Here is a 57,671-nt window from a genome sequence, read left to right as displayed (position 1 = left end):
GGATCAAGCCGGACATGGTGGTGGCCACCGGTGACATGGTTGACGCCCAGATCGATCATTTGAACGGCGTCAGCAACTTATGGAAAATGATTGATCCGCCTCTGGGGAAATTTGCCGTTATCGGCAACCATGAAATCTATGCCGGTCTCAGCCAGAGCATAGATTTTCTCCGTCGAAGCGGCTTTATCGTGCTGCGCAATGAAAGCGCCGCTGTCGGCAACTGCATACAACTTATCGGCATCGACGATGAGCATGTCCCGGGGGGCACCAGTGACGAACGTGGCCTGCTTAAAGACAACGCATCTCCTCTTTTCACCATTTTTCTCAAACACCGGCCCACAGTCCCAGTCCCTGCCGGCGAGGGATTGTTTGACCTGCAGCTGTCGGGTCACGCCCATCGCGGCCAGATTTTCCCCTTCAACCTCTTGACCGCGCTGCATTTTCCCAGGCAGAACGGTCTTTACAGCCTCCCGGAAGGCGGCCTGCTCTATGCGAGTCGGGGTACCGGTACCTGGGGGCCGCCCATGCGGTTTCTTTCGCCTCCTGAAATTACCTTGTTTGAGATATCCTTCGCCAAACAAAGCCACGGCAACTCAAATTAGTTTTTTTCGACAAACATCACACAACCCAACGGAGTCACTATGGATATACTGCTGGATGAAACAGAGATACGCGTCCTTGGCTGTCTGCTGGAAAAAGAGATGGCAACCCCGGAATATTATCCGCTTTCCCTGAACGCCCTGGTCAACGCCTGTAACCAGAAATCAAACCGGGAGCCGGTGGTTTCCTATGACGAAACGACCGTTATGCGGGCTGTGCAGAGCCTGAAGGACAAACGTTTCGCTCGGCAAAGCGACGCCAGCCGGGTCCCGAAATATGAACAGAATTTCAGCAAGAGTAAAAACATGCTGCGCAAGGAGGCCGCCCTGCTGTGCCTGCTTCTGCTGCGCGGAGCTCAGACCGTGGGAGAACTGCGGGGCCGTTCCGACCGTCTTTATGAATTTGCCGATCTTGCCGACGTGGAAAGAACACTGGACAACCTGATTGACATGGAATTCGTCGTGCGATTGCCGAGACAGCCGGGCCGCAAGGAATCGCGTTTTGCCCATCTGCTGGGCGGCGAGGTGCAGATGGTGGACGATTATCATGAGGCAGTCGAGTCGGACAGTGGCAACAGAGGGCGAGGCAAAGACCGAATCACCGCGCTTGAGGAAGAAATCGCCGGGATCAGAACAGAGCTGAATGGGCTGAAAGAGACGTTTGAAAACTTCAAAAAACAGTTTGAATAGGCAAAAGACAGGGGGGGCTCCCGTCTTTTGCCGATGTTTTATCTTCCTGGTTTATTTGCCGCCGAACCGATCGAAGTGGGCGAAATCGTCTCCCTCTCGCCTTTTCGGCGCTGACGGCGCCTGATCCGGATAACCGACCGGAATCATGGTCACCACCTCGTACTCTTCCGGCATTGCAAGAATTTCTCTTGCCCGTTCGTGATCAAAAGCACCGGCAATCACCGAACCGAGTCCGAGGCCATGGGCGGCCAGGCACAGGTTCTGGGTGGCGAGGCCGAGATCAAACATGAACCATTCATTGAATTTGGTGACAATCTGCCCCTTGTACCAGCCGGACTTCTTCATTTGCGCGGCCATGACAAAAACGACGGGAGCCTGAGTCATTGCCGGTCCGGCCGGGTTCTTGGGACTGAGGAGCTCCCGCAACCGTTGCTTGACATCGGCGTTTCTGACGGCAATGACTTCCCAGCACTGGCTGTTGCCCCATGACGGAGCCCAGCGAACCGCATCGAGCAGTTGCCGCACCTGTTCAGGGGAGACACCGCCATCGGTGAATCTGCGGATGCTGCGCCGATCGCGGATCGCAGCCATTATGTCCATCATGCTCCTCCTTCTCCCGGCGTCCTATCCCTGCAACACTTTCGCCATTTCCTTAGCGCCGTATGTGATGATGATATCCGCGCCGGCCCGGTGGATGGAAAGCAGGGTTTCGGCCATGACCCTCTGCGGATCGATCCAGCCGCGTTCTCCCGCCGCCTTGATCATGGCATATTCGCCGCTGACATGATAGGCGGCAATCGGCAGATCGAATTCGTCGCGCAGTTTGCTGATGATATCGAGATAAGCCACTGCCGGTTTCACCATGAGGATATCCGCCCCCTCGTCAACATCAAGGGTTGCCTCGCGCAGCGCCTCCCGAGAATTTGCCGGGTCCATCTGATATCCCTGGCGGTCACCCTCCTGGGGAGCGCATTCGGCGGCATCACGGAACGGCCCGTAAAAAGCGGAGGCGTATTTGACCGCGTAGGACATGATGGGCACCATTTCGAAGTTATTTTCATCAAGCGTGCCGCGGATTTCCGCCACCCGACCGTCCATCATATCGGACGGGGCGACGATATCGGCCCCGGCCTTGGCGTGGGAAAGAGCAACCTTGCCGAGAATCTCCAGGGTCGCATCGTTATCCACCTGTTTGTTTAAAATGACGCCGCAATGGCCGTGGCTGGTATACTCACAGAGGCAGACGTCGGTGGTGATCATCAGTTCCGGAGCCTTGTTTTTCAGCTCCTTGATGGCACGCTGGATGATGCCGTCCTTGGCATGGGCGCCGGATCCAACCGGATCCTTGGCCTCGGGAAGACCAAACAGAATGACGTGATTCAACCCCAGGCCCAGAATCTCCTTGGCCTCCTTGCCGAGCTGGTCAACCGACATGCGGAAAACACCGGGCATGGAAGAAATCTCTTGCCGCACACCCTTGCCGGGCATGACAAAAAGCGGATAGATAAACTGCTCGGGAGACAGGCGCGTTTCCCGGATCAGGGAGCGCAGCTGGGGATTCCGCCGAAATCTGCGGGGACGATAATCAGGAAAAATCATATAATTCCCTCCGGATACAATAGGTCAATGTTATTGGTTTCGTAAAAAAACATTTTTATTAACCACAGAGCACACGGAGAACACAGAGAAATATTTTTTATTGCAGCGGGTTATCTCTGTGAACTCTGTGATGAATTTTTCTTTTTTACGAGTTTATCAAAATTCAAAGTTAAAATCCCATATTCCGGAATGGAAATCATCTTTCCCAAACTGGAATATGGGATTTTGCCGCAATTACAGCCGAAAAATCTCGGTCACCAGATCGTTGATAAAAATATCAGGTGTTTCAACCCCTTTAACCGTTATCAGCAGATTATCCACATTTTTTTTCTGACGGATCAGTTTCAAGCCGTATTCAAAGACGCGAAAGATCGTTTCGCAGCGCTCAATCACCCCGACATCGTTCCACCCTTCTTTTGCCACAATCCGGTCGATCGCTTCATCGTCAAATGAAATGGGCAGGCCGTATTCACCTGAGACATGTTCGGCGCATTCCCGAATATGACGGACAAGGGCGATAAACTCATTGCACACATCCCGGGGATCACGGATCTCCTCCTGACAGCGAAGGGCTATCATCTCTATGCGATGCTCAGACGACGTCATATCATACGCCTGAAGCAGCCTCTCCTGTTTCCCATGGATAAAGCGGACAATCCGCTCAAACTCATCGGCAACCAGCTCATAGTAACGCGAACGGTGCTTCTGCTGCGTTTTTTCCTGCCGCAGCAATTTCGTCAGTTCATGGCCGGGGTTCACCACAATTTCCGGGGTAACGACAAGATAACGTATCTCGGTTGAAGGCAGACTTTTTTCAAAATGGAGAAGAAGATGTTCCATGACGCTGACAAGCCCCCGGGCGCCGGTCCGTTCCCGCACCGCCCGCGCCGCAATCAGACGAAGCGCTTCCTCCTCGAACTGCAGATGAATTTTATAGGAGGCGAAATCCTGCTTTTTCGCCACCACGACCGGACTGTTGGGGTTGATGAGGATCTCGAACAGATCATCCTCGCTCAACTCATCAAGCACGGCAATGACCGGCAACCTGCCGACAAACTCGCTCTCGAAACCGAATTCAATGAGGTCTTCCGCCTTCACCTGCCGGAAAAGCCGCGCATCTTCCTTGATGGATGTTACCGGTTTTTCAAAACCGATGGACTGCTGCTGCACCCTTTTTTTAATATTCTTTTCCAGCCCGGCAAATGCGCCACTCATGATAAAGAGGATATTGCGGGTATTGACCACCCTTTTTTCCCGTTTGCCGGTGGCGCGGTAATGCTCCATGGCTTCGAGCTGAGAAATGGGGTCATGGGCGACCTTCATTTCCACCTCGGTTTCCTCCATGGGCTTCAGAAAAGCCCGCTGCACCCCGGAACGAGAGACGTCCGCCCCGATGCGGTAGGGAGATGAGGCGATTTTATCAATTTCATCCACGTAAATAATACCGAATTGGGCCCTGTCGATGTCGCCGTCCGCCTCGCGAACCAGATCACGGACCAGATCATCGACATCTCCACCCACATAGCCGGTTTCGCTGAACTTTGTCGCGTCACCCTTGACAAAGGGCACGCCGATATGGCGGGCAATCAACTTGATGAGGTAAGTCTTGCCGACCCCGGTGGGACCGATGAGCAGCACGTTGCTTTTGATACGACCGGTCTGCCCCCCCGTTGCTCTTTCCCGGTCATGACGGATGCGGTTGAAATGGGTGCATATCTTGGTGGCAAGAATGGCCTTGGCCTCATCCTGACGGATCACATATTCATCAAGATAAGCGGCCAGCTCCTCGGGCTTGAGGTCGAAATGGAACGCCGGCTTCTTTGCCGGAATTTTCATTTTCCTTTCCCCCTCCCTTTCAGGATTGGGAAAGAGACTGGCGGAAACGATTTTGACCTGTCCGCCGTATTTGCGGCTCAGATAGTCGGCGATTTCTTTTTCCAGTTCTTTCTGGTTGGGCAGGTGGGGGAGGTTGTCGTCAGCCATTATTCTCCATGCTCTCTAAAAAGAAAAAACGTTGAACCGTTCAGACGATTATACTATCAATTTTCACCTTTGACTTCAATACCCAGCGCTTTTAACTTCTTGTGTAAATGACTCCTTTCCAGCCCCACTTGTTCCGCGGTCTGGGAAATATTGCCGTCATTTTCCCGCAATTTTTCCAACAGATACTCTTTTTCAAAGATTCTTTTCGCCTCCTTGTAAGAGGCATCCAGCGTCCCGGACGGAAGGGAACCATTTTCCCCGCCATCCGCCGGCACATCCCCCTTGGGTCGGGCAATATGAGCAGGCAGCATCGGAGCGACAATATCCGCGGTTATCACACTCTGCGGCGTCATGATGGCTATCCGTTCGACAAAATTACGCAATTCGCGGACATTTCCCGGCCACTGGTGGCAGGCCATCAACTCAAGGGCATCAGCGGTAAACTCCTTGATGCCCAGTCCCTTTCGGGAGAATTCGACGAGCAACTCCTGCACCAGAATCGACAGGTCGTCAAGTCGTTCCCGCAACGGCGGCATGGTGATGGGCACGACATTAAGCCGCCAGAATAGATCCGCCCGGAAATTCCCTTTCTCTATTTCCTCTTCCAGATTCTTATTGGTGGCGGCAAGCACCCGGACATTGACGGTAATCGTTTTGCCCCCGCCCACTCTTTCAAACTTCTGCTCCTGCAGGATGCGCAGAATCTTTGCCTGGGTCTTCAGGCTCATGTCGCCGATCTCATCGAGAAAAAGGATGCCGCCGTCGGCCTGATCGAATTTTCCCCTTCTGCTGGTGACGGCACCGGTAAACGCCCCCTTTTCATGGCCGAAAAGTTCACTTTCAATCAACTCCTCGGGAATGGCGGCGCAATTCACCTCGACCATCGGCTTCTCCGACGTTTTGCATAAACGGTGGATCATCTGTGCCGCCAATTCCTTGCCCGTGCCGTGTTCTCCCCGAATAAGCACCCAGGCATCGGTGGGGGCCACCCGTTCAAGCTGCTGCCGTACCTGAATAATTGCATTGGAACTGCCGGAAAGCTTTGATTTTTTCTGGGCGCTTTCCCTGAGGATACGGTTTTCTTCCTCAAGATCGGAAAGCAGCAGGGCGTTTTTGATGGAAAGGACGATCTTGTCGTACGACGGGGGCTTTTCAATAAAATCAAAGGCGCCCATCTTCGTTGCCTGAACCGCGGTTTCTATGTTTCCGTGACCGGAAATCATGATAACTGGAAGAACGGGGTACTGCTCCTTGATGAGCGGCAGGGCCTCCATGCCGTCCATGCCGGGCATCCAGATATCAAGCAGAATCAAATCGATTTTTTCCGTCCCCAGCAGGGGAAACACCTTTTCCGCCGAATCAACGGCAAGGGGCAGGAACCCTTCATCGGACAAAATCCCGGATAAAGACTCTCTGATGCTTGCTTCATCATCAACGATCAGCACTTTTTTTGCCATATTACCTCTTTCCCAACTGATCCACGCGAGATATTCGCCGGACGCGCCTTGTCGGCATGTCGTACGGTTACCCCATGGGCAGTTCAATAATGAACCGTGCGCCTTTGGGCACATTGTCCTTAAACCTGATGTAGCCGCCATGATCGGCAACAACAGTGCTTGCGATGGCGAGCCCCAATCCCGTTCCCGTCTTTTTGGTGGAAAAATAGGGTTCAAAAAGATGCAGCCTGTCCCCCTCTTTCACTCCGGAGCCGTTGTCACGCACCTCGAGAAAAACCAATTTCTGATCTTCATCATGATTGATAAGCACCTCAACGATACCTTTGCCCCCCACTGACGACACGGCGTTATCAAGAAGATTAATCAGCACCCGTTTCATCTGCTTCCGGTCAAAAGAAAAGGCCGGGACATTTTCGGAACAGGTCAAGGAGAAATCAATTTCCTTATGCCCCTCGCGGAAAAGAACCATGGCTTCCCGAGCCATATCCTGCAAGCTGTTGATCGACTTCTGTACCGCGGGCATCCGGGCAAAATTGGAAAACTCACTGACCAGCCGCTTCAACTCGTCCACCTGATTGATAATGGTCATGGTGCAGACATCGAAAATTTCGCCGTCCGTTTCCAGTTTTTCCAGATACCGCTTGCGCAGCCGCTGGGCGGAAAGCTGAATGGGGGTCAGGGGATTTTTCACCTCATGGGCGATGCGCCTGGCAACCTCGCGCCACGCCGCCATGCGCTGAGCCTTCTCCAGTTCCGTCAGGTTGTCGAAAACAAGCACCACACCGAGCTCCCGGTTGTTTTCATCAACCAGCCGGCTCATGCTCACCCGCAGGGAAAAGGACTCCTCCCGCACGGAAAGCCGTAACGGCATCTCGATGGTGTTTTTCCCGCTTCGACCAAGTTCCTTATAGAAATTCTCGAGGATTTCCCGGTGGCTCGGATTCAGCACCTTGCGGAAATCATGCCCCACCAGGGCCCTTTTATCTATCTTCAATAATTCCTCGGCAAAACGGTTAAGCGTCGTAATGCAACCGCTTGCGTCCAGGGAAATGACCCCGGCGGCCACGTTCTGCAGGATGATTTCCGTATAGCGCCTTCTGTTTTCAAGCTCCTGGTTGCTTGACGCAAACTTTTTCTGACTGGCAAGAACTTCACGGGTCATCTGATTGAAAGAGTCGACGAGAGTCCCCATTTCGTCGCCGGAATCGGATTCAACGACAAAATCGAGTTCGCCGTCCGCGACTCTCCGGGTTGCCTGGGCAAGCCTGTCAATCGGGTCGGTGAGGCTGCGCGCCACATAAAACCCGAACCATATGGCGCTGAATACGATGAGCAGGGTGACGATGAGCAGCATGACCAGCAGGCTCGTCTTGATCGGTTTCTTCAGCAGCATCAACTGGCGGTAGCCCTCAAGACCAAGGGAGATGACCTCCATCTGTTCAAGCCGGGACTGCGGGATCAACAACGAACAGACGAGGACATGGGGATTCTCTTCTTCCGAGCGCAACGTGAAGGGCACCAGGCTCCGCACCATCTCATTGCCGCCGATCTTTTGAATGGCGATCCGCGTTTCATCACCGCTTAAGGCCTTGCGCAACAAATCGGGAACCACGTCGGGCACCACGGCGCCGTCTTCGATCTGCCGGCCGTAAGCCCTGGCAACAACGGAACGCTGAGGAGAAACAACCTCAAGGGCGGCGAGGCCGTGACTGACGACGATTTCATCAAGAAAGTCGGCAAGATGCTGATCATTGCCATATCCCTGACGCTCTATCCGCGCCGCGATATTTCTGCCGATTCGCCGCAGTTCATTCTTTTTTTCCTGATAAACATCCTGGGCCACATGCAGGGATTCAAGCAAGGATTGTTCGACTTTAATATTGAACCAATAATCCATACTGGTGGAAACAAACTGCAGTGAGATAAAAAAAAGAAGCGCCGTGGGAATGAGGGACAGGGACACAAAGGCAACAACCAGCTTGGCCCGCAGCTTGGTGCCGAGAATCTTCTTTTTGCGCTCAAAGACAAGCTGGGCCAGGTTGCGCAGGACCAGGAACACCATGAGCAGAAGAAGCAACACATTGAAATTAATGAGAACAAAAACAAGGACATTGCCGCTGACCGGGAAAGGAACGGTGCCGAGCTGAAAGACCTTGGTCTCGGCCAGGGTCAGGAGAGGAATGAGAATCAGACAGCAGATAATAACCGTCCAGACCCTTTTTCGCTTTTTATCATCTCTGGGTTGCTGGTGCGGAATTGCCATAAGTGAATGTCAGTGCATTCCAGTCTGTTTCAAATTTCCACAGCTGCCAGAATGGGATGATGTATTGAAAATTCAAGGGAAGGGTCTTTTTGGCAAGCCTGGCCCGCACCTTAACCACATAGTCGCTGCCTTTCGCCAGCCGTGAAAGCTCCGCAAGTCGAAAATCATGAATGGTGTCCATCGCCTTTCTGGCCTCTTCCAGGCTTTGAAAGGAAAGCGACATGGACCCATGTTCCTCCAGCTCAACGGTGAATTCCTCTTTCAGCGAGTCATAGACCATGGTGTGATCAAAAGAGTGGCCGGCGATTTTCCCGCCTTCCCGTCCCTGATGCACTGGATAAAGCTCAACAAAAAAATTAAAGGAAACAGGAATACCGTTTTTTACCCCCTCCTCCATTTCCGCGGAAAAGGAATTTTTGACGGAAAAATAAAGGAGCAAATCCCGCTCCGCATTGATCACCGCCATCTCGTCAACCCTGACAGCCTCTCCGGCGGCTGCCGGCAAAACAAAAAAAACGGAGAACAGAAGCCCTGAAAGAAATATAAAAATGAGATTCTTTTTTTTCCGGAAAAGCATGATTAGCCGATCTGTTCGACGAAGAATTCGTGTTCCCATATCTGTTTTTTTCCATACAGCTTGCGCAGATCGTCAAATTCCTGCAGCAGGGTATCATGAATCAGTCCCTGCAGGTCATCAACAAGATCATTCACATTTTCTCGAGGCGAGGACTCAATATACAAATGAAGGTGATCGGGAGCGAGCCACAGGAGAAGAACCTTGCCGGACATCAAATGTCCGCAGGACAAAAACACGTCGTGCAGAAAAGAAACAAAACGGCTGCTGTCGGCAAAAAGCGGCTTTCGCTGGTGCACGACCCAGACGACATGAAATCTGTCGACTTCCCCCCCCGCAGCTTCTCCGCCGTGACAGGAAGGACGCGTACAGCCTTTGCCGCCGCACGGACCGGAGCTGACCAAACGAACCACGTCATTAAAATAGGTTTCCTTATCCTGACAGACTTCTATCGCCGCCCGCGGGCCGCTCTTGCCGACAATGCTCAGATTCGGACGGAAGGCTTCACATGCGAACGGCGCGGCCCCGGTTGATTGCCTGGCAATCATGCAAAGAAAAGATTCCGCCATGGCCTGATCGCGGCAGACCTGACAGCCGTTGCATGGATGATTGCCGGCAAGGGAAAGACATCGAGTGCAACGGGCTGGAACTTCAAGCGGCATGGTAACGTCCTTCCCAGTTTTTCAGTACAAGCCTGCGGGCCCTGTCCAGAAAAGGACCGAAGGTCGCGGAGTCGATGGCGGACAAACAGACGCCGTCACCCTCATCGACCTTGCGTCGCGCCAAATCCGCATCAACCAGATCGATTTTATTGTAAACCCGCAGAATATTCATGTCAGACAGATCAAGCTCACGCAGCAGTTCCTCGACAACCCGCATCTGGTCAACGTGGCGGGGGTTGCTGATATCGATGACATGCACCAGCAGGTCCGCCTCATGCAGCTCTTCAAGGGTGGCGGCAAAGGCCTTCAGCAGCTCCTCGGGCAGATTACGGATAAATCCCACCGTATCGGTAATGATGACTTCCACATCCTCCGGGAATCGAAGCCGCCTGCTGGTCGGGTCAAGGGTGGCGAAAAGCTTGTCCTCAGCCAGAATATCGCTGTTGGTCAAGGTGTTCAGCAGGGTGGATTTTCCCGCATTGGTATAGCCCACCAGGGAAATCACCGGCAAATCCTTTTTGCGCCGCCTGGACCTGCGGTGATGGCGCTCTTCACCGACCTCTTTCAGCCGTTTGGCCAGTTTGCTCAACCTGTCATTGATCCTGCGCCGGTCGACTTCAAGTTTCGTTTCACCGGGCCCCCTTCCGCCGATGCCGCCGGTGAGTCGGGACAGGGCGTCATCACGCTGACCGAGCCGGGGCAGAAGATATTTGAGCTGGGCCATCTCGACCTGCAGCTTGCCTTCCCGGCTTAAGGCCCGCCGGGCAAAGATATCAAGAATGAGCTGGGTTCGATCAATGACGCGCAATTCGGTATGATCGGTAATGGAACGGATCTGCGAGGGATTGAGTTCCTGGTCGAAAATAAGCAGATTGGCATTTCGTTTCAGGGCGGACAGCATGATGTCGGCAAGCTTTCCCTTGCCGAGAATAAGTTTCGGATTAATTCGGTCACGACGCTGAATAATCGCCTCCACCACCTCGACGTCATCGGAGCGGACCAGTTCCTCAAGCTCATCCATTGATTCCTGGGCCGCGGTTTTCGATTGGGTGGTGACGCTGACCAGAATGGCCCTGTCCTTCCTGCCGTCATGGTTGCGAACCGCGCCGGAACGGGCAAACTCATCTTCCAGTGCGGCTATGAGTTCAAGAAAGTCGTTGCGCTGCCGGGAGGGAACCACCGGCGGCAGAAAACGCCAGTTCTTGTCGCCGGTCGGAACCGGGAGCAGATGCACAGCATACAGCCGCTCAGGCAGGCCGTCATCAAGCACCTTGATCATGGCCATCAGGTCAAGGCGGAGAAAAAGGAGATCCATCAGATCATCTTCCGTAAGATCTTCGCCGCCGAGGTGGGTATGGACACAACGCAAGCCCTTCAGCCGCCCACCGGACGAGCGAACCTGGGAAAGGGCCGGAATGACGATTTTCCGTGAATCACCGACAATAACCATTTCCACCTTGCCGGAACGGGCAAGGAGCACCCCGATCTGCCGGCCGATGTCGGCGGACAGCTCCGACATCTCCCTCGCCACCTCGGGAGAAATAATCACATCGGGCGAGACGCGCCTTTTGCTGAGCCGCTCCAGATTTTTCAGCTGGGCGGTTTTCAAACCGGCGATATTTCCAGTGACAGTACTGATAATTCAGCTCCCGTGAAGAATTAACAGTGGAGGCAAGTCCATCATCCTTTTGACCGCAGGATGCGCTTGTCCCCCACCCGCAGGGTCAATTTTATCTTGTCAAAATATTCAAGCAAAGGGATGGAAAACTTTCTGGTCAGGCCGGTCAACTCCTTGAAACGAGGCGCATCGATCTCTCCCTCTTTTTTCATATAGTCCAGCAGTTTGCCCTGCAGATCGCCAAGGGCGCTGCTGTGGAAATAGAAATCATTGGTCACTTTGGTTAATTGCCCCTCCTTGACCAGCAGGCTGAGCACCTCCATCACCAGGGAACGGGAGACATCGGCAAAGGCATCATACACCTCCTTCATGGTGGGAGTGGACAGCCCGGCATCGACAAAAAGTTTCTCCATCTTTTCCCTGATCGCCTTTTCATCCGCCTGCAGGGAAACCTCATGCCCGGCTAGGCGGACGGCACCTTCCTCAAGAGCAAGGGCGCCTTTTTTGGCCAAATCGGCAAGGCACAACTGATACAGCTTCTGCCCCATTCCCTCCTGCACCCTGTTCCGCAGCTCTTCCTTGGGCAACCCCTGCTTGAGCGGATTCTCCTTATGAAACAGGGTGAGCACATCGACAATTTTGTCCAGCAAAGCGCCATAAACTTCCTGGGCAACAAAAAGCTGCTTTTCCGAATCAACCACCACCACCTTGCGCGAGGAAACAGGCCCATTCATCAGCTTCTTGAAACGATTGCCGAAACAACCGATCTTCACGGCCAGATCGGCGCCGGCAAGGCCTTGAAAACCGCTTTCCCGCACATGGAAAAGAGCGAGGTCTTCCTGGGTGCCGTTATGATAGGTGGCGAAAACTTCCTTGTTTGCCGGCCGAAAACGCCTGCGCTTCGGGGCCCCGTTATTGAGTATCATGCCGCCGCCGATGGTGGTTACCGGCGAATACCGGCGAACCACGTAATGATCCCCGGGCCAGACACCAACCGGTTCTTCCAGCAGCAGCTGGATATTGGCCGTCCTGCCCGGTGCCAGCTCATCATCTTCCAGCAGGACGACGCGGCCCATGATCTCGGCCGTGCCGAGATGCACCCGGACCCTGCTTCTGTTTTTTATCGGTTTTTCATTGGATGACAGATAAAGGAAATCCGCGTCCAGCATATAGGAGGGCCGCAGACAATCAACCGAGGCAAGCACGTCGCCCCGTTCGATCATTTCTTTTTCAACCCCCTGAATATTGATCGCCGTCCGGTTTCCTGCCTCCACCAGATCAACACTCTTGCCGTGCACCTGAATGCCGCGTATTTTCCCGGCAAGGCCCTTGGGATAGATCTTCACATCGTCACCGACCGCGATCCGGCCGGAAAGGGAGGTCCCGGTCACCACCGCCCCAAAGCCCTTCATGCTGAAAATCCGATCAACCGCCAGACGGAAAGGCCCGTAGGCTTCGGCAAATTCACAGGCGGCAACGAGCCGGTCAATGGTTTGCCGGGCCTCGTCAATCCCCTCGCCGGTGGTGGATGACACCTTGACCAGCGGGGCGTCGGCAAGAAAACTTTCCGCAAAAAACGTCCGCACCTCATCCTCCACCAGCTCAAGCCAATCGGCATCCACCATGTCTTTTTTGGTGAGGATGATCAAACCTTTTTTCACCCCGAGCAGACGGCAGATCTCGAAGTGCTCCCTGGTCTGGGGCATAACCCCTTCGTCCGCGGCAATGACAAAGGCAACCAGGTCGATGCCGGTCACCCCGGCCACCATATTCTTGACAAATCGTTCATGGCCGGGAACATCGATAATGCCCAGTCGATGACCGCAATCAAGGTCAAGATAGGCAAAGCCAAGCTCAATGGTGATCCCCCGCTTTTTTTCCTCCTTGAGCCTGTCGGTGTCAATGCCGGTCAGGGCGCGCACAAAACTCGTCTTGCCGTGATCAACATGCCCGGCGGTACCCAGCACGATTTCCCGCATTCTTAAAATTCTCCGTTCAGGTAAGGATTGGAGTGCTTTTCTTCACCGATTGTTGAACGCGAGCCGCCATAGCCGTGGCCCGGCCAGACCACCGTATCATCGGGAAGAGAAAGAAGCTTCTCGCGAATGGAACGCGTGAACAGTTTCAGATCACCGCCAAGAAAATCCGTCCGGCCCACCGCACCGACAAACAGGGTGTCACCGCTGAAAAGGTGGGGGGCGGAATAAAGACAGATGCCGCCGGGCGTGTGGCCGGGGGTATGTAGGACCTGAAACGAAAGGGAACCGACCTCCAGAATATCGCCGTTTTTGACCAGCTTGTCCGGCGGCGGCGAGGGGGGAAGGCCCAGCATGGAAAAATAATTTTCCACCTCGGGCCGGGCAAAAAAACGGGCGTCATCTTCATGCATGACGATGGCTGCCCCGGTTGCCTTTTTCACCGGGCCGTTGGCGCAGACATGATCAGGGTGGCCATGGGTATTGACTATGTATTGCAGCGACACCCCTTCACGCTCGATCATGGCGAGAATTTTGTCGTGATCGCCGCCCGGATCGATGACCATCCCCTTTTTCGTTTCCTCACAGGCAACGAGATAGCAGCATACCGCCATGGAACCTACCGTCATCTGTTTAATGAGCATATTTCACCATAGAGCAGATTTACATGACGCAAAAAATTACCACGGAAAGCGCAGAAAAAAACGCTGCGCCCTCTGTGGTAAAAAAACGAACGTATCAGCAGTTGCAGGTCGATGGGTTACAGGTCGAACCGCAGGCGCAACCTGAATCCGCACTGGCCAGGCTGATGGTTTTCCCGGCAGCCAGGTGTTTTTCCACGTTGCCGATAATCTCGGCAAAGGCGCGCACTGCCGGACTGTCTTCACCCGAAGTCAGATAGGGAGTGCCGTCATCGCCGCCGACAACAACCCGGGGATCAATCGGCACCCTGCCGAGAAAATCGACACCGAATTCCCTGGCTGTTTTTTCGCCGCCGCCGGTTTTGAATATCTCCACACTCTCATTGCAGTGAGGACAGATAAAGCCGCTCATGTTTTCCACCATGCCGATGACGTTCATCTTGACATGCTTGCAGAAATTAAGCGACTTGCGAACATCGGCCAGAGCTACCTCCTGCGGGGTGGTGACGACAACGGCGTGGGCATCCTTGATCGTCTGGGCAACGGTCAAAGGCTCATCGCCGGTACCCGGAGGGGCATCGATAATCAGATAATCGAGATCCCCCCAATCCATGTCGGCCACGAACTGCCGGATGGCCTGCACCTTCAGGGGCCCGCGCCAGATGATGGGGTCATCCCTGTCTTCCATCATATATTCCAGGGAAATAACCTTGAGATTCTCATTGTACTGCATGGGCGGCAGGAGCCCGTTTTCGCCGGCATGGGCAGCATGCAGTTTCTCGGTGAGATTCAGCATGCGGCAGATATCCGGACCGTGGAGATCCACATCCATCAACCCGACTTTATAGCCTTTTTTGGCAAGACCAAGGGCGAGGTTGGTGGAAACCGTACTTTTGCCGACACCACCCTTGCCGCTCATGACCAGAATTTTATTCTTGATCTTCCCCAGCGATGTCCTGATGGCCTTATCCTGTTTGACGATAGCCGCATCAGCGGATCCGCAGGTACCGCTGCTGCAGCTTCCACTGCTTTGACATGTACTTCCCATGGTAAACCTCCTTGGCTGAAAATAAATAAAACCCGAATATGTAAAAAAAACAAAGACCTGTAAAAATTCACAATCAGAACCGTTCGATTTTCGTCAACCGGTCATGTCCCCGTCATCCACCGTTACAACAGGCAACAAAAAGGAATTGCCATCATACTGCATCAACTGTTTTTTTAAAAACCTTTTCTTGATCCGTTTCCAGCGCCGACGGCAAAAAACGGTGGGGAATCGTAACAAAATCAGCAAGAGTCCACTGATCGCGGTTTTCTGCAAAAGTGCCTTGATTTACTGCGCAACTTCATCATAAGATAAGTCAGCGTGGCGCATTGTCCACTTTTTTCTTCCCGTTACTTTTCATGAACCACTATGCAAATGAGGTTTTTATGTTCGGCAAAGGACTGTTCGGCTCCAAAGGAGCTTCTCTTAACGAAGTCGCTCAAATTATAGAAAAAATAGCCGATGGTGATCTGAGCGGCACCATCGACCAGGCTTCCGGAACCGCAATCATGCGCTCCATTGCTTCCATGCAGGATAATCTCGGCAAAATAATCAGTGGTATTGCCGGCAACGCCGGAGACCTTGGATATGCATCCGAGGAGCTTGAAACCCTCTCATCCGGCATGCGGGCAAGTGCGCAGGAAATGGCGAAACACACTATTGATGTCGATGCCTCGACCAAGGAAATGGAAGAAAACCTCCACACCATCGCCATGGTTGCCTCGCGGCTGACCCTAAATATGGATTCCGTTTCCGCCAAGGCATCCGAATCGACGGAAAACTTGTGCTCCGTTGCCACGGCAACGGAGGAGATGTCGGCCACCATCACCGAAATCGCCCAGAACTCCGAGCAGGCGCGCGGCATTGCGGAAAAGGCCGCCCAATCGGTGGTCATCGCCTCGGATAAAGTCAACAGCCTGGGCAATGCCGCCTCTGAAATCAATAACGTCATTTCCGTGATCACCGAGATATCGGATCAAACCAAACTGCTGGCGCTGAATGCCACCATCGAAGCGGCACGGGCGGGTGAGGCGGGAAAAGGTTTTGCCGTCGTCGCCAATGAGGTGAAAGATCTGGCCACCCAGACAAGCAAGGCAACGGACGATATCCGCAAGAAGGTTCACGCCATCCAGACGGCCACCGACTCCACCATCAAGGAGATTACCATCATTCATGAAGTCATCAACGAGGTAAATACGGTGGTGGCAACCATCGCCGCCGCGGTGGAGGAACAATCCGTCACCACGAAGGACATTGCCGAAAACATAGCGCGGGTGACGGACGGTATTAAGGAAATGACCGCCCACGTCCTCACCACGACCGAATCAGTCAATGAAGTCAACAGACTCATTTCCGATTCGGCCCAGCTCGCCCATCTCGTTTCCGAGTCCATGAGCGAGGTCTCGACTGAAAGCACCAGAATTAAAACGGATTCAGCCAAGGTCTATGCCGGTGGCATGGAGGTGGCAAGTCTCGGCAAGGACCTGCACGGCATGCTCCGGAATTTCAAACTCCCGGAAAAGTTGAAAACAACAGGGAAAGAAGGAAAACGAAAATTCATTTCCTTCACCGGCGAATACAGCGTGGGGATAGCCAATATTGACGAACAGCACAAAAAAATCATGGATTACATCAACGATGTTCATGCTGCCGTTAAGCAAGACAACTCTCTTGAACAGATTAAAAAGATTCTCGGCGAAATGGCAAAATTCGTGGTCGACCATTTTGCCCATGAAGAAAAATATTTTGACAAATTCAACTACCCGGACACCAGAAAGCACAAGGCAATACATGAAAAACTTCTCGGACAGGTTTCGGACATTATTACAAAAATAAATGCGGGCGAGGACGTCAACCTCATCGAGGTTCTCATCTTTCTGAAAAACTGGCTGCAGACCCATATCCTGATCGAAGACAAACAGTATGGACCTTTTCTTAATAAACACGGGGTCAAATAGCAACTGCCCGCATGGCTTTTTGCCAACTCCGGCACTATTGCCCCGGACATCTCCACTACTCTCCCCGTTTTCATGTGCAATAAAAATGTTGCGCTTGAAAACGGGAAACGCCCTGAAATGGACCTTTCCCCCGCCTAAAAAGCTTGAAATAATTGTGGTGCATCATAAAAGATGCACAAGACATTTCTCCTTCCTTCAGCACAACTATTTAAAATTACAGACAAATCGAAAATCATACACATCATCCCGTTTTCTCCTTCGTCAAAGTTTTCCGCTTTCTCACCGTAGTTGCAACATTAAGGTTGCGCCAAACCAGCTGATTATGCCTTGCGGAATATTCCGCACTGGAATGCCAAAATAAATAAACACGTAACGTATTGTTTCTATGAGGAAAAATAAAAAAAATAAACAAATTTCCATTCCGGGCATGGTTGGTGCTTTCTACCCAACCACAATGAGGAAACAATGATAAACAGAATTACGATCAGCATTTCCATACTGACAATTTTCCTTTTGCTCGGCCTGCCCGGGCATTCCTGGGCAATTCAACCCCACGGAGAGCCGGAAGGGATGTATGTCCACCAGATGGCCCACGTCCTCTTTCTTGGGGCACTTGCCTATCTGTATCTCCATACCCGCAGCACGCCGGACCTGGTCAGCCGGGGATGGCGCTACCTCAGACTCTTCTGCCTGCTGTCGATCGCCTGGAACATCGTCGCCTTTACCGGTCATATCGTCGCTGATTTGCACGGTCAACGCGCACCGGGGGCGCCATTGGACATTGTTGAAATCCTCTATATCCTCACCCGAATGGACCACTTTGTCTTCGTCCCCGCGCTTTTTGCCCTGATGTTCAGCCTCAGGACCTTTTATCTTGAGGCAGGAGAGGAGAAAGCACAATGATCGCTTCCACTCTTTCCTTTGCCATTTTTGTTGACCTGGCGGGGTCGGCCATGGTCATTCTGCTGTCCTTTCTGTCTCTCCGCTTTTCCTATTTCCTGGCCAAACGGCAACCGGACAATTTTCTCTGGGGGTTTCTTTTTTATTTTTCCATTGCCATGTCGGCCTTTGCCATTTCCCGGGGCGTCGGCCATATTGCCCGTCAGTTACTCGTTCTAAACAATCACGTTGATTCCTGGGAGACGCTTTCCCCCTACTCCGGGGGCATCAACACCCTGCTGCTCATATCCGTGTCCGCGGTCACCATTTATTACCACAAAGGATTGGCTGCCTATAAGATCATTCGCAACGAGGCGGAAAAACTGGCCGCAGCCAACCTGAAACTGGCCGATACCGCCAGCCAATTACAGAAAATGAACACCTACCTGGAAGAGATGGTGGAAGAGCGAACCCGCGACCTCTCCACATCGGAAAAAAAATTCCGCCATTTTTTCGAAAACTCCAAGGACATGGTCTATTTCTGCAACATGGGAGGGGAAATTTCCGACATCAACACCAGCGGCCTGCATATGCTCGGTTACGAAACCCCTCCGAAAAACTTCAATCTTCTCTCTTTTTTTAAAAATCATGAAACCCTGGAGCGCTATCTCACCGCCCTCAAGGAAAACGGATTTGTCAGCGACTTTGAGCTCGAACTTGAAACCCGCGACGGGACCACCCGCCACATGCTGCTGACCGCCAACTCAATCCTCGACCGGCAAGGCAACATGATCGGCTGCGAGGGCATTGCCAAGGATATGACCCGGCTGCGCAACATGACGGAACAGCTGATCAACCAGGAGAAAATGGCGTCGGTCGGCCAGATGGCGGCAGGCGTGGCCCATGAAATCAACACCCCCCTGGGCGTCATCCTCGGCTATGCCCAGTTGATGATGGATGATTTTGACGAAAAAGACGAGGTTTATGAGAATCTGAAAGTCATTGAACGGCAGACCAAGGCCTGCCGCAAGATCGTCGCGGATCTGCTGAAATTTTCCCGGCAGTCCGAAAGCGCAAAAACTGCCGTCAATCCCAACGATGTCATTGAAGATGTGCTGGCGGTTACAGAACATAATCTCAACATCAATCATATCCACGTCCAACGCCGGTATACCCCCTCGCTGCCCATGGTAATCGGCGATGCAGAAAAACTTCGCCAAGTTTTTATCAATCTTTTCAATAACTCCGCTCATGCCATGGAAAACGGCGGGGAAATCATCATTACCACCAGCCACGATCAGGCCGCGGACAAGGTGATTGTCACCATCAGGGATACCGGCACGGGAATTCCGGATGAAATCAAACCGAAAATTTTTGACCCCTTTTTCACCACCAAGGAAGTGGGCAAGGGCACAGGACTCGGACTTGCTGTCACATATGGAATCATAAGGGACCACGGCGGCACCGTCACCGTGGAAAGCCCGATGCAAGATTCCGCGACAGGCGAAAAAATCCAGGGAACGGCATTTCACATCACCCTGCCGATTGCAGGCAAGGAACAAAATGCCATCAATGAATAAGAACGAAGGAGGAGAAAATGGCCGATATCATTGCATTGGACGATGTGCAGGACGCAGGAATTCTTATCAAAAAAATCCTCTCCAAAAAAGGTCACGAAGTGCATGCCTTTACCGAGGAAGAAGATGCGATCAACTTTGCCAAATCAAATAAAGTTGATCTGGCGATCCTCGACATCAAGCTGAAAAAAATGAGCGGCATCGAGGTGCTTGAACAGCTCAAAAAAATAGCCCCCGATGTCCGGGCCATCATGCTGACCGGTTACCCCACCGTTGAAACAGCCCGTGAGGCGATCAGCCTCGGCGCGGATGAATATTGCGTCAAACCCATCGACAAGGATGAACTTGAGGAAAAGGTTGCCAAGGTATTGAAAGGCAAGGGTCAGAAAGGCTCGCTTAACGTTTAATTGAAGGAGATTAGACAATGGACAATAAAACTATCAATCTGGCTCGGGCCAGGATTTATCAGCTGCTTTCAGCCCTGTATCGCGACGAAATTCCGCTGTGGCTGGTACGTAAAATGTCACAGGATACCTTTTTAGGCAAAATGGACGCATTTCAGCAGAATTGCACCATCCAGGATCTCTGCTCCGGAATCACCAAAATGATGTCCTTCCTCAAATCCGCTCCGACGGAGGAAGTCTTTGCCGGCCTTCGGTACGAATATGCGGATTTGTTTCTCAATGCCGGAGCCAATCCCGCCTTCCCCTATGAATCGTGCTATGTCACCCGTGAACCGCTGACCATGCAAACTCCCGTTCCCGAACTGCGGGCGATCTTCCGCAAAGCAGGTATCCATAAAAATGAAAGCTTCGGTGATCTTGATGACCATATTGCCGTTGAACTTGAATTTATGCGTTATCTGGCGGAAAAATCTGCTTACAACCAGGAAATCCAGGCGGAACAATTTCATTTTCTCCGCAACCACCTCATGGGCTGGATTGTTGAATTCTGCGCCGTTTTGACCAGCGCCGCCCAGACCGAGTTTTATCGCGGCCTGTCCGAACTCACCATGAGCTTTCTTTTCCACGAACGCATGTTCTCTTTTTCCATGCTGTCGGAACAGTCATCCAACAGCGAATACATCTCGGCCCTTGGCCTGCTGACCGATGCCGTCGCCTGCCTGGATCTCGGAGACGAATATGTCACCATCGCCGAAGGTGCGGCGGAGGAAGAAAAGTCCAAGGTAGTCAAAACCCACTGTTATATCTGCCTGGGTCTCTGCGGCCAGGAAGCGACGCTCAAGGACGGCATCATTACCGGCCTCAAAGGACTGGCCGGTGACCCGAAAGGCGGCGGCAGACTCTGCATAAAGGGGGGGACCGCCCATAATAACACCTACAGCGCCTACCGCCTGAAAACGCCGCTCATCAAGGAAAACGGCCGTTTCCGCAAGGCATCATGGGATGAAGCCCTGGATCTGACTGTGGACAAACTGAAAGGCTTTGACCCCAATACCGTTGGTTTTCATCGGGGCAATGATTTCAACAACTGGTGCCATGAAGCGGTGATGACTGCCTACGGAACCCCTCACAAGGTTACCCACCGCCAGATGTGCGATAATCCCACCAGGATGGCCAACGAAAAAAACCTCAGCGAAAAGAGACCGTGGATTGATTACGCCAACAGCGAGTATATCCTGCTGTTCGGCATCAATGAGCTTTCCACATCCGCCGGCCAGCGCAAAATGAACCTGCTGAAAGCCGCCGTAAAACGCGGTGCGAAACTGGTGGTGATTGATCCCAGGCGCTGTGAAACAGCCGCGCTGGCCATGGAATGGATCCCGATCAAGCCATCAACCGACGGGGCACTGGCCATGGCCATGTGTTATGTCATTGTCAAGAACGAACTTTACGACAAAGAATTTGTCACCAATTGGACCTACGGCTTTGAGGCCTTCAAAAAACGCTTGCTCGGCGAAGAAGACGGAGTGGCGAGAACTCCTCAGTGGGCCGCAGAGATTTGCGGTGTTTCAGCGGAAACCATTGAACGTCTGGCCTTTGAATTTGCCAATGCCGCCCCCGCAGCGGGCGCCATATCCTGGACCGGGGTTTCCCAGTCCCCTAATGCGTTCCATGGGGTACAGTCGCTTCAGGCCCTTAACGGCCTGATGGGCACCTTTGATGCTCCCGGCGGTCCGCAACTGTGCCGCAAGTTCAAGCTGGCATCGCCCTGGGCGGACGACCAGGCCAAACCGCCGAACAACGCAGCCAAAATCAAACTTGACAAAAGCCACCTGTGGAGCGGCTGGATTCCCGGCTATTTCGAAAAGGATGTGGATGAAGGGAAACTGAAAGCCATGCTCTGCTATTTCGGCAATCCGGTTCTTTCCTGCGGCAGCGAGCCATCCATCAAACGCGCCATCGAAAAGTTGGAATTTTCCTGCGCCATCGACTGCTATATGTCCAACACCTCGATGCTCTGCGATGTCATCCTCCCCGACTGTACATATCTCGAACAAAGCCGGGTTGTCGCCGATTGGATGTACGAATCTTTCATTTCCCTTGGACAAAAGGCGATCACTCCGCTGTATCAATCCAAGCCCGTGGTCTGGATCTTCACCGAAATAGCCCGACGGCTTGGCTATGGTGAGTACTTCCCCTGGAAAAATGAAGATGAATACATGGCCAATCAAATGCGCAACCAGGCCATCAGCCTGGAAGAGCTGAAAAAGGTGGGATACTACATCACCGACCAACAGGAATACTTCAAATATAAAAAATGGGGCAGCTTGAATCCGCCGGCAGGCTACGGTTCTTCAGGCAGCACCAAAACCGGCAAGTATAACTTTATCAATCCCTTGGCTGAAGAAAACGGGGTGGATGGACTGCCGGACTACAAAAATCCCTGGGATGACTGGCCCGAACTGCAACCAGACGATGACTACCCCATGATCACCGGGTATTTCAGGGTCGTTGAGCATGAACATACCTCCACATACTGGAACATCGGCCTCATGAAGCAATGCGGTACCAATCCGGTTTGGATCAATTATCTGGATGCGAAACGGTTCGGCATCAAGGAAGGCGACGAAGTACGCATTCGATCGCCTTGGGGCGAGGTGCGGGCAACCGCTCAGGTAACCTGGGGAATCCGCCAAGGAGTGCTTGCCGCGGCCGGCGGTTTCGGCAACCTGCGAGGACTGGAAGGCGACCCCAAATATCCCCAGTTCAAGGGCTTTAACACCAACTACCTGATGCCGCCCAATGTGGCGTGCAAGTGGACAGGGACACCGCCCCTGAAATACATCAAGACAACCATAGAAAAAATATAACCATGGATAATTGATTATCGCCATGACATCCCTGCCAAACCGAGATAAGGCAAGCGCCTATCTGGAGGTTTTCCAGAAAGTGACCATGCTCATCACCAAGGTTCTTGATCCGCAACAGGTGATGGATCTGGTTGTCCGCTGCCTGCCGGAACTGATGGAGGTGGACGCGGCCACCATCAGACTGCTTGACGCCGGAACCAACACCTTTGTACTGGGCGCGGCCCACGGTCTTTCGGACGAGTATCTTTCCCGCGGGACCATTGACAGCAGGGATGCCATGGACATGATCATGCAGGGCCGACCGGTGGCCAAAACAGGCCTTGATGCCGATCCGTTTTATCCGCACAGCGAGGAGGCGGCGCGGGAAGGAATCAAAAGCGTCCTGTCGCTGCCCATTATTTTCCAGGAACATATCATCGGGGTGATGCGCCTGCTCACCAAAAAAGACAGAATCTTCACCCCCATGGAAATTTCCTTTTCCATGACCCTGGCAGAGCAGATCGGGGTGGCCATCTCCAATGGCCGCCTTTTTTCCGAGATGGAAAATCAGGTTGATTTCCTCAAGGAGGTCCATGAAATTTCAAGGCTGGTCAATTCCACCCTTGATCTGAATGAAATTCTTCAGACCATTGTCGACAAGCTGCCGAAAATCATGGGCATGAAGGCCTGCACCATCCGCCTGCTCCAGCCGGAAACCAACAAACTGGAACTTGTTGCCGCCTCCGGTCTTTCCGAGGAATACCTGCAACGGGGCAGCATCAGAAAAGAAGACAGTATTTTCATGGCGCTCAAAGGAAAACCGGTTTCTGTTTTCGATGCGCCCAACGACAAACGGGTTCACTATCACGAAGCCATCCGCAATGAAGGTATTAAAAGCATTTTGGCCGTCCCCATCAAAAAAGGCCGGGAAGTTATCGGCGTTCTCCGCTTACTGACCACCGAGCATCACTGTTTCACCAACAATGAGGTAACCTTTGTCACCGCTGTGGCCGAGGAAGGGGGCAGTGCCATCCAGAATGCCCTGACCTTTAAAAAAATCAACCTGCTGTTTAATCAGATTGAGGAAAACGAACGGTTTCTGCAAAACATCCTGGACTCTCTCTGGGACAGAATCATCGTTGTCGATCGCGCAAAACATGTGGTGATGGCCAACAGGCAATTTCTCCAACAGGGCAACTTTGATGAAAACGATGTTCTGGGCAGGAACTATGAATCCACCGTACCCTGGCAAGACGAGGAATCACCTGCGCCGGCGGACCGGGTTCTGGCAGGCGGTGACAGGATTATCCGTACCGTCAAAATCAAGGACAATGACGGCAGCAAATGGCTGGAACGTACTCTTTCACCGATTTTAGACAAGCAAGGGGCGGTTGAATATGTCATCGAAACGGTGCGGGACATCACGTCGCAAAAGTTTCTGGAGCAGGAAAAGCTTGAACGGGAAAAACTGGCCGGGGTTCTGGAAATGGCGGGAACAGCCGCTCACGAACTCAATTCTCCCCTCTTTGCCGCCCTGGGAACCGCCCAGCTGTTACGCGACGATCTCGAAAATAATGCGCATCAAGCGGAAATCGACACCATTATCCGCAGTTTGAAAGCAATGGCTGCCCTTACAAAAAAGATGACGACGATGACCGGTTTTACCTCGCGGGATTATGTCGGCGACGCCAAAATTATTGATTTTCATTAAACAGGAAAACAGGAGAGGAGGTGAAATGAAAAAACAAAAAATCCGATAACCACTAAAATGATATGCGCGGCAAAAGCGCCCGACGCTTGCCATCTCACAACAAGGAGGGATTATGAAAGAAAAGCTGAAGTATCTCGGGATGTTGTTCTCTGTTATCGCTGTCTGCTTCTGGATGGGTTCCCCAGCCTATTCCCAGGATCAGGCCCCTTTGGCATCGCCAACCATACAGATTGACAAAACCGAGTTAAAAAACGGTGGTGTCATCAAGGTAACAGGCCAGGCTCCGGCGGGCATGCCCGTTTACCTGGAGGTATGGGCTGCCGACAAATCTGTTCGCGCCAACTTTTTTGACAGCAAGAAGGACGAAAAAACCGGCCAGATTCCCTACATCTTTTATCTGACCTATGACATGCCGGCCTATTACAAGATCTTCGTTCCCGCCGATAAAAAAGATAAAATCGCCGAACTGAAGAAGGCCGGCAAAAAATGGAAATACTCCGAGGCCCTCAAGGAGCTTGGCGCCGACGTGGCCTACAGTGTGCCGGCCAAAATGCAGACAGATCGTTTCAAGGCGACGCTTATGGCCAGCATCATCGGCAGCCGGGGAGATCTGCTTGAACCGATGGACGACAAGGAAAACAAAAAACGGTCGATGCAGCTGGTCAAGGCCCGCTTCCGCGACATCGACAAAGTCCTCGGACCTGATGTCGTCATCAACCCGGACGGCACCTTCAGCGCCGAGATCACCATCCGTGAAGGCCTGGCGCCCGGCCAATACAACATCGTCGCCGTCTGTGACAAAAACATGAAAAGCGCCCCAGCGTCCTTTGAAAACAAAATTTCGTTCCCCATGCTTTACCTGAAAACCGCGGGTACCAGCCAGAACATCATCTGGCCTTTTCTGCTCTGCCTCGTCATCTCCATCTTCGGCGTGCTGATGGGCGCGGGCGGCGGCTTTATCCTGAACCCCATCCTGGTCAGCCTCTTTCCCTTGCCGCACACCGTTGTTGCCGGAACCGTCACCCCCACCGTCCTCTTTTCCCAGGGCAGCGGCATTTACAACTACTCAAAGATCAAATTCATCAACTGGAAACTGGGCTGCGCCATCGGCGGCGCCATGCTGCTGGGTGGTTTCATCGGTCCCAAGTTGACCGAAATGATCACCCTCGACCAGTTCAAATTCGCCTTCGGCTGGATCCTGCTCGTGCTGGCGGGCCTCATGTACTGGCAGACCACTGCCGGTTATCTGGCCAAAAACAAGAAAGAACAGGCCATCCTGAAAGAATTTAAGAAACGGGCCGAAGAAGCAGCCAAGGCGAAAAAATAACAAGGAGGAATGAATATGAAAGTTGATTTCTGGGGACAGGAATTTGAAGCAAATATGGTTGTGGGATGCATCGGCGGTTTTCTTATTGCGATCATGTCATCCATGTTCGGTTTCGGCGGCGGCCCGTTCATGGTGCCGCTCATGACCGTTGGTCTGCGCCTGCCGATGTACATTGTCGTCGGCAGTTCGTTGCTCGCCATTTTCTTTAACACATCGATGAGTTCGATCCGCCATTTCCAGTTCGGCAACTTTGACCTCATCCTCTTCCTGTGCATGTTTCCCGCCGCACTCCTGGGAGGATATATCGGTCCGCAGATAGCCAAACGCGTCAATCCGATTATTGTCAAAAGGGTTGCCTGCGCAGGTCTTCTGCTGCTCAGCCTGAACCTGTTGGGTCTGTATTAAAAAAAACAGGGTGTCACTCGATCACCTGGGTTTCACAACCCGGTGAAGCAGGATACCAATTGACCTCCCGCCCTCCCGGCACCGCCCTCACCCCGCTCTCTCTCCGGGGTGAGGGTCGGGGGGGTTTTCTCCCCCGCACCTGAAGTCAGGTAAAGCGGAATGGTTTTCCATGCTCAACATTGTCAATCGTTTTGCCGATCAACTGGTTGCACCAAAGGCAGCAACCCGGGCAAAATACAATACATTCAAGGAGCTTCTTCAACACGACCGCCATTGCCATGAGCGACTGGCTGAACTTGAAGAACTGTATTATCGGGCTCTGAAAGTCGACATTCATTACGTGCGGAGGTTGCACCGGGAACTGTCGGACGGCGTGTCGGCCATGGTCGGCTGCCTGGGTCGCATGGCTCCCGCTTCCCACCTCTCGCTGCGGGCGTATTACAAAAAAATTGATTTTTACGGACGCATTGCCCTCACTCCCCTTTCTTTCGCCGACACCGGCACCCCCTTCATCCTTGCGCTGGATTTCCCCTATGAAAATGATCTGCGGACCGGGGGAAAAGGGTTTCATCTGTCCCAGATCAAACGCCTACTGGGACTGCCGATCCCTGCCGGCTTCATTGTTTCCACCTCCGCCTGTAACCATTTTATCGAAGCAAATGATCTGCGCCGCAAAATAAACGAATTTCTCGGCCGGATTGATATCCGCACAACGGAATCGTTATACCGCGCATCGGAAAACATTATCGGACTGCTTAATAGAGCGGATATTCCCGCCGATCTGGGGAGGGAAATAATAAAATCCGTCGAATCACTTTCGACTCACCATGGTTGCCGGCTTTTTGCCGTACGCAGCAGCGCCGTGGGGGAAGACTCCGCCATTTCTTTCGCCGGCCAATACGAGTCAATCCTGCATGTCGGCAAAGATCGTATCCTTTCCGCCTGCAAGCAGGTCATGGCCGGTAAATATTCGCCAAGGGCGCTTTTTTACAGGATCAGCAATGGCTTACTTGACGAAGACACGCCCATGGCGGTGCTGGTCCTGGAAATGATCGATGCCCGAACAAGCGGTGTCGTCACAATTCGAGCCACGGACGAGGATGAAATCGCAGATGTCGTCATCCATTCGGTTCCCGGCTTCGGCGATCAATTGATGGGAGGGAAACTGGCGCCGCGGACAACCCTGGTCAAACCTCATAAAAACGGATTTGTCATTGAGCACCTTGATCTGCCTGCCGTTTCCCCTGCGGGCATGGCCTCTCACCCCCTAAGTGCGCGGCAAAGCGATGCCTTTTCACGACCAAACGAACAACAGGCCCTGCAGCTTGCCGACTGGGCGTATAAAATTTCACTTTTTTATCATTCGGCCCAGGAAATTGAGTGGTGTCTTGGCCAAAACGGGCATCTCTTGCTGCTGCAGGCGCGGTCGGGATATACGCAGCAATCGCATGAAGTCAAAAGCCCGCCGGACATCACCAGCTTTCCCGTCCTGATCAAAGGAGCGGAATCAGCTTCCGGCGGCGCCGGCTGCGGGCCGGTTTTTCACATAAAAAATGAAGATCAGCTGGCCGATGTCCCACAGGGAGCCGTTCTTGTCACTGCCGTCACCCCGCCTTCCTATATTCCCGTGTTTGACCGCATAACTGCCGTGGTGGCGGACCTGGGCAGCGCGGCAGACCACTTTTCCTCCGTGGCTCGTGAGTTCGGTGTTCCGGTGCTGGTCAAGACAGGCAATGGCAGCACCATTCTCGCCCCCGGCCAAACCGTTACCGTCTGGAGCGACGGAGGCATGGTTTTTGACGGTTGCATCCCGCCCATTCTTGCCAGGTGCCCCGCCCGCCGCAAAACGGAAGTATCCAATCCCTTTTACGACTGTTTCGCCAAGGCGGCGCCGTTTATTTTTCCGCTCAAACTGGTCAATCCGGCTGATTCCGCTTTTTCCCCGGAAAATTGCCGCTCCCTGCACGACATTATCCGTTTCGTTCATGAAAAGGCATTGCTTGCCATGTTTACCCAGGCAGGCACCCGGTTATCAAAAAAAAAGGACAACTTTCTCCTGGAAACAACTCTCCCCCTGGCGCTGTATATCCTTGACATGGGCGGCGGCACGAACGCAAATAAAAAAAACAACGAGAAACTGTGCGAAAACGAATTGGTATCAACGCCACTCAGATCTCTCCTCCGCGGACTCAGCCATCCGGCAGTGAACTGGCAACGACATGCACATTTCGACTGGAAAAATTTCAGTGAAATAATCATGGGAGAGGGTATCATCAGCAATGAAGATGCCTCTTTTGCCAGCTATGCCGTTGTTTCCAAGGATTACTTGAATCTGAACATGCGCTTCGGCTATCATTTCGCCATTGTCGACTGCCTCTGCGGCGCCATTGCCGAAGAAAATTACATCATGCTCCGTTTTGCCGGGGGCGGGGGAAATTTTTCCGGCATTGCCCTGCGCATACATTTTATCAGTGAGATTCTCAAGCGCCTTGATTTTTCCGTGACCACCAAAGGAGATTTGCTTGACGCCCGCCTGGTGCGCTATAATGATGTCATTATTAAAGAACGACTTGACATGCTGGGGCGTCTGCTGGGAGCAACCAAATTGATGGATATGGTCCTCAAGGACGAACACATGGTCCTCGACATGGTTGACGAGTTCATGAACGGCAGATATGATTTTTCTGATTGATATCAGGTTTGCCCGCCGAAAACCGGAAAACAATGTCCGAATATCGACTGAACTGGATAACCGATAATCTTGCGGTGGGTTATGCCCCCATGTCCTATGCCGAGCTTGACGCCATCAAATCCCAGGGGATTGATGCCATCGTCAATCTCTGTGGGGAATTCTGCGATCTTCATGAAATTGAACAGGATTCCGGATTCGAGGTTTACTTTCTGCCCATCCCCGACGAATCAACCCCGGACATGGCCGACATGGAAAAAGGACTCCATTGGCTCGACGAGGCCATTTACCTCGGCAAAAAGGTGCTGATCCATTGCCGCCATGGGATCGGCAGAACCGGAACCTTTGTCACCGCCTATCTTCTCCGGCGGGGCATGGGCATGAAGATGGCGGAGAAGACCCTCAAAAACACCAAGGCCACGCCGGCCAGTTTTTCACAATGGCGCCTGCTGAAAAAATACGGCAAGAAATCCGGAGAACTGACAATTCGCGAACCAAGCCTGGAGAATCGGCATATCGTCGATCTGAGCGTTTTTTTTGCCGAATATGAAGGGCTGGTGACGGAAGTGGAAAAAAGGATAACGTCCTCCGGCGGGGAAAAAGAAATTCCCCGATGCGGTGTTGATCGCACGGATGGTTGCCGTCGCTATTTCGAGTTGCAGCTCATAGAGGCCATTTACCTGAGCAACAAGATGAACAAAACCCTGAGCAGCAGACTCCGGGAGGAAGTGATTGAAAAAGCGGTGGAACGATCCCGCATCATCCGCCGCCTTGCCCAAGACAACGAGGTCGGCACCACCGAGGATCTGAAACGCTGCTATCTCAAGCAAAACCTCGCCTGCCCCCTGCTTGAGGACACATGCCGGATGGCAAACTGCCGCCCCCTGAGCTGTCGCTTGTACGGACTGGAACAAACATCCGAAATTTTCCCCGAAGCGAACACCATTCTCTCCACCCTTTCCCGTTCGGTATTTCTTGCCCTGTCCGGGGTATTACCGGACGAATCCCTGTTTCGGGTGTCCTTTGCCGACACCCTGTCCGGCAGATTTATTCAAACATATTTTCATTACCTCAGCTCCATGAGCAAACCGAAATGAAAACTGATACGGTTCCGGTCGCAAACGGCAAACCATCGGTCCTGCTCGTCGATGACGAACCGGACATGCTCAACATGCTGAGCCTGATCGTCAGACGCCAATGTCACTGCGACGTCATCCTCGCCGCGACCGGCGCCATGGCGATCAAGGAAATGGAATCCCATGTCCCGGATGTGGTGGTCACCGACATCAAAATGCCGGACATGGACGGCCTGACCTTGTTGAAAAAAATCCGGGAGCGGGATGAAACCATTTCCGTCATTGTCATGACCGGTTACGGCACTATTGAAATGGCTGTCCAGGCTTTAAAGGACGGGGCCTATGACTTCCTGGAGAAACCGTTTGACAAAGACCACATCGTCAGGGTTATTCACAACTGCCTTGAACGAACCAGACTGCTGCGCGACAACCGTCGGCTGCAGGAAAGACTCGCCGTGGTCAGTCCACCCGAAGGCTTTGTCGGGCATTCGCCGGCCCTGCGCCAGGCCATGGCACTCATCACCAGGGTGGCTGATACGGATGCGACCGTGCTCATCAGAGGGGAAAGCGGCACCGGCAAGGAGGGAGCGGCCAGGGCGTTGCATGCCTTGAGCAAAAGATGCACCCAAAAGATGATCGTCGTCAACTGTCCGGCGCTGCCTGAACACATACTCGAAAGCGAGTTGTTCGGATACCGCAAGGGCGCTTTCACCGGGGCCATGCAGGACAAGAAAGGGCTCTTCCTCGCCGCCAACCATTCCACCATTCTGCTTGACGAGATCGGCGATATTCCCGTTTCCATCCAGACGAAACTGCTCCGCGTCCTGCAGGAAAAGGAGATCCAACCCTTGGGCCAGAACGACACCATCAAAATAGATGTCCGGGTGGTGGCCTCCACCAACCAGAATCTGGAGGCAAAAATGGCGTCAGGCGAATTCCGGGAAGATCTGTTTTACCGGCTCAATGTCGTCACGGTAACCATGCCGAGCCTGAAGGAAATGAAAGAAGACATTCCCCTCCTCGTCCAGCACTTTCTGCGCAGGTATCAAAAACAATACAAACGGCAGAATCTTGTCATTACGCCCAAGGCAATGCAGATGCTCTTTCACCGTCATTGGCAGGGCAATGTCCGGGAACTGAAAAACACCGTGAAAAGGGCGGTCCTTCTCGCCCCGCAAAACGAAATCGACGTCAATGAGATCAGCGCCACCGCTGACCGGGCGGAAAAAGAATCGCCCCTTGCCGATTTCTCCACAGTAAACAACCTTACCTATAAAGACGCCAAGGCCGAGGTGGTCGAGCAATTTTCCATCTTCTACATAACCAACCTGCTCATCAGGCACCAGGGCAATGTCACCGCCTCGGCCAAAGACAGCGGTCTTGACCGTCAGGCATTTCAGCGCATCATGCGCCGTTATGGATTAACCTCCCGTGATTTCAGAAACAACCCATGACAAGCGCCCTTTTCCCATTTTCACTGAAACCGTTTGCCCTGCTGACCGGGCTCTTCCTGCTCTGGCCCCAGCCCGCCCTTGCCATCCAGACCCATCTTGGGCGAGAGGGAATTTATGTCCATCAAGGCGCCCATGTTTTCTTCGCCCTTTCCATGGTTATTTTTGCGCTGAACATCCATCGTTCCACCCTGTCAACCAGAAAACCGTGGCAATTTTTCTTCTGGGGCGCCCTGCTGCTCGTCATCTGGAATGTCTGGGCATTCTGCGGTCATATCATTGAATATCTCGTCCCGCCTGAGAATTTCACCTTTGCACCAACGCCCTTGTCTCCCCGCCTTGTCATTTCCTCATGGCGCGAAATCGTTTATTTTTTTCTCAAGATGGATCACCTTCTCTGTCTTCCGGCGGTTATCTGTTTTTATCTGGCGCTCAAGGCAATCCTCAATGAATTGCCCGGAAAAAATCCCGGACCAAAAGGGCGGCAGCCATGACAACCTGGTCCCTCTATCCCGTCTGGATAATTGATCTGCTGGGATCCATCGGCATGATCATTTTTTCACTGCTTTGCTTTCAAACAAGCCGGAAAATAAACCAACGCGCCCCTGAAACACCTCTCGCCAACTATCTCATCTGGTTTTCAGCGGCCATATTTGCTTTTTCCGCCTCCCGCTCCCTGGGTCATATCCTGAAACACCTTCTTTTCTTTTCCGGCAAAAGCGCGTTGTGGCCCGCAATTTCTCCGATCAGCGGATCGATCAACAGCATTACCTTTATCGTCATCGCATCCGTCACGCTCTACTTCAGGCGCACCGAAATCATCATGAACCTCATGGCCCGGGACCGGGACAGAATTTCACGGATAGGACGGCAGCTCCTGCAACTCAACCGGGAGATGGAAGAAATCGTGGCGGAACGGACCCGGGTCCAGATGGCGCTGCGCATGGACCATCAGGTGCGGAATCCGGCCATGGTTATCGGCGGCCTGACCCGGAGAATGTTCAACAGAACAGCGAAAGATCACCCGGACAAAGAACACATGAAAAGAGTGCTGGAACAGGCGGAAAAACTGGAAGAGCTCGTCGGCAAATTCGACGATATCCTGCCGCAACGGGAGAAAAAATTCTTTATCAACGACCTGAACGATCTCATTCGGGAAACGCTGGATATCGTGGCCGTCGAAGCCGAAGAAAAAGGCGTGATGCTGCATTTTTTTCCGACACCGGGGCCGTTGCGTTTCCAAGGCGCCAAACACCTCATCAAACAGGCGTTCATCAATATTGTCAGATATGGTGTCGACGTCAGCAAAAGCGGGGATGCCGTCACATTGACGACAATGGCGGAAGGAAGATTCCTGCAGGCATTCATTACGTATAACGGTCCCCGCCTGACGTGGGAAGAGTTTGATCAATCCGAGGAATCCGCTTCCAGTCAACATCGGGACAAAACCAGGATGGAACTGTCCTATGTTCGCCTGGTGATCGAGGAGCACAACGGGATATTCAGGCTCTCGGAAAAGCCGGGGGGCGGAAACATCCTGGAGATACATCTTCCCCTGATGCTGGGAGAACTGGCAAAAACAGAAAGCCGGAACTGATCACGGTCATTCAATACCGTGGCGCATGTTCTGCCGCGTGATCCGGAAACCGACAACCATCATCGCCAACCGGACATTGCTGAAAAGCCGTCATCATATATTTCCTGTGGCAAAGAAAACCAATTGATGCTATGTGAAAGGGAAGCAACTGTTGCTTTGTTATCAACATGGTTATAAAACCATTTTTTTCCTCTGATTCTTACGGAGAAAAAAGTGCCGCCCCAATCACTTCCCCTTTCCGCTTATTTTTTTCTGATGATCGGCTTTCTTTCCCCCTTGCCCGCTTTTTCCCAAGGAAACGCGATTCAGCCCGAAGCCATTGTTCGTGCCCACAATCTCTTGAGAAAACAGGTCGGGTCCCCGGAAATGAAATGGTCTGATCAACTGGCGCGACAAGCCGCACGGCATATTAAAACGATGCGGGAAAACGGATGTAAAATGAGCCACAACGGACCGGGCGAAAATCTCTATTGGGCCAGCCCCCTGCAGACCGCGACGGAAAAAAATGCGCTTGGTCAGTGGCGGTGGCATAATTCCGTGCAGAATGTTTCCGAGCAGTATGTGGTTGAGGCGTGGGGGAGTGAAAAAAAGTGGTACTCCGCCGAAACCAACTCCTGCCGGGCTCCGCTGGGTAAAACCTGTGGCCATTACACCCAGATTGTCTGGAAAAACACCACCGAAGTCGGTTGCGCAAAGGCCGTCTGCACCGACAAATCTCAGGTCTGGCTTTGTATTTATTCCCCGACGGGCAACATCATCGGGCAAAGACCGTATTGAACCGGCCATGAGCCAATCAACGTGCCTGACAAAATTCGCGTGGCTTTCCATCGGCGCAGCCCTGTCCACCATCGGCCTGAAAACGTTTGCCTATCTGCTGACCGGCTCGGTCGGTCTCCTCTCCGACTCCCTTGAATCAATCGTCAACCTGATCGGTGCCGTCCTTGCCCTGGTCATGTTGAAAATAGCCGCTCTGCCGGCGGACGACAACCACGCCTACGGACATACCAAGGCTGAATATTTTTCAAGCGGTGTTGAAGGCGGCTTGATAATCATCGCTGCGGGCAGCATAGCACTGGCTGCGGCGCAACGGCTTCTTTATCCGGTCCCCCTGGAAAAAATCGGCCTCGGCCTTGCTGTCTCCTTTGTCGCCTCGCTGATCAATCTGGTGGTCGCCCTCGTTCTGATCAAAGCAGGCAGGAAATTCCATTCCGTCGCACTGGAGTCAAACGCCCATCATCTCCTCACCGATGTCTGGACATCGGTGGGAGTGCTGGCCGGAGTCGGAGCCGTTTCCCTGACCGGCTGGAACCGGCTCGACCCGCTGGTTGCCCTTTTCGTTGCCGCAAACATTGTCCGCACCGGATTTAAAATAATCAAAAACTCCATTCTCGGCTTAATGGATACCGCCCTGCCGCCGGAAGACAGGCAGAGCATCCGGGCTATCCTGGATGATTACCGCGCATCCGGAATCGACTACCATGCCCTGCGCACCCGCCAGGCAGGTTCGCACAAATTTGTTTCTTTTCATGTTCTCACCCCGGCGGAGTGGACCGTGCTGCAAGGACATCAACTGCTGGAGGAAATCGAGGAAAAAATACGTCAGGCCCTGCCGAATGTCACCGTCTTTACCCATCTCGAACCATTGACCGATCCCGCCGCCTGGGATGACATCCACCTGGATCGTTCTTGCTGTCGCGAAAATGATGAAAATCCCGGCAAGAGGGTGAATAAATGACCGCGCCCCTGCTCACTGATAAAGTTTTCATCCCGGCATGTGTTATCTTTGCAGGCATCATCTGTCAGTGGATCGCCTGGAGGGTCAAACTGCCCGCCATTCTTTTCCTCCTTTTCACCGGCATCGCCGCGGGACCGGTGGCCGGATTCCCGGATTCGGACGCGCTTTTCGGCAAAGACATCACCTTTTCCGATCTCGCCGCCAACCTGACAAAAGGATGGAAAATCCATAACACTCCCTTGACGGAACAGTTCACCTATGAGAAACTGATTGAAAAGTACGAATCGCGATTGATCCCGTTATTTGCCGTTCAACCGAACGGCAATCTGGAAATTTTTACCACGGATCACAAAATAAAACCCCGGCCCGGCTGGACGCTGATTGCCATGATGCCAGGCAACGGCGCCACCCCTGAGGAAATGAAGAAGACGATGTGACATGGACATCTTCACCACACACTTCTGGAAGTGCATCGGCACCGCCATCCTTTGCGGTTCCATTGTCGGCTTTGAAAGGCAACTGCGGGGGAAACCGGCGGGTATCAGAACCAGTATCCTGATCTGCCTCGGCACCGCGCTCTTTATTTCCCTCGGCGTGGAGTTTACCAACGACAATTCGGACATGACCCGCGTCCTCGGACAAGTTGTTACCGGAATCGGCTTTCTCGGCGCCGGTGTCATCCTTTCCCGCGAGGGAATTGTCCTCGGCGTCACTTCGGCTGCCGTTGTCTGGGTCCTTGCCGCCACCGGCTCTTTGATCGGTTTTGAAAAATACCCGGAGGCCCTGGTGGTGACGTTCATCACCGTGGCTCTTCTGAGCGGCATCACCTTTCTTGAAACCCGAATGCAAAGCCTGCGGCAAGGGGTGCATGCCCCGTTTGAAAAACAGAAAAAACAAAAAGACCACAAGAAATAACCCAACAAAGGAGGAATAAAATGGCACGCATCACATTACAGGGAAACGAGATCGAGACGATCGGCGCACTGCCTTCTCTCAACAGCAAGGCCCCCTCTTTCACCTTGACCAAGACCGATTTGTCCGATTGTTCCCTCCAGGATTTTACCGGCAAAAAAGTTATCTTGAACATTTTTCCCAGTATCGACACCTCGGTTTGCGCCGCATCCGTCCGTAAATTCAACAAGGATGCCGCTGACGCCAAAGATGCCGTGGTGCTCTGCATTTCAGCCGACCTGCCCTTTGCCCACCAGCGTTTCTGTGAAGTCGAGGGGATTAAAAACGTCATTCCTCTTTCTGTGTTCCGTTCACCTGATTTCGGCAAGGATTACGGGGTATTGATCACCAGCGGCCCGATTCGCGGCCTGCTGGCGCGAGCCATTGTCATCATAGACAAATCAGGCCGGGTCGGTTATTGTCAACAGGTGCCGGAGATTGTCCAGGAGCCTGATTACGACGCGGCCTTGAGCGCCCTGAACACTCTTCCATGACAGCCTGAGACGGTTGCCGCTCCTCGATCATGACGGGCAATGCACCGAAAAATTGCCCGATCCCCGGCGCAGCACAACAGGCTTTTAAGGAGATTCATGAAGAAAAAAAAGGTCCTGATAACCGGCGGCAACAAGGGAATAGGCCTGCACACCGCGCAAAAATTCCTTGAGAAAGATTATCATGTCATCGTGGCGGCGCGGGATTTTACCGGTTTTCCCCTTGCTGATCAGGAAAACATGGAGACAATATCCTTTGATCTCCGGAATATCGACGAAATTCCCCGGTTGATTGCTGAAATCGGCCCCGTCGATATCCTGATAAACAACGCGGGCATCATGCATGCCCTGACCTTTGATCAGTACCCCAGGGACAAGGTGGATGAAATCCTGAAAATAAACATCGAGGCCCCGGTGGCCCTGATCCGGGAAACATCAAAGGCAATGACGGCCAAGGGTGAAGGCAGGATTGTCAACAATGCATCCATTGCCGGTCAGATCGGTCATCCGGATGTCTGGTACGGCATCACCAAGGCCGGGGTCATCAACATGACAAAAAGCTTTGCCAAGATTCTCGGACCACGGGGAATCGTCATCAACGCGGTGGCTGCGGGTCCGGTGGAAACCGCCATGCTTGACATCATCCCGGAACAGCGTAAAAAGGATATCAAGAAACTGGTTTATAGCGGGCGATTTGCCTATCCCTCGGAGGTCGCCGACACCATTTTCTGGCTGGCGACAGACTGCCCGCCATACATCAACGGCACCTGCGTCGATATCAATAACGGTGCTTTCCCTCGTTAAATTTTATTTACAGAACTACCATTTTTCGTCAACGTCCTGAAAGGTGAAAATCCGTATGAAAGTACCCACACAATTCCTTCGTTTGTTCATGCCGGCAATCCTTGCTGCAACCATTATCCTTGCCGGCTGCGGTCAGGACCGGCAGGACACTAAACAGGCACCCGCGGCCATCGCCACCGTCAACCAACCGGCTCCGGATTTCACCTTGAAGGACGTCCAGGGCAAAACATGGAATCTTACGGATCTGCGCGGCAAAGTTGTCTTGGTCAACTTCTGGGCAACATGGTGCCCTCCCTGCCAGGAGGAACTGCCATCCATGGAAGGCCTGCACCAGGGCATGCGGCAGGCGCCTTTTCAGATGCTGACCATACTGAACAACGATCGCGCGGATTTCGCCCAGAACCTTGCCCTGAAAAGAGGCTACACCTTTCCCATTCTCCTTGACCCTGAATCGAAGGTTGCCGCGGCATACGGCATCACCGGCGTACCGGAAACCTTTATCATCGACACGCAGGGCATTCTGCGTGAAAAGCACATCGGGCCCCGGGACTGGAATTCCCAGGGCGCCCGGCAGATGCTGTCAGGTTATCTTCCCCGGCCTGCCGGTTCACAACAGAAGAACTGATCACCGGCCCCGGCCTCATATTTACTCATGGCAGGAAGACGACACCGTTGTTTTGTCGTCGTGCGCCCGTCACCCCAGCGCTTTTCCCCTGGATTTACCGACTCTTCTTCACCGCAATCAAGAAGAGTCTGCAATATCCGGCAATGCAATTCTGCGGCAAAATCCAGCGTCAGGGAACATATCATCTCTTCCATGGTCGTAATAAAAAGGGATCAGCATTAATTTACCGGCTGTTTTGAACCACTCACCAAGGAGAAATCATGAATCAACGTATTCTGATGATAACGGCATGTATCATGGCGGCAGGTTTTGCCACGCAGGCGGAAGCCCGCCCGAAAAGCAGATTCGATGAAACGACCCAAACTTGCAGGATCATAGACTCCGGGCCCCTGGAATGGGACAGCCGCCCTTGGGGTGAAGGAGGTAAAGTCTTCCGGGAGGTCTGCAAAAGCTGCCATACCCGTGACAACGACAAGGGCGCGCCCTTTCTTCACAGTGAGTCGAAATCCTCCAATGGCTGGAATCGGGTTTTCACCAAAAAATATCCCCAGTGCGCCAAAGACGGTGCATGGAATCAGATAAGCGGGGACCAGCTTCTCAAATTAAATGATTACCTCTTCCGTTTTGCCTTAAACAGCGAGGATATGAACGACAGCTGCTGACGGTAATCACCATCCTCCCGGTTCGGGAGAAAGCAATGCAGCAATCTGCAAGACCGTTCTTTCTTTCACAAAAAACGGCCACGCGCCGTGCTGAAAAACCCCGGCTTTCCGGAGGGCGCGCGATTGCCCGCAAAAGCCGGTAAAAGTCCTTGACACCCCCCGCACCCTGAAACTAATCTGAAGTATCCGTTCCTCCATTCTTTTCATCTTTTCAGCAAAAAACCATCAATGCAGGAAACCGTCAATGCCGGCATTCAGCTCCGGATGAACCTTTTTTTCAAACAGCCGATGAAAAACCGGAAAACACTGAAAATAAAATTCATTCTCGCCATCGGCTCTGTCGTCACGCTCTTTGTGGCGGTTGTTTTTTACTGGATGCTGCAACAGACAACCCAAGGGATCATGGCCCAGCTGGATGAACAGTCAAAGGCCTTGTTGCAGCAGATCATCATTACCAGAACCTGGATTGCCGATCATGGAGGACTTTTTGTAGAAAAACGCCCCGGCGTTGAAGCCGGCCCATTCCTGTCCGATAGCGATATAAAAGATACAGCGGGGAAAACCTATCATTTCCGCAACCCGGCCATGGCCACCCGTGAAATTTCGGATTATGCCGCCACCAAGGGATTGTACAAATTTCATCTCACCAGTCTCAAACTGGTAAACCAGGCAAACTCCCCCTCCCCTTTTGAAAGAGACGCCCTGCTCTTTTTCCAGAAACAGGGATACGACAAGGTCAAATCCGGACTGACAGGCGAAGGAGATGAAAACGGGTTCAGGGTCTACCGGCGCATCGTCCCCCTGCAGGTAGAAGAATCCTGCCTCGAATGCCATAGCAATCAGGACTACGTTGTCGGCGACATACGCGGCGCATTAACCGTCACCATCCCGATGTCCCTGGCAATCGAATCCGTCGAACGACACAGATACAACCTGATCGCCGCATGGTTCGGCATTGTCTGCCTGGTTTCCGCCTTGATTTATTTTTTCCTGAACCGCCTGGTGTTAAGACCCGTCAGCCATCTGCACCATGTCGCCCAAAGTCTGATCGCAGGCGAGTACAGCATCAAGGCCGATCTTTCAACAGGTGACGAGTTTGAATCATTAGCCCAGGCCTTCAACGACATGACGGATCGCCTGAAAAAGGGTTACGAGGGAACGATCAAATCACTCGTTGCCGCCATTGACGCACGCGATCCTTATACAAAAGGACACACGGCGCGGGTTGCCCATTACGCGACCGCGATCGCCAGGGAAATGGGTTTCGGGGATGAGTTTGTCGAGGGAATTGCCCTGGGAGCCACCCTGCACGATATCGGCAAAATCGGTATTCCCGATGATATTCTCTGCAAATCCTTGCCGTTGTCGGAAGAGGAAAGCACCCTCATGAAGAACCATACCGAAAAAGGTGCGGCAATTATCAAGGATGCCGATTTTTTATTATGTGCCCTGCCCGCCATTCTCTATCATCATGAAAGACATGACGGCCAGGGCTATCCCCAAGGTCTGCAGGGGGATACGCTCCCCATGATGGCGAAAATCATTTCCGTCGCGGACACATTCGATGCCATGACCACTGACCGCCCTTACCGGAAAGCCCTTTCAGCGAAAAATGCCCTGGAGGAAATAGAAAAAAATTCCGGAAGGCAATTTGATCCCGAGGTCGTGCAGGCTTTCAGGGTGGTCTGTGACAAAAAACTGATCGGTACCGGTTGCGACCCTTTTCATCTGAAAAAAGATGAATGAATTCAGGAAGTTCATTGAGACAACAACGAAAAATCCGATGGTGGTTGCAATGAGTTGAAACAGTTTCTGCAAAAAAAATCGTTTCTTTGACTTAGGTCAAGGTGACACCGCGGCAAACAGGCTACTCTGGGTTCAGAAAAAAGATTGGTATTTTTCTGTCACTCGACAATGAATAAAATGGCAATATCCAACCCAAACAGGAGAAAAATCATGTTCTGTAACCAGTGTGAACAAACGGCCAAGGGAATCGGATGCACCGTCATGGGCGTCTGCGGAAAAAATGAAGGCGTCGCCTCCATCGAGGATCTTCTCACCCATGCGGTGCAGGGTTTATGCCTTATCGCTACCGAAGGGCGCAAGGTGGGCGTAATCGACAACAAGGTGGACCGCTTTGTCTGCGAAGCCATCTTCTCCTGCCTGACCAATGTGGATTTCGATCCGGCCCGTTTTCAGCAATGGATCAATAAAACCGTTGCCCTGCGCGAAGAATTGAAGGCCAAGGTGAAGGCGGCGGGCGGAAAAGTTGATTTCACCATTCCGGCAGTCAATTTCACCCCGGCGGATTCCCTCCCCGGCCTGGAAGCACAGGGCGCGGCCCTTAACTTCCTCCTCAGCCTTGACGCCAACGACGACCTTCGTTCCCTGAAACAGATCACCCTGTTCGGTTTGCGCGGCCTTGCCGCCTACACAGACCATGCCGCAATACTCGGCAAAGAGGACGACACGGTCTACGCCTTTATCCATGAGGCCATGGGCAAACTGACGACACCCATGGGACTTGATGATCTTGTTGCCCTGGCCATGCAGTGCGGCAAGACCAATCTGCGCGCCATGGAGCTGCTCGATGCGGGCAACACCGGCACCTACGGACATCCGGTTCCCACCACTGTTCCGCTTGGCCACATACCCGGCAAGGCCATTCTGGTGACAGGCCATGACCTGAAGGATCTGGCCATGCTGCTTGAGCAGACCAAGGGCAAAGGCATCAACATCTACACCCATGGCGAGATGCTGCCCTGCCACGGCTATCCGGAACTGAAAAAATATGATCACTTTTACGGTCATTACGGTACCGCCTGGCAGAACCAGCAGAAAGAAATGGCCGAATTCCCGGGCGCCATCCTTTTCACCACCAACTGCATTCAGAAGCCCAAAGATTCCTACAAGGCAAACGTCTTTACCACCGGGCTTGTCGGCTGGCCGGATGTCGCCCATGTCGATGATAAAAAGGATTTCACCCCGGTGATTGAGCGGGCCTTGGCCCTGCCTGGTTTCACCGACACGGTTGATAAAGGCACGGTCATGGTCGGCTTTGCCCGCAACACCGTGCTGGGAGTGGCCGATAAAGTTATTGAGGCCGTCAAGTCCAAGGCGATCCGCCACTTCTTTCTGGTCGGCGGCTGTGACGGGGCAAAACCGGGCAGAAACTACTATACCGAACTGGTGGAAAAAATCCCCTCTGACTGCATGGTGCTGACCCTGGCCTGCGGCAAGTTCCGCTTCTTTGATAAAAAACTGGGCGATATCGGCGGTATCCCGCGTCTGCTCGATGTGGGCCAGTGCAATGACGCCTATTCGGCCATTCAGATCGCCGTTGCTTTGGCCGGTGCCTTTGAATGCGGGGTCAACGATCTGCCGCTGTCCCTGATTCTTTCCTGGTACGAGCAAAAGGCGGTGGTTATTCTTCTCACCCTGCTCAGCCTGGGGATCAAGGACATCCGCCTCGGACCCTCGCTGCCTGCATTCATCACCCCCAATGTCCTCAATGTGCTGGTGGAGAATTTTGCCATCAAGCCGATTGCCGCAACCCCGGAGGAAGACCTCAAGGTTATTCTCGGATAAACAGGTTTTACATAATATTGATTCTTCCATACCAATGACGTTGGGATGAAAACCTCAAAAAAGGGCCTTGTTCAGGCCCTTTTTTTTGCTCAACGCCCTGCCCCCGGCCCTTCGCCAAAAGAAGAAGGAAGCGACACGGGAGAAAAGATTGATTTTTCTGCCCCAGGCATAATATCCTTGAGGCAAGCAGAATTTCAGAATGCAATGAGGCAGGAAAAAACCATGCGAGGATAAGCCGAACACCATGCTCCTCCTGACAAAAATATTTATTCTCTTTTCCTTTTTCATTCTTCAAGCAGATTTCCTGTGGGGGATGCAACAAGTCAAAATCGGTGTCTTGGCAAAGCGTGGGTCAATAGATGCCCTGCAAAAATGGTCCGAAACCGCCGATTACCTTACCGCCTCTGTTGATGGATACCAATTCGAAATCGTCCCGCTCGGTTTTCAAGAAATCCATACCGCCGTTAAAGAAGAAAAAATAGATTTTGTCCTGGCAAATTCCGCATTTTACGTGGAGCTTGAAAAGCTCTATGGTGTGAGTCGAATAGCAACCCTGATTAATCGGAACCTGCCGGGTCAGCAGACAACGATCTTTGGAGGGGTTATTTTTTCCCGGGCCGACCGGACCGACATAAAGGAATTGGATGATCTCCGGGGACACGATTTTATGGCTGTTGATCCAAGCTCTTTTGGCGGCTGGATCATGGCCTGGAGAGAATTCAAGAAAAACGGTATTGATCCCCTGGCGGATTTTTCCTCAATGCAATACGGCATGACCCATGATGCAGTCGTCTACGCGGTTCTCAACGGCGACGTTGATGCAGGGACCGTGCGCACCGACACCCTGGAACGGATGTCCGGTGAAGGCAAGATCAATCCAGCCCTGTTGCATGTCCTCCATCCGCGGCAAATCGAAAATTTCCCCTTTGCGCTCAGCACGGAGCTTTATCCCGAGTGGCCTGTCGCTGCCCTAAAAACAACCCCCATCAATCTCTCCCGTTTTGTTGCCTCCGCCTTGATGGCCATGTCCGCCGATCATCCGGCGGCCATGACAAGTCATACAGCGGGTTGGACAATACCTCTCAACTACCAGCCTGTTCATGACTGTCTGCTGGAACTTCGCATCGGGCCATATAAGGATTACGGCAAATTCACCTTCAAGGATGTTTTGCGCCGCTACTGGCGACAAATTACTTTTCTGACTTTGGCGGTAATGGCTGTTTTTGGCGTCGCGGCGTATATTTTTTGCCTGAATCGCAGCCTGCGTCAGAAAAAAGCCGAAGTCGACGAATTAAACAGAACCCTGGAATCGAAGGTCAAGCTGCGAACCGCAGAGATCAACGCATTGCTCGACCAGGAACGATATCTCCGGGAGATCATGCGAACCGTGGCCGACACCAACGAGTTGCTCATTACATCGCAATCCCTGGAAAATCTGCTGAAGGATTCCTGCACACGACTGGCGGAACACGGAAGTTACGGTTTCTGTTTCATCGGCCTGCGTGAAAAGAATGCTCTCCAGGCAATCTATACCGACAAAGACTCTGCATATTCTCTGCGGGAACCACCCTTTGCCATCGATGATCCGGCACAGCCGTTTACTCAAAGCCCCACGGCTCGCTGCATAATGAACAACATCACCGTGCTGCAGGAGTTGCGATCAGAAAGTGATGATGTCACCCCTTGGTCGGAAAAGGCCGGGAAAGATGATTTCCAGGCAATCATCGGCCTGCCCCTGTGCACCAACATTATGAGTGATGCCGTCGGTGCCCTTACCGTCTATACTCGCCGGAAAGAGGGTTTTGAACCTGAAGAAATTTCCATGCTTGAAGAGCTGGCCGGCGATATCGGCTTTGCCATCAACTCCTTCCGGCAGAAAGAGGCTGTTGCGACACTCGAACGTGAGCGCACCGCCAACTATGAGCAAACGATTTTTTCCATGGTCAACATGATCGAGCATCGTGACACCTATACCGCGGGACATACTGCGCGCGTGGCCCGCTACTCCGTCATGATTGCCAGGGAAATGGGGCTGGAAGACAAAGAAATACGCAAACTGCAGAAAGCTGCCGTGCTGCATGACATCGGCAAGATTGCCACCCCGGATTCAATACTTCTCAAGCCCGGCAAACTTTCCGCCATTGAACACGATCTCATTAAAATGCATGCCGTTGCCGGCTATGAAATGCTTTCCAAGATCAGTATGTATGAGGAGCTGGCGACAATTATCCGGCATCATCATGAACGGTATGACGGAAAGGGATATCCGGACCGTCTCAAACATGACGAGATTCCTTTGCTGGCAAGCATCATGACGGTTGCCGACGCCTTTGACGCCATGACGACAAATCGTATCTACAAGGCGAGAAAGGAAATCGATGATGCGATCACGGAGCTGCAGGCCCTGGCCGGCCTCCAGTTTCATCCCGAAGTTGTCAAGGCCGCCGTCAAAACCCTGCAACAGATAAAAATCCCGGCAACCGTTGATCAACTCCCGGCTTCAGACCTGGAGAAAAGACGTTTTTCCTATTTTTTCAACGACAAACTTACCGGCCTCTATAATGAGGATTATTTGCAGATAATATTACAAAACAACCGCGGTACCAATGAGTACAAATGTTTCCACGGCATCCACCTGAAAAATTTGCCGGATTACAACAAACAGCGGAGTTGGGAAGCGGGGAATCAGCTCGTGAAAGCAATTGCGGAAGAACTGCAGATCAATTTTCCGGACACACTTCTTTTCAGGGCTTACGGGAATGATTTTGCCCTGGTAACAAAAGAGCATATCGAACTCGGCAAGGAACGGATTGAGGCATTTACCTCTTTGCGCGATACGGGAATTGCAGTGGAAATAACCCATGTCGATTTAATCAGTCAAGGGTTCTACACCATCAAAAAACTTGAGAAACTTGAAATTTTATCAAATAGGGAATAAGAGCACGCCGGACTCGTCGGTGGTGATTATCCCAGAGCTTCGCCCACCAGTTGCTGGGCGAGGGAAAAATCAAATGGTTTGGCGATAAAGTCAAAAGGGCCGATTGCGGCGGCATCCTTTTCATGTTCCAGAAAATCGTTTTTGTTTCGGTATTTTCCAGTTATGACGATGAACTTGGCGCCCGGATGCAGTTTTTTTAATTGCGGAATGAGATCCACGCCTTTCATGTCAGGGAGAAACAGGTCAACGATACAGAGATTGCAATTTTTTATATCCGCTGCCTTTGCCAGGGCATGTGCCCCGCTGCCGGCGGTGGTGATTGCAACCGAATCATTTTCCAGGGCCGCCACCAGGCTGAAAAGTATTAATTTTTCGTCATCAATAATAAGAATCTTTTTTTTCACGTCAGATAACCGCTTGTAGTATGGTCAGGCTTCATCCTTCCAGCCATCGGCCCTGTCAGGCATTTTCTTATTTCGTCCAGCCGATGCTGGGGCAGGCAATCCGGTCGAATATTTCATCATATCGAATTTCTTACGGATATCATGATTTTTTTTCAAATTTAGCATGCTTGTTGCGTTAAGGAAAGCAAAGATATAAAGTGAGAAATACCATTTGGTGAATTCGTTACCCCCAGAAGCACATCCAGCTCACAAATCTCCGCGGACATCATGGATTTAAAAAATATTGCTAAAAATGCAGCCGAGCACCGTCACGGTCTTTATCTTCTGATCGTCTGGACCATTCTTATTGCGGCGTCCGCGATCTGGAATATCCATGAAAATTATCGCGGCACTTACAGCAAGGCCCTCATCGAGGCGAAAACCATTTTCCAGCACAATCTTGCCTACCGTCGCTGGAACGCCATGAACGACGGCGTCTATGTCAAGGTCAGCGACAAAACCCCACCGAACCCGTTCATTCTTGACGACAACCGGGATTTAACCACAAATGAGGGAGAGCTGCTGACCATTATCAATCCCTTCCAGATGACCCGACAAGCTTATGATCTGCTGCGTATTCAATCGCCGGAACTGGCTGTTTTAAACAGGACGGTCAGCCTGGACCCGGTCAATCCCGAAAATACGCCGGATGAGTGGGAAAGGAAAGCCCTGCTTGATTTTGAAAAGGGAAATGGCGAGGTGAGCGATATCACCACCATTGACGGCGCGCCCTTCATGCGATTGATTTCGCCGTATGTCACCGAGGAAAGATGCCTGAAGTGCCATGAACATCAGGGGTATGAAATCGGCGATATCCGCGGCGGCATGAGTGTCGCCGTGCCGATGCAGCCCTATCTGGATGCCGCCGGATCGGCCAAAAAAATTATCGTCATGACCCATCTGTTTTTGTGGTTGCTGGGCACCCTGGCCATTACCCTCTTTTTTGCCAATTTCAGGAAATACAAAATCACCATCAGGCAAAACGAGGAAAAATTCCGTATCGTTTCCGAATTTGCCTATAATTTTGAATACTGGATCAGCGAAACAAAGGAAATCCGTTTTATCTCCCCTTCCTGTGAACGCATTACCAGTTATTCACGGGAGGATTTCCTCAACAGCTCCCAACTGATGTACGACATGGTACATCCGGACGACAGGGTGTTCCTGAAAAATCATCTTGTCGATTTCAAGGACCCCGCTCACGAAGATATCGAATTCCGCATTCTCACCAAGGACGGCGATGTCCGCTGGCTGGCCCACACGTGCATGCCCATCCATGTGGACGGCAAGTTTCTGGGACGCAGGGGGTGCAACCGGGATATCACGGCGGACAAAAAACTCAAGGAAGAATTACAGCAGGCAAAAAAAGTTGAGGAAATCGGCCGTTTCGCCGGTGGTATCGCGCATGATTTCAATAACGTGCTCACCTCGGTTTTGAGCCTGACTTCTCTTTTAAAAAGCCAGATTGATCCGGACAAGCCCCAACTGCAGAAAATTGTCAACTACATACTGATCGCCACCAAACTGGGCCAGAACCTTACATCCAATCTGCTCATGTTCGGCCGAAAACGCACCAGCAATTTGACCAAACTCAAGCTCAATGAGATCGTCACCAACCTGGAAAGCGTCATCGGTTCCCTTTTGTCCGACACCATCACCTGTTCCATCACCCTGGACGACAACGAGCGTTTTGTCATGATCGACCAGCATCAGATTGAACAGATACTCATCAACCTTTCCATCAATGCCCGCGACGCCATGCCCGCGGGGGGAACTTTGAGAATTTCCACCCGCCGGGAGACGATTGAGAAGGCATATTCATGCCGCCATGGCGACATTCCTCGGGGCGACTACATGGTTCTTTCGGTCACTGATACGGGGCACGGAATTGCCGAGGAAATTCTTGCCAAGATTTTTCAGCCGTTTTTTTCGACAAAGCCGGACAACAAGGGGACAGGCCTCGGCCTGTCGATCATTCATGATATCGTCCAGCAGCACAAGGGCTTTATCGATGTCCAAAGCGTCCTCAAGCAAGGGACGGTTTTCCGTGTTTATTTCCCTGCCCTCAGCGACTGATTTCCTTTTCTCCGGCACTGTCCGGCAAAAAAAAACGTCTCGCCCGCTTGCTTGAAGGTGAGGCGATTTTCATTTGCCGGAATGGGTCATTTTGGCATGTCCGCCGGGATGTTGCAGGAAGATAAGGTTGCTGGCAGCCTTTTGTATAGCCGCCACCGCGGGATGCTTGATGATTCTTTCCACGGAGATTGCATAAAATTGCTCTCTTATGGCCTCGGACCGGCCGATGAGCTTCACGTTATGTTGCTGTCGCACCTCCTCTTCAATGACGGACGGCGCCGCAAAAACACCGTCGCCCGCCTGACCGAACACCTTGAGCAAAGCCTGGTCGTCAAATTCTCCCGCAATCACTGGCCTGATATTCAGCGAATCAAACCATTTGTCCAATGAGCCCCGCAAGGCTGACATGGGAGTGGGCAACAGCATCGGCGCCCCATCCAGCGACCGGGGAAAATCACCTGTCAGTTTTGCCGCAAGTTGCTCTGTTGCAAAAAAGCTTACTGAGCATTCCCCCAGCAGATGACTGTAAGCCTTGACGCTCAACCCCGTTTTAACCGGCATATCGGTCAAAACGATGTCAAGACCGTGAACGGATAACTCGGCAAGGAGCTGCTCTTCCTTGCCTTCATGGCATATTAAGTGAATATGCTCGGCAAGCCTGAGAGCCGGTTCCAACAGCTTTCGGGCAACCAGCTTCGGTACCGCATCAACTATCCCGACGACCAATCGTATGGGTCCCGACACGGGCCTTCCCCGCACAGTATCAACCATTTCCCGGCCAAGAGAAAAAATTTCGTCTGCATAGCGGTAAACAATGCGGCCCATTTCCGTCAGCTCAAGGTTCCGGCCAACCCGGCGAAAAAGTTTGCCGCCCAGCATCTCTTCGAGTTTGCTCAATTGGGCGCTGACGGTGGACGGAGCAAGACTGAGCCGTTCACCGGCCCGGCTGATGCTTTCCTCCCTTGCCACTGCCCAGAAATAGTATAAATGGTGATAGTTAAGCCATTCCATGGTTTCGTTTCGTTTTTTTCGAAAAGAAATAGCAACATTTTCTATTTGTTGCAAGTTGTTTCATGTATTACCTTGTTCATAACGAACAAAAACTTACACCACGGAGCCCATGATGATACTTGAAATGAACAGCACAAAGGCAGGACTGGAGGAAGCCGTCAAACACAAGGCAAATCAATTGCTGCGATTTTCCTTGTCACGTTTTGAAGGAGTCATTACCCGGGTGAAAGTTCATTTTTCCGATACAAATGGTCCCAAAGGCGGCGTGGACAAACGATGCAGAATTTCGGCAAAACTCAGAACGGACGGGCAACTTGTCGCTTCAGGGGAAGGTTGCGACCACATCGAGGCACTCAGCTACTGCGTGGACAAACTCAGCCGTTCAGTCAGGCGAGAAATCGAAAAACGCCGAGGGTTTCCTTTTTACAATAAACGAAACATCCTTGATGCCGTAACAGATAAAAACGAATCAACCATGGTGAAAAGATAAATTCTTTCGCACCCAGGTCATACCTGCCCGCGGCCCACCTCTTTCGGCAGGAGGCGACCTGTCCCCGGTTAACGGAAATAAAACGGTGACATCATGAACAGTTCACTTCTTTTGGGTATTACGACTTTTGCCTACCTGTTGTCGGCGATCATGTATATCGGCTTGCTGATTTTTCGGGCCGGTCGTCTCGGCCCGGCAGCAACCGCCGTTACAGTTGTTTCCTTGCTGCTCAACACGGCCGGCATTGGATACAGGTGGATGGAATCCCACCAGATGGGCATAGGATATGCTCCATTGTCAAACATGTATGAATCGCTGGTTTTTTTCGCCTGGTCAATCGCCCTGTGCTATCTGTGGGTGGAATACAGATACAAAAATCGTTTTCTGGGCGCTTTTGCCATGCCTTTTGCCGCCATTGCAATGGCACTTGCCGAAATGAAAAATTCTCAGATTTCGCCACTTGTCCCGGCCTTGCAAAGCAACTGGCTCATCGCCCATGTCGTCACCTGTTTTATCGGCTATGCGGCCTTTGCACTGGCCTGTGGACTCGGATGTCTTTATTTGTTGAAAAGCAGAAAAACCGCTCAAGCGTCGGAGGGAAGCAGGCTTGCCCAGTTGCCTTCCTTACAAGTTATTGACGATGTCATACACAAAACCTTGATTTTCGGTTTTCTGTGGTTGAGCGCGGGCATAATAACCGGCGCAGTCTGGGCCAACTCGGCCTGGGGAACCTATTGGAGCTGGGATCCAAAGGAAACCTGGTCCCTGATTACCTGGTTTATTTATGCCGCCGCCCTTCATGCCCGTTTTACCCGGGGCTGGGGAGGTACTCGTATCGCCTGGTTTTCCATCGTGGGCTTTACTTCCGTGATGTTCACCTATTACGGAGTCAATTTCCTGCTTTCCGGCCTGCACAGTTACGGATGACGGCCTCAGGGATAATCAGGCATCGTCAATCCGCTGAACCGGCAACCACGTAAAATGATAAACTTCGCGATTTCGGACTGCCAAGCATACGTCTCCTTGGGTGACCGCTCATCGCATCGTAAATGCTTTCAATCAAAATCAAATCAAAAGGAGAAAGCCGATGAAAAAACCAAGCCAATCCGCAACGAACCTCAAAGAACTTATCAATCATGCAATTTTCGATCTGGAAGTGACCCAGGCCGAATACCAGGAAATTATAAATCTGGCGCAAGATGACGGCATTATCGACAAAGAAGAGCAAGCGCTTCTTACGCAATTCCAGGAAATGCTCAGTAACGGAACTATTAAAAGAGTGCAAAGTTGAAGCAGAAAATGTTTTAATATGAAGACGTTTAAATACGGGGCCTGTTCGGTCCCGTATTTTATTGATGCAAGACAAGAAAACATCACCTGTTTTTTCTAACGGAATAAATTCATGAACTCAATAATCGACAAACAATGGCACCACCTTCCGACAAAGGAGATCCTTGATCGTCTGAGCAGCAATGCCGAAAAAGGGCTCGAACAATCCGAGGTTGAACAACTCCGGGAAAAATTCGGCCCCAATGCCTTAACCGCCAAAAAAGGGAAAGGGCCGCTCAAGCGTTTTCTGCTCCAGTTTCACCAACCGCTCATATATATCCTGATTGTCTCGGGAATTATTACAGCTCTCCTGCGGGAATGGGTGGACTCGGGCGTCATTTTCGGGGTCGTGCTGGTTAATGCGATTATCGGCTATATCCAGGAGGCAAAGGCGGTCAATGCCCTGGCCGCCTTGGCCCGGACCATGACAACCGTGGCCACGGTTGTGCGTCAGGGTGAAAAAAAACAGATTCCGGCAACGGAACTGGTGCCGGGCGATATTGTTTTGCTGGCCAGCGGCGACAAGGTTCCGGCGGATATGCGGCTTCTCTCGATTCGTGATCTGCGGATCGATGAGTCCGCCCTGACCGGCGAGTCACTGCCGGTAGAAAAAAAAGCGGGCGAGCTGAAGCATGACACGCTGCTGGCTGATCGGCTGAATATGGCCTATGCCTCCTCCCTTGTGACCTTCGGACAGGGGAAAGGGATTGTCACGGCAATCGGAAATCATACCGAGGTGGGCCGCATCTCGGAACTTATCGCCGCGGCCGACGAACTTGCAACCCCGCTCACCCGCAAGATTGCCCATTTCAGCCACATCCTGCTGTACGCCATTCTTGGCCTGGCCGGAATAACCGTTGCCGTGGGGCTCCTTCGGGGCCAGTCCCTTTTCGACATGTTCATGGCAGCGGTTGCCCTTGCGGTCGGCGCCATTCCGGAAGGTCTGCCGGCGGCGGTCACCATAACACTTGCCATCGGTGTGTCGCGCATGGCCAAACAAAAAGCCATCATCCGCAAACTGCCGGCGGTGGAAACCCTGGGCTCCACCACGGTGATCTGTTCCGACAAGACCGGAACCCTGACGGAAAACCAAATGACCGTCCAGAAAATAATTGCGGGCGGGGTGGAATACGAGGTGAGCGGAGCCGGTTATAATCCTTTTAACGGCGAGATTCTTCAAAACGGCAACAATTTTGATCCCGGCAACGCTCCCGTCCTTGTCGAATGCCTGCGTGCCGGAATCCTTTGCAACGACAGTCTGCTTTTGCAGAAGGACAAGGAATGGCTGGTGCAGGGCGACCCCACAGAAGGAGCGCTGTTTGTTCCCGCCATCAAGGGCGGCATGAACCTTGACGAAGAAAAAAAACGTTTTCCCCGTCTCGATGTCTTGCCCTTTGAATCGGAACATCAATACATGGCGACGCTGCATGAAAGCAAAGACGACGACAAACAACTGATCTTTATCAAAGGCGCGGTGGAGGCCGTTCTGGGTCGATGCGGCTCCCAGCTTGACGCCGGCGGTTCAGTCTCTGATCTGGATGCGGAGAAAATCATTCAGCAGGTTGAACGCATGGCGAAAATGGGCCTCAGGGTGCTTGCCTTTGCAGAAAAAAAACGACCTGTCGCAGCCGACGGCATCACCCATGACGATATTCGATCCGACCTGGTTTTCATCGGACTCGCGGCCATGATCGATCCGCCGCGGGCCGAGGCCATACGAGCGGTTAAAGTCTGCCAGAATGCCGGTATCAGCGTGAAGATGATCACCGGTGATCATGCCGTCACCGCCGGCGCCATTGCCATGCAGATCGGTTTAAACGGCACGACCACGGAAAAAGGCGACGGCCCGCTGGTTCTTACCGGCAGCGATCTGGCCGCTCTTTCCGATCGACAGCTGATTGAGCAGGTGGAAAAAACGTCGGTGTTTGCCCGGGTGGCGCCGGAGCAGAAACTGCGTCTGGTAAAGGCGTTGCAGTCCCGGGGCCACGTGGTGGCCATGACCGGCGACGGCGTTAATGATGCTCCGGCCTTGAAACAGGCGGACATAGGCGTGGCCATGGGGATAACCGGCACCGAGGTGTCGAAGGAGGCCGCCGACATGGTGCTGACCGACGACAATTTCAGTTCCATTGAGGCCGCGGTTGAAGAAGGACGCGGCGTCTTCGACAACCTGACCAAATTCATCGTCTGGACCCTGCCCACCAATCTCGGCGAAGGACTGGTTATCATGGCCGCTATTTTTCTTGGCGTTACCCTGCCGATTCTGCCTGTGCAGATTCTCTGGATCAACATGACCACTGCCGGGTTCCTCGGTCTGATGCTGGCCTTTGAACCCAAGGAGCCGGGCATCATGACCCGGATGCCCCGCAACCCGAAGACCCCGATCCTGACGGGAAATCTCATCGGCCGTATTCTTTTGGTCGGCGGTCTGCTGCTGGTTTTCTCTTTTGCCCTTTTTCAATGGGAGCTGGCGGACGGAGCGGATATTGCCCAGGCGCGCACGGTGGCGGTGAATGCCTTTGTGGTTATGGAACTTTTTTATCTGTTCAACTGCCGTTCCCTGACCAAGTCAATTTTCCAGCTTGGCTTTTTTTCCAACATGTGGGTATTCGTCGGCGTTGCGACCATGCTGCTGGTGCAGATTATTTACACCTATTTGCCGGTGATGAACAGATTGTTCCAGGGTGCTCCCATTTCGCTTGAATCCTGGGGAAGAATCGTTGCGGCAGGCATCATCACCTACCTCATAATAGAAGCGGAAAAATGGTTATGGAGCAGAAAAGGAGACCAATAGAAGCTTCTAACTGTCGACGTAGAGGGGCTGGATGACCTCGCGCAGTTTGCTCAGGGTGAAGGGTTTCTGGATATACCCGGACAGGGACCGCCCGGCGAAGCGACCGATGATCTCGCGCTCACTGTAACCGCTGGTAATGATGACCCGCACCGAAGGATCGAGCCGGCGCAACTCGCGGAAGCACTGCTCACCGTTCATGCGCGGCATGGACAGATCGAGCAGGACAAAGGCCGGGTCGGGATTTTCCTTAAATACCGACAGCGCCTCCTCCCCGTCGTTTGCCGTGATGACCGTGAAGCCCATGCGTTCGAGCATCCAACTCGCGATATCCCTGACATCCTTTTCGTCGTCCACCAGCAGGACGGTTTTATTCCCCGGAAAATCCAGCTCCTGGGCTCCGGGCTCGCTTTCCAACATTTTCGGCTCCTCGTCGACCGGCAAAAGAATCCTGAAAACACTCCCCTTGCCGGGTTCACTGTGAACCTCGATGAGCCCTTGGTGGCCGCGAACTATCCCTTGCACCTCGGAAAGCCCCAGCCCTCTTCCGATGAACTTGGTGGTAAAGAATGGATCGAAGATCTTTGTTTCCATCTCGCGGTCCATGCCGCAACCGCTATCAGCCACCTCGATGAAGGAGTACCCGGCCTCGTCAATGGCGTCGTTCAGCGGGACATCCGTGCGAGAATTCCGGCCAAGGGTTTTCCAGCCGGTGCCGACGGTGATGGTGCCGTCATCGCCGCTGGCTTCCGAGGCATTCATGACGAGGTTCATCAAAGCCTGACGAATCTGCACCTTGTCAGCCTTGACCGGAGGCAACTGGGGAGCGAGACGGAACACCAGATTGACATTCTTGGCGACGGCGGCTCGCATGAGCTGTTCCGATTCAACAATGAGTTTGTTGCAATCGACTGATTCGGCAAGGAAGCAATCCTTGCCGGTGTAGGTCAGCATCTGCTGGGAGATCTCCGCAGCGCGGCGCGAAGACTCCCCGATATGTCGGAGGTGAGCCTGTACCGGCGATTCAGGAGGAAGCTCATACCGGGCCAATTCGGCATTGCCCATGATCACCATGAGCAGGTTGTTGAAATCGTGGGCGATGCCGCCGGCCATAACCCCCAGGCTTTCGAGTTTTTGGCTGAGCATCATCTTCCGTTCAAACTCCAGGCGCTCCGCCTCTGCCTGTTTGCGGCCGGTCAGGTCCGTGAACATGGCAAAGGATCCCTGAAAAACGCCCTCACCGTCAAAAATAGGCGTTGCCGAGGTGAGCAGCCAGATAAACGAGCCATCCTTACGCCGATAGCGGTACTCATACTGATCGCCCTCGCCCCTGCGACGGTCGGCCATTTTTGCGGAAAAGTCCTGACGGTCGTCATCGTGCAGCAAGCGCGGGACCGGCATGCCGATAAGCTCATCCGCTTCGTAACCCATCAGTTTATTAATGCGCTGATTCACATAACTGATGCAATAGTTTCGATCCGTGATAACGATTCCCTCAAGTGCGGTGGCCAGTATCCGCCGGTACCTCTCCTCGCTTTCCTGGATGGCCAGTTCCGCCAGTTTATACTTGGTGGTTTCACGCAGGGAGAAGACAAGCCCCTGAACGACGCCGGCCGCGTCCTTGATCGGAGAAAGGCTCCAATCCCAGTAAGTGACGCCGCGCTCCGGCTTATCGGGGAACTCAAAGGGTTTGTCCTTGAAGAAGACCGGGAATCCGGTGTCACGCACCTGGCGGAAGATGGCCTCGGTTTCTTCATTTGGGTAGCAGGAGAAGTGGTTCTTGCCGATCATCTCCGCCGGCGTCATCCGGCAGGTGTCGGCATAGGCCTTGTTGACCGCCACGAAGTTGAACCGCGGGTCCAGATAGACGAGCATCACATCCGTCGCGTCCAAGATGTCCGCCATCAATCGGCGCTCGTCCTCCACGGCCTGCTGCGCCTTCTTGAGTTCGGTGATGTCGAAACCCAGGCCGCCCACGCACCTTTTTCCCGATGCATCCAGAAAAGGGAATTTGCTGTTTTTCCACCAGGAAACGCGGCCGTCCGGTTCGAATGCCGTCTCGATGACTTCAAGCCGTTGCCCGCTTTCAAGCACGAGGAGGTCATTGCGACGGAACTCCTCGGCCACCGCCGGCGGCCAGAGTTCAGAATCGGTTTTCCCCTTCCAGTCCTCGAATCGGACCTGGAAACGCTGCTTCAATGGGTCGCTTATAAACAAATATCTGCCATCCACATCCTTCAGCCAGGAGATGATGCCGCTGCTTGCCAGGTAGGAATGAAGAAGTTCGTCGGTCTCCCGTCGGGCGGCCTCGGCCCGTTTGGTTCGTTGTCGGCACCAGATGAGAACGGCAATAAGCACGGTCTGGCCAACCAGAAAAAAAGCCGCAACCAGGAAATATACCCAATACTGATCCAGGTAAATCTGCTGCGGATCGGCATCGGCGGCCGCCATCACGGCGGGATGCAGGAGAAAAAAGAAGACAAAGAGGGGAAGGGCCGACAGAAATCTCCGCATCCGGAAAAGGAAGGAAAATGCGGAATGGGGAATCATTTGCATGAGGGATAGCATCGCGGCACCTTCCTCCTGTTACCCTTCACTTCCGGATCAGACCCTACGACGAAGGAGGAATGCGGATTTGATCGGTATCGACGCCGGTCGGGGATGCGCACCCTCCTTTAATCAGATTAGCACAAGAAGCATTTTCCCCAAAAGAAATAATGGCAATGATTCAAATGTTTGCGGCAAGAGGCGCACAGATAGCCGCCACCGTGTCCCGCTGAACAGCCTTGCACTTTACGGCCTCGAAGATTGCTTTTTTACCCATGCCACATACTGATTCATCCACTTCTGGAAAAATGGTTTACTGTCTTCACCGATGTTCCCCTGCTCGTCGAACAGACCGTCTTTCACTTGGCAAAACGCTTCGGGCTGCCCAAGAGTCGGCACATCAAGATACGAGAGAATGTTGCGCAAATGTTGTTGTGCCAGGGCTGTTCCAAGGGCACCGATCGACACCCCCAAAATTCCGGCAGGCTTCCCGGCCCAGGCATTTTGTCCATAGGGACGCGATGCATGGTCCAGGGCATTCTTCAACACCCCAGGTATCGAGCGGTTGTATTCAGGGGTAACGAACAAAAGACCTTGCGCCGTCATGATTTCATCCTTCAACCGCTTCACGGGCTCCCCCGGATTCGCGTCGTCATCCTGGTTGTAAAGCGGCAAGTCATCGATCCGTACCTGTTGAAACATGAATTCCGACGGTGCCAGTTTAACAACGGCATCTGCCATTTGACGATTGAATGAATCCTTACGCAGACTCCCGACAATAACGGCAATTTTATAATGGCCCATGATTATCTCCTTGAGTTAAATTTGGTTTTCACTTGGGTCGCTTGTCAATAATGGACACTAAACCTTCCAGGTTGCAGCGGGAGCTGATGCAACTCCCGGGAGGTGACTTTGAGATGATTATCAAATCTGCCTTTGGGGAAAAAGACGCATTTCCTCCTCGGTGGCCGATGCGCGGACAATGCCGGCCATAATATCTGGGCTGATATCGACGCCCCGCCACTGTACAAAAAGTTGCAGGGATTTTTCGGTCCATTCTGCATGGTTGGTCTTCTCCATGCTTCTCTCCCTCATTTTATTGTTAATATGCAGAAATAAACAGATTTTTTTTCTCCTGCGAAAATGCTTTTCTCATTACTTTCCATCAAGGCTCAACAGAAAACGCCATGCAGGGACACCATTGATTTTCCCGGCACCAACCTGGATCTGCTCCTCCTCTGAGCGGGTAACGATTGTCCCGGTTGCAAGCTTCAGTTCGGCCATGGCATCACTCAACCCTGTAATCTCCCGTTTGCTGGTTTGTGGGTCGGCCATTGATCCCGCCTGGCTGGCCCGTGGGCTGCAAGAAGGAGAAGTGAGCGAACCACGACGCGGCAAACGGGTTGCCGTATTCAGTTTCAACCAGCTTCAGGAGCACGAGGGCAAGGAGTTCAGTACCCGCCTGATCGTCCGCGTGATTGAACGTACCATTGACAAACGCGGCCAGTTGCTGCTGGTGCCGGATATAGAACTTGAGGGCTGGTGGACATCCCTTTACCTGCCGGAAAAAGAGATCATCAAGCTCTACCGGGACCACGGCACAAGCGAGCAGTTTCACAGCGAATTTAAAACCGACATGGATCTTGAGCGGTTGCCTTCGGGAAAATTTGCGACCAATTCCTTGATCATGTCCTTGGCCGGCTTGGCTTATAACATCTTGCGGTTTATCGGCCAGCTTGGCCTTCTCGGTGATCGCTCACCAGTGCGCCACTCGGCAAAGCGCAGGAGAATTCGTACCGTTATTCAGGAACTCATGTACCGTGCAGCCAGACTGATTGAGACCGGCAGGAAACTGAAGCTGCGGTTCAGCCGCCACTGTTGCGCATTTGACTCGTTTCAGGCCGTTTATAACCGGCTTGCCTTTGGCTAATGCAAGAACAGAAGAGAAATTTGCCGGAAAGTGGCTGAACAGCAGGCCCTGCCGGGAAAATACGCCTAAAAACAGGCAAATATAGCAATTTTTCAAAGAACAACGGGGACGATGTCCCAATTTACCAGCAATATGCTGGCAATATATAAATTTCTGGCGGTCGCGGTGTTGAAATTTTTTCGCGCCCCACAATTTTTAGGGAGAATCCGGGATACCTCACGGATTCAGGT

At 52.6% G+C, this 57,671-nt stretch carries 48 protein-coding genes and 2 pseudogenes (1 of these 50 running past the window's edge); 32 read left to right on the top strand and 18 right to left on the bottom strand.

Annotated elements, in window-relative coordinates; all coding sequences use genetic code 11:
- Window positions 1–602, top strand: the 3' portion of a protein-coding gene (locus BM485_15150; protein OKY74146.1) for a hypothetical protein. The gene continues 547 nt to the left of window position 1, outside the view; only the last 602 of its 1,149 coding nucleotides appear in the window; its start codon lies off the left edge, out of view; the stop codon is at window positions 600–602.
- A gap of 39 nt (window positions 603–641) precedes the next feature.
- Window positions 642–1,289, top strand: a complete 648-nt coding sequence (locus BM485_15145; protein OKY74145.1) for a hypothetical protein — start codon at window positions 642–644, stop codon at window positions 1,287–1,289.
- 51 nt (window positions 1,290–1,340) lie between these two features.
- On the opposite strand, the gene BM485_15140 is transcribed toward BM485_15145, so the two are convergent.
- From BM485_15140 to BM485_15085, 12 genes are all read right to left on the bottom strand, one after another.
- Window positions 1,341–1,889, bottom strand: coding sequence for a nitroreductase (locus tag BM485_15140; GenBank protein ID OKY74144.1), 549 nt, complete (start codon window positions 1,887–1,889; stop codon window positions 1,341–1,343).
- Window positions 1,890–1,913: 24 nt separating this feature from the next.
- The gene (locus BM485_15135) at window positions 1,914–2,888 is read right to left on the bottom strand and encodes a delta-aminolevulinic acid dehydratase (protein ID OKY74143.1); all 975 of its coding nucleotides are present in this window, start codon (window positions 2,886–2,888) and stop codon (window positions 1,914–1,916) included.
- A gap of 234 nt (window positions 2,889–3,122) precedes the next feature.
- Entirely contained in the window at window positions 3,123–4,871 is a 1,749-nt protein-coding gene (locus BM485_15130; protein OKY74142.1) for an AAA family ATPase, read from the bottom strand.
- 56 nt (window positions 4,872–4,927) lie between these two features.
- On the bottom strand, window positions 4,928–6,328 hold the full coding sequence (locus BM485_15125) for a Fis family transcriptional regulator (protein OKY74141.1): 1,401 nt from the start codon (window positions 6,326–6,328) through the stop codon (window positions 4,928–4,930).
- A gap of 67 nt (window positions 6,329–6,395) precedes the next feature.
- Complete coding sequence (locus BM485_15120) at window positions 6,396–8,591, bottom strand: PAS domain-containing sensor histidine kinase (protein ID OKY74140.1); 2,196 nt, start codon at window positions 8,589–8,591, stop codon at window positions 6,396–6,398.
- Window positions 8,560–9,168: a hypothetical protein gene (locus tag BM485_15115; GenBank protein OKY74139.1), complete on the bottom strand. Its 609-nt coding sequence runs from the start codon at window positions 9,166–9,168 to the stop codon at window positions 8,560–8,562. Before BM485_15115 ends, BM485_15120 begins: the two co-directional genes overlap by 32 nt.
- Window positions 9,169–9,170: 2 nt before the next feature.
- Entirely contained in the window at window positions 9,171–9,827 is a 657-nt protein-coding gene (locus BM485_15110; GenBank protein OKY74138.1) for a hypothetical protein, read from the bottom strand.
- Complete coding sequence (locus tag BM485_15105; protein OKY74137.1) at window positions 9,817–11,466, bottom strand: GTPase HflX; 1,650 nt, start codon at window positions 11,464–11,466, stop codon at window positions 9,817–9,819. The genes BM485_15110 and BM485_15105 overlap by 11 nt, the downstream gene beginning before the upstream one ends.
- A 41-nt stretch (window positions 11,467–11,507) precedes the next feature.
- Window positions 11,508–13,424 (bottom strand): selenocysteine-specific translation elongation factor, encoded by a 1,917-nt coding sequence (locus BM485_15100; GenBank protein ID OKY74136.1) that lies wholly within the window; start codon window positions 13,422–13,424, stop codon window positions 11,508–11,510.
- Between the two features lie 2 nt (window positions 13,425–13,426).
- Entirely contained in the window at window positions 13,427–14,065 is a 639-nt protein-coding gene (locus tag BM485_15095) for an MBL fold metallo-hydrolase (GenBank protein ID OKY74135.1), read from the bottom strand.
- Between the two features lie 94 nt (window positions 14,066–14,159).
- The gene (locus tag BM485_15090; protein ID OKY74134.1) at window positions 14,160–15,110 is read right to left on the bottom strand and encodes an ATPase; all 951 of its coding nucleotides are present in this window, start codon (window positions 15,108–15,110) and stop codon (window positions 14,160–14,162) included.
- Between the two features lie 93 nt (window positions 15,111–15,203).
- On the bottom strand, window positions 15,204–15,383 hold the full coding sequence (locus tag BM485_15085; protein OKY74133.1) for a hypothetical protein: 180 nt from the start codon (window positions 15,381–15,383) through the stop codon (window positions 15,204–15,206).
- A 110-nt stretch (window positions 15,384–15,493) separates the two neighbouring features.
- Between BM485_15085 and BM485_15080 the strand changes: the two genes are divergently transcribed.
- From BM485_15080 to BM485_14970, 23 genes are all read left to right on the top strand, one after another.
- Entirely contained in the window at window positions 15,494–17,065 is a 1,572-nt protein-coding gene (locus BM485_15080) for a hypothetical protein (GenBank protein OKY74132.1), read from the top strand.
- A 465-nt stretch (window positions 17,066–17,530) separates the two neighbouring features.
- Window positions 17,531–17,968 (top strand): hypothetical protein, encoded by a 438-nt coding sequence (locus tag BM485_15075; GenBank protein ID OKY74131.1) that lies wholly within the window; start codon window positions 17,531–17,533, stop codon window positions 17,966–17,968.
- Entirely contained in the window at window positions 17,965–19,524 is a 1,560-nt protein-coding gene (locus BM485_15070; protein OKY74130.1) for a PAS domain-containing sensor histidine kinase, read from the top strand. The genes BM485_15075 and BM485_15070 overlap by 4 nt, the downstream gene beginning before the upstream one ends.
- 17 nt (window positions 19,525–19,541) lie before the next feature.
- Window positions 19,542–19,928, top strand: a complete 387-nt coding sequence (locus tag BM485_15065) for a response regulator (GenBank protein ID OKY74129.1) — start codon at window positions 19,542–19,544, stop codon at window positions 19,926–19,928.
- Between the two features lie 17 nt (window positions 19,929–19,945).
- Complete coding sequence (locus tag BM485_15060; protein OKY74128.1) at window positions 19,946–22,795, top strand: hypothetical protein; 2,850 nt, start codon at window positions 19,946–19,948, stop codon at window positions 22,793–22,795.
- 22 nt (window positions 22,796–22,817) lie between these two features.
- Window positions 22,818–24,485: a PAS sensor protein gene (locus tag BM485_15055; protein OKY74127.1), complete on the top strand. Its 1,668-nt coding sequence runs from the start codon at window positions 22,818–22,820 to the stop codon at window positions 24,483–24,485.
- Between the two features lie 139 nt (window positions 24,486–24,624).
- On the top strand, window positions 24,625–25,812 hold the full coding sequence (locus BM485_15050) for a permease (GenBank protein OKY74189.1): 1,188 nt from the start codon (window positions 24,625–24,627) through the stop codon (window positions 25,810–25,812).
- A 15-nt stretch (window positions 25,813–25,827) separates the two neighbouring features.
- The gene (locus tag BM485_15045; protein OKY74126.1) at window positions 25,828–26,217 is read left to right on the top strand and encodes a hypothetical protein; all 390 of its coding nucleotides are present in this window, start codon (window positions 25,828–25,830) and stop codon (window positions 26,215–26,217) included.
- Window positions 26,218–26,386: 169 nt separating this feature from the next.
- Window positions 26,387–28,909, top strand: a complete 2,523-nt coding sequence (locus BM485_15040; protein ID OKY74125.1) for a hypothetical protein — start codon at window positions 26,387–26,389, stop codon at window positions 28,907–28,909.
- Between the two features lie 32 nt (window positions 28,910–28,941).
- The gene (locus tag BM485_15035) at window positions 28,942–30,003 is read left to right on the top strand and encodes a hypothetical protein (protein ID OKY74124.1); all 1,062 of its coding nucleotides are present in this window, start codon (window positions 28,942–28,944) and stop codon (window positions 30,001–30,003) included.
- Window positions 30,000–31,436 (top strand): DNA-binding response regulator, encoded by a 1,437-nt coding sequence (locus BM485_15030; protein OKY74123.1) that lies wholly within the window; start codon window positions 30,000–30,002, stop codon window positions 31,434–31,436. Before BM485_15035 ends, BM485_15030 begins: the two co-directional genes overlap by 4 nt.
- Window positions 31,433–31,927: a hypothetical protein gene (locus tag BM485_15025; GenBank protein ID OKY74122.1), complete on the top strand. Its 495-nt coding sequence runs from the start codon at window positions 31,433–31,435 to the stop codon at window positions 31,925–31,927. The genes BM485_15030 and BM485_15025 overlap by 4 nt, the downstream gene beginning before the upstream one ends.
- Window positions 31,924–33,030, top strand: coding sequence for a hypothetical protein (locus BM485_15020; GenBank protein ID OKY74121.1), 1,107 nt, complete (start codon window positions 31,924–31,926; stop codon window positions 33,028–33,030). Before BM485_15025 ends, BM485_15020 begins: the two co-directional genes overlap by 4 nt.
- Window positions 33,031–33,285: 255 nt before the next feature.
- Window positions 33,286–33,807, top strand: a complete 522-nt coding sequence (locus tag BM485_15015) for a hypothetical protein (protein OKY74188.1) — start codon at window positions 33,286–33,288, stop codon at window positions 33,805–33,807.
- 7 nt (window positions 33,808–33,814) lie between these two features.
- Window positions 33,815–34,765, top strand: a complete 951-nt coding sequence (locus tag BM485_15010) for a cation-efflux pump (protein OKY74120.1) — start codon at window positions 33,815–33,817, stop codon at window positions 34,763–34,765.
- On the top strand, window positions 34,762–35,202 hold the full coding sequence (locus BM485_15005) for a hypothetical protein (GenBank protein ID OKY74119.1): 441 nt from the start codon (window positions 34,762–34,764) through the stop codon (window positions 35,200–35,202). The genes BM485_15010 and BM485_15005 overlap by 4 nt, the downstream gene beginning before the upstream one ends.
- A 1-nt stretch (window position 35,203) precedes the next feature.
- On the top strand, window positions 35,204–35,680 hold the full coding sequence (locus tag BM485_15000) for a hypothetical protein (GenBank protein OKY74118.1): 477 nt from the start codon (window positions 35,204–35,206) through the stop codon (window positions 35,678–35,680).
- Window positions 35,681–35,700: 20 nt separating this feature from the next.
- On the top strand, window positions 35,701–36,210 hold the full coding sequence (locus tag BM485_14995) for a lipid hydroperoxide peroxidase (GenBank protein OKY74117.1): 510 nt from the start codon (window positions 35,701–35,703) through the stop codon (window positions 36,208–36,210).
- A 96-nt stretch (window positions 36,211–36,306) separates the two neighbouring features.
- Window positions 36,307–37,011 carry a short-chain dehydrogenase gene (locus tag BM485_14990; protein ID OKY74116.1) on the top strand — a complete coding sequence of 235 codons (705 nt, stop codon included), beginning with the start codon at window positions 36,307–36,309 and terminating at the stop codon, window positions 37,009–37,011.
- A 115-nt stretch (window positions 37,012–37,126) separates the two neighbouring features.
- A complete protein-coding gene (locus tag BM485_14985; protein OKY74187.1) occupies window positions 37,127–37,636 on the top strand; it encodes a hypothetical protein in 510 nt (169 codons plus the stop codon).
- A 260-nt stretch (window positions 37,637–37,896) separates the two neighbouring features.
- On the top strand, window positions 37,897–38,298 hold the full coding sequence (locus tag BM485_14980; GenBank protein ID OKY74115.1) for a hypothetical protein: 402 nt from the start codon (window positions 37,897–37,899) through the stop codon (window positions 38,296–38,298).
- Between the two features lie 228 nt (window positions 38,299–38,526).
- The gene (locus BM485_14975) at window positions 38,527–40,044 is read left to right on the top strand and encodes a hypothetical protein (GenBank protein OKY74114.1); all 1,518 of its coding nucleotides are present in this window, start codon (window positions 38,527–38,529) and stop codon (window positions 40,042–40,044) included.
- A 210-nt stretch (window positions 40,045–40,254) separates the two neighbouring features.
- Complete coding sequence (locus BM485_14970; GenBank protein ID OKY74113.1) at window positions 40,255–41,886, top strand: hydroxylamine reductase; 1,632 nt, start codon at window positions 40,255–40,257, stop codon at window positions 41,884–41,886.
- Window positions 41,887–41,940: 54 nt separating this feature from the next.
- On the opposite strand, the gene BM485_14965 is transcribed toward BM485_14970, so the two are convergent.
- Window positions 41,941–42,132 carry a hypothetical protein gene (locus tag BM485_14965; GenBank protein OKY74112.1) on the bottom strand — a complete coding sequence of 64 codons (192 nt, stop codon included), beginning with the start codon at window positions 42,130–42,132 and terminating at the stop codon, window positions 41,941–41,943.
- On the opposite strand from BM485_14965, the gene BM485_14960 reads away from it, so the two are divergent.
- Entirely contained in the window at window positions 42,131–44,824 is a 2,694-nt protein-coding gene (locus BM485_14960) for a hypothetical protein (GenBank protein OKY74111.1), read from the top strand. The two genes, BM485_14965 and BM485_14960, sit on opposite strands and share 2 nt — an antisense overlap.
- Before the next feature lie 26 nt (window positions 44,825–44,850).
- Here the strand turns inward: BM485_14960 and BM485_14955 are convergent, their stop codons facing one another.
- Entirely contained in the window at window positions 44,851–45,228 is a 378-nt protein-coding gene (locus BM485_14955) for a hypothetical protein (protein ID OKY74110.1), read from the bottom strand.
- 267 nt (window positions 45,229–45,495) lie between these two features.
- Here BM485_14955 and BM485_14950 point away from each other — a divergent pair, with 267 nt between their 5' ends.
- Window positions 45,496–47,343: a hypothetical protein gene (locus BM485_14950; GenBank protein OKY74109.1), complete on the top strand. Its 1,848-nt coding sequence runs from the start codon at window positions 45,496–45,498 to the stop codon at window positions 47,341–47,343.
- A gap of 69 nt (window positions 47,344–47,412) precedes the next feature.
- Here the strand turns inward: BM485_14950 and BM485_14945 are convergent, their stop codons facing one another.
- A complete protein-coding gene (locus BM485_14945) occupies window positions 47,413–48,354 on the bottom strand; it encodes a LysR family transcriptional regulator (protein ID OKY74186.1) in 942 nt (313 codons plus the stop codon).
- A 112-nt stretch (window positions 48,355–48,466) separates the two neighbouring features.
- On the opposite strand from BM485_14945, the gene BM485_14940 reads away from it, so the two are divergent.
- The 4 genes from BM485_14940 to BM485_14925 all read left to right on the top strand — a co-directional run bounded on the left by BM485_14940 (window position 48,467) and on the right by BM485_14925 (window position 52,967).
- Window positions 48,467–48,844, top strand: a complete 378-nt coding sequence (locus BM485_14940; GenBank protein OKY74108.1) for a hypothetical protein — start codon at window positions 48,467–48,469, stop codon at window positions 48,842–48,844.
- A 93-nt stretch (window positions 48,845–48,937) separates the two neighbouring features.
- Window positions 48,938–49,771, top strand: a complete 834-nt coding sequence (locus tag BM485_14935) for a c-type cytochrome biogenesis protein CcsB (GenBank protein OKY74107.1) — start codon at window positions 48,938–48,940, stop codon at window positions 49,769–49,771.
- Between the two features lie 160 nt (window positions 49,772–49,931).
- Entirely contained in the window at window positions 49,932–50,135 is a 204-nt protein-coding gene (locus BM485_14930) for a hypothetical protein (protein ID OKY74106.1), read from the top strand.
- Between the two features lie 111 nt (window positions 50,136–50,246).
- A complete protein-coding gene (locus BM485_14925; protein ID OKY74105.1) occupies window positions 50,247–52,967 on the top strand; it encodes a carbonate dehydratase in 2,721 nt (906 codons plus the stop codon).
- A 6-nt stretch (window positions 52,968–52,973) separates the two neighbouring features.
- Here the strand turns inward: BM485_14925 and BM485_14920 are convergent, their stop codons facing one another.
- The 3 genes and pseudogenes from BM485_14920 to BM485_14910 all read right to left on the bottom strand — a co-directional run bounded on the left by BM485_14920 (window position 52,974) and on the right by BM485_14910 (window position 56,849).
- A complete protein-coding gene (locus tag BM485_14920; GenBank protein ID OKY74104.1) occupies window positions 52,974–55,514 on the bottom strand; it encodes a hypothetical protein in 2,541 nt (846 codons plus the stop codon).
- 243 nt (window positions 55,515–55,757) lie between these two features.
- Window positions 55,758–56,315 (bottom strand): NADPH-dependent FMN reductase, encoded by a 558-nt coding sequence (locus BM485_14915; GenBank protein OKY74103.1) that lies wholly within the window; start codon window positions 56,313–56,315, stop codon window positions 55,758–55,760.
- A gap of 351 nt (window positions 56,316–56,666) precedes the next feature.
- Window positions 56,667–56,849, bottom strand: a pseudogene (locus BM485_14910) (hypothetical protein).
- A gap of 4 nt (window positions 56,850–56,853) precedes the next feature.
- Between BM485_14910 and BM485_14905 the strand changes: the two are divergent.
- A pseudogene (locus BM485_14905) lies at window positions 56,854–57,441 on the top strand (transposase).
- Window positions 57,442–57,671 lie beyond the last annotated feature (230 nt).

This window comes from Desulfobulbaceae bacterium DB1 (genome assembly GCA_001914235.1).
Taxonomy (GTDB): Bacteria; Desulfobacterota; Desulfobulbia; order Desulfobulbales; family SURF-16; genus DB1.
This window is presented reverse-complemented; position numbering and strand designations above follow the sequence as displayed.

Excerpts from the sequence above, each read along its gene's own strand:
- BM485_15145 (OKY74145.1), top strand. The coding sequence starts at position 642 with ATGGATATACTGCTGGATGAAACAGAGATACGCGTCCTTGGCTGTCTG.
- BM485_15140 (OKY74144.1), bottom strand. The coding sequence starts at position 1,889 with ATGGACATAATGGCTGCGATCCGCGATCGGCGCAGCATCCGCAGATTC.
- BM485_15135 (OKY74143.1), bottom strand. The coding sequence starts at position 2,888 with ATGATTTTTCCTGATTATCGTCCCCGCAGATTTCGGCGGAATCCCCAG.
- BM485_15130 (OKY74142.1), bottom strand. The coding sequence starts at position 4,871 with ATGGCTGACGACAACCTCCCCCACCTGCCCAACCAGAAAGAACTGGAA.
- BM485_15125 (OKY74141.1), bottom strand. The coding sequence starts at position 6,328 with ATGGCAAAAAAAGTGCTGATCGTTGATGATGAAGCAAGCATCAGAGAG.
- BM485_15120 (OKY74140.1), bottom strand. The coding sequence starts at position 8,591 with ATGGCAATTCCGCACCAGCAACCCAGAGATGATAAAAAGCGAAAAAGG.
- BM485_15115 (OKY74139.1), bottom strand. The coding sequence starts at position 9,168 with ATGCTTTTCCGGAAAAAAAAGAATCTCATTTTTATATTTCTTTCAGGG.
- BM485_15110 (OKY74138.1), bottom strand. The coding sequence starts at position 9,827 with ATGCCGCTTGAAGTTCCAGCCCGTTGCACTCGATGTCTTTCCCTTGCC.
- BM485_15100 (OKY74136.1), bottom strand. The coding sequence starts at position 13,424 with ATGCGGGAAATCGTGCTGGGTACCGCCGGGCATGTTGATCACGGCAAG.
- BM485_15095 (OKY74135.1), bottom strand. The coding sequence starts at position 14,065 with ATGCTCATTAAACAGATGACGGTAGGTTCCATGGCGGTATGCTGCTAT.
- BM485_15090 (OKY74134.1), bottom strand. The coding sequence starts at position 15,110 with ATGGGAAGTACATGTCAAAGCAGTGGAAGCTGCAGCAGCGGTACCTGC.
- BM485_15080 (OKY74132.1), top strand. The coding sequence starts at position 15,494 with ATGTTCGGCAAAGGACTGTTCGGCTCCAAAGGAGCTTCTCTTAACGAA.
- BM485_15075 (OKY74131.1), top strand. The coding sequence starts at position 17,531 with ATGATAAACAGAATTACGATCAGCATTTCCATACTGACAATTTTCCTT.
- BM485_15070 (OKY74130.1), top strand. The coding sequence starts at position 17,965 with ATGATCGCTTCCACTCTTTCCTTTGCCATTTTTGTTGACCTGGCGGGG.
- BM485_15065 (OKY74129.1), top strand. The coding sequence starts at position 19,542 with ATGGCCGATATCATTGCATTGGACGATGTGCAGGACGCAGGAATTCTT.
- BM485_15060 (OKY74128.1), top strand. The coding sequence starts at position 19,946 with ATGGACAATAAAACTATCAATCTGGCTCGGGCCAGGATTTATCAGCTG.
- BM485_15055 (OKY74127.1), top strand. The coding sequence starts at position 22,818 with ATGACATCCCTGCCAAACCGAGATAAGGCAAGCGCCTATCTGGAGGTT.
- BM485_15050 (OKY74189.1), top strand. The coding sequence starts at position 24,625 with ATGTTGTTCTCTGTTATCGCTGTCTGCTTCTGGATGGGTTCCCCAGCC.
- BM485_15045 (OKY74126.1), top strand. The coding sequence starts at position 25,828 with ATGAAAGTTGATTTCTGGGGACAGGAATTTGAAGCAAATATGGTTGTG.
- BM485_15040 (OKY74125.1), top strand. The coding sequence starts at position 26,387 with ATGCTCAACATTGTCAATCGTTTTGCCGATCAACTGGTTGCACCAAAG.
- BM485_15035 (OKY74124.1), top strand. The coding sequence starts at position 28,942 with ATGTCCGAATATCGACTGAACTGGATAACCGATAATCTTGCGGTGGGT.
- BM485_15030 (OKY74123.1), top strand. The coding sequence starts at position 30,000 with ATGAAAACTGATACGGTTCCGGTCGCAAACGGCAAACCATCGGTCCTG.
- BM485_15025 (OKY74122.1), top strand. The coding sequence starts at position 31,433 with ATGACAAGCGCCCTTTTCCCATTTTCACTGAAACCGTTTGCCCTGCTG.
- BM485_15020 (OKY74121.1), top strand. The coding sequence starts at position 31,924 with ATGACAACCTGGTCCCTCTATCCCGTCTGGATAATTGATCTGCTGGGA.
- BM485_15015 (OKY74188.1), top strand. The coding sequence starts at position 33,286 with ATGATCGGCTTTCTTTCCCCCTTGCCCGCTTTTTCCCAAGGAAACGCG.
- BM485_15010 (OKY74120.1), top strand. The coding sequence starts at position 33,815 with ATGAGCCAATCAACGTGCCTGACAAAATTCGCGTGGCTTTCCATCGGC.
- BM485_15005 (OKY74119.1), top strand. The coding sequence starts at position 34,762 with ATGACCGCGCCCCTGCTCACTGATAAAGTTTTCATCCCGGCATGTGTT.
- BM485_15000 (OKY74118.1), top strand. The coding sequence starts at position 35,204 with ATGGACATCTTCACCACACACTTCTGGAAGTGCATCGGCACCGCCATC.
- BM485_14995 (OKY74117.1), top strand. The coding sequence starts at position 35,701 with ATGGCACGCATCACATTACAGGGAAACGAGATCGAGACGATCGGCGCA.
- BM485_14990 (OKY74116.1), top strand. The coding sequence starts at position 36,307 with ATGAAGAAAAAAAAGGTCCTGATAACCGGCGGCAACAAGGGAATAGGC.
- BM485_14980 (OKY74115.1), top strand. The coding sequence starts at position 37,897 with ATGAATCAACGTATTCTGATGATAACGGCATGTATCATGGCGGCAGGT.
- BM485_14975 (OKY74114.1), top strand. The coding sequence starts at position 38,527 with ATGCAGGAAACCGTCAATGCCGGCATTCAGCTCCGGATGAACCTTTTT.
- BM485_14970 (OKY74113.1), top strand. The coding sequence starts at position 40,255 with ATGTTCTGTAACCAGTGTGAACAAACGGCCAAGGGAATCGGATGCACC.
- BM485_14960 (OKY74111.1), top strand. The coding sequence starts at position 42,131 with ATGCTCCTCCTGACAAAAATATTTATTCTCTTTTCCTTTTTCATTCTT.
- BM485_14965 (OKY74112.1), bottom strand. The coding sequence starts at position 42,132 with ATGGTGTTCGGCTTATCCTCGCATGGTTTTTTCCTGCCTCATTGCATT.
- BM485_14950 (OKY74109.1), top strand. The coding sequence starts at position 45,496 with ATGGATTTAAAAAATATTGCTAAAAATGCAGCCGAGCACCGTCACGGT.
- BM485_14945 (OKY74186.1), bottom strand. The coding sequence starts at position 48,354 with ATGGAATGGCTTAACTATCACCATTTATACTATTTCTGGGCAGTGGCA.
- BM485_14940 (OKY74108.1), top strand. The coding sequence starts at position 48,467 with ATGATACTTGAAATGAACAGCACAAAGGCAGGACTGGAGGAAGCCGTC.
- BM485_14935 (OKY74107.1), top strand. The coding sequence starts at position 48,938 with ATGAACAGTTCACTTCTTTTGGGTATTACGACTTTTGCCTACCTGTTG.
- BM485_14930 (OKY74106.1), top strand. The coding sequence starts at position 49,932 with ATGAAAAAACCAAGCCAATCCGCAACGAACCTCAAAGAACTTATCAAT.
- BM485_14925 (OKY74105.1), top strand. The coding sequence starts at position 50,247 with ATGAACTCAATAATCGACAAACAATGGCACCACCTTCCGACAAAGGAG.
- BM485_14920 (OKY74104.1), bottom strand. The coding sequence starts at position 55,514 with ATGATTCCCCATTCCGCATTTTCCTTCCTTTTCCGGATGCGGAGATTT.
- BM485_14915 (OKY74103.1), bottom strand. The coding sequence starts at position 56,315 with ATGGGCCATTATAAAATTGCCGTTATTGTCGGGAGTCTGCGTAAGGAT.